This is a genomic window from Cognatundibacterium crateris (assembly GCF_010078235.1).
Lineage (GTDB): Bacteria > Pseudomonadota > Gammaproteobacteria > Burkholderiales > Burkholderiaceae_D > Undibacterium > Undibacterium crateris.
This window is the reverse complement of sequence record NZ_JAABOS010000002.1, coordinates 345170-402127: the sequence shown is the minus strand read 5'-3', so window position 1 is coordinate 402127 and position 56958 is coordinate 345170. Positions and strand designations below refer to the sequence as shown.

57 protein-coding genes (2 of these 57 only partly in view) are annotated in these 56958 nt (G+C 54.8%); 43 read left to right on the top strand and 14 right to left on the bottom strand.

Annotated features, from left to right (window positions below; genetic code table 11):
- The 7 genes from bioF to EYB48_RS05005 all read left to right on the top strand — a co-directional run.
- Positions 1 to 882: the 3' portion of an 8-amino-7-oxononanoate synthase gene (bioF, locus tag EYB48_RS05035; RefSeq protein ID WP_162019210.1), read on the top strand. Its footprint begins 402 nt before the window's first position; the window shows 882 of its 1284 coding nt (coding positions 403-1284); its start codon lies off the left edge, out of view; its stop codon occupies positions 880 to 882.
- The gene (bioD, locus tag EYB48_RS05030) at positions 882 to 1604 is read left to right on the top strand and encodes a dethiobiotin synthase (RefSeq protein WP_162019209.1); all 723 of its coding nucleotides are present in this window, start codon (positions 882 to 884) and stop codon (positions 1602 to 1604) included. Before bioF ends, bioD begins: the two co-directional genes overlap by 1 nt.
- Positions 1591 to 2619 carry a biotin synthase BioB gene (bioB, locus tag EYB48_RS05025; protein WP_162019208.1) on the top strand — a complete coding sequence of 343 codons (1029 nt, stop codon included), beginning with the start codon at positions 1591 to 1593 and terminating at the stop codon, positions 2617 to 2619. Before bioD ends, bioB begins: the two co-directional genes overlap by 14 nt.
- A gap of 127 nt (positions 2620 to 2746) precedes the next feature.
- Positions 2747 to 4756 carry an acetyl-CoA carboxylase biotin carboxylase subunit gene (locus EYB48_RS05020; protein WP_162019207.1) on the top strand — a complete coding sequence of 670 codons (2010 nt, stop codon included), beginning with the start codon at positions 2747 to 2749 and terminating at the stop codon, positions 4754 to 4756.
- Between the two features lie 172 nt (positions 4757 to 4928).
- Entirely contained in the window at positions 4929 to 5312 is a 384-nt protein-coding gene (locus tag EYB48_RS05015) for an endonuclease domain-containing protein (protein WP_162019206.1), read from the top strand.
- A gap of 59 nt (positions 5313 to 5371) precedes the next feature.
- On the top strand, positions 5372 to 6118 hold the full coding sequence (locus tag EYB48_RS05010; protein ID WP_162019205.1) for a pyridoxine 5'-phosphate synthase: 747 nt from the start codon (positions 5372 to 5374) through the stop codon (positions 6116 to 6118).
- A gap of 23 nt (positions 6119 to 6141) precedes the next feature.
- Positions 6142 to 7053 (top strand): hydroxymethylglutaryl-CoA lyase, encoded by a 912-nt coding sequence (locus EYB48_RS05005; RefSeq protein ID WP_162019204.1) that lies wholly within the window; start codon positions 6142 to 6144, stop codon positions 7051 to 7053.
- 25 nt (positions 7054 to 7078) lie between these two features.
- Here the strand turns inward: EYB48_RS05005 and EYB48_RS05000 are convergent, their stop codons facing one another.
- Together EYB48_RS05000 and EYB48_RS04995 are read right to left on the bottom strand one after the other, a co-directional pair.
- Positions 7079 to 7864: an alpha/beta fold hydrolase gene (locus EYB48_RS05000; protein ID WP_162019203.1), complete on the bottom strand. Its 786-nt coding sequence runs from the start codon at positions 7862 to 7864 to the stop codon at positions 7079 to 7081.
- A gap of 16 nt (positions 7865 to 7880) precedes the next feature.
- Positions 7881 to 8891 (bottom strand): M14 family zinc carboxypeptidase, encoded by a 1011-nt coding sequence (locus EYB48_RS04995; protein ID WP_162019202.1) that lies wholly within the window; start codon positions 8889 to 8891, stop codon positions 7881 to 7883.
- A gap of 302 nt (positions 8892 to 9193) precedes the next feature.
- Here EYB48_RS04995 and EYB48_RS04990 point away from each other — a divergent pair, with 302 nt between their 5' ends.
- The 8 genes from EYB48_RS04990 (at position 9194) to EYB48_RS04955 (ending at position 18210) form a co-directional block, all read left to right on the top strand.
- Positions 9194 to 9889, top strand: a complete 696-nt coding sequence (locus EYB48_RS04990; protein WP_162019201.1) for an ABC transporter ATP-binding protein — start codon at positions 9194 to 9196, stop codon at positions 9887 to 9889.
- Positions 9886 to 11316, top strand: coding sequence for an ABC transporter permease (locus EYB48_RS04985; protein WP_162019200.1), 1431 nt, complete (start codon positions 9886 to 9888; stop codon positions 11314 to 11316). The genes EYB48_RS04990 and EYB48_RS04985 overlap by 4 nt, the downstream gene beginning before the upstream one ends.
- A gap of 55 nt (positions 11317 to 11371) precedes the next feature.
- Positions 11372 to 12133 (top strand): outer membrane lipoprotein-sorting protein, encoded by a 762-nt coding sequence (locus EYB48_RS04980; RefSeq protein WP_162019440.1) that lies wholly within the window; start codon positions 11372 to 11374, stop codon positions 12131 to 12133.
- A gap of 1 nt (position 12134) precedes the next feature.
- Complete coding sequence (locus EYB48_RS04975; protein ID WP_162019199.1) at positions 12135 to 13496, top strand: hypothetical protein; 1362 nt, start codon at positions 12135 to 12137, stop codon at positions 13494 to 13496.
- Between the two features lie 254 nt (positions 13497 to 13750).
- Entirely contained in the window at positions 13751 to 15136 is a 1386-nt protein-coding gene (locus EYB48_RS04970) for a M16 family metallopeptidase (RefSeq protein WP_162019198.1), read from the top strand.
- A gap of 70 nt (positions 15137 to 15206) precedes the next feature.
- The gene (locus tag EYB48_RS04965) at positions 15207 to 15761 is read left to right on the top strand and encodes a GNAT family N-acetyltransferase (RefSeq protein WP_162019197.1); all 555 of its coding nucleotides are present in this window, start codon (positions 15207 to 15209) and stop codon (positions 15759 to 15761) included.
- A gap of 204 nt (positions 15762 to 15965) precedes the next feature.
- Positions 15966 to 16763 carry a TIGR00266 family protein gene (locus tag EYB48_RS04960; RefSeq protein ID WP_162019196.1) on the top strand — a complete coding sequence of 266 codons (798 nt, stop codon included), beginning with the start codon at positions 15966 to 15968 and terminating at the stop codon, positions 16761 to 16763.
- A gap of 259 nt (positions 16764 to 17022) precedes the next feature.
- Positions 17023 to 18210 (top strand): serine hydrolase domain-containing protein, encoded by a 1188-nt coding sequence (locus tag EYB48_RS04955; RefSeq protein ID WP_162019195.1) that lies wholly within the window; start codon positions 17023 to 17025, stop codon positions 18208 to 18210.
- 87 nt (positions 18211 to 18297) lie between these two features.
- Here the strand turns inward: EYB48_RS04955 and gshA are convergent, their stop codons facing one another.
- Positions 18298 to 19890: a glutamate--cysteine ligase gene (gene gshA, locus EYB48_RS04950; protein WP_162019194.1), complete on the bottom strand. Its 1593-nt coding sequence runs from the start codon at positions 19888 to 19890 to the stop codon at positions 18298 to 18300.
- A 391-nt stretch (positions 19891 to 20281) separates the two neighbouring features.
- Between gshA and EYB48_RS04945 the strand changes: the two genes are divergently transcribed.
- From EYB48_RS04945 to EYB48_RS04870, 16 genes are all read left to right on the top strand, one after another.
- Entirely contained in the window at positions 20282 to 20674 is a 393-nt protein-coding gene (locus EYB48_RS04945) for a VOC family protein (RefSeq protein WP_162019193.1), read from the top strand.
- A gap of 49 nt (positions 20675 to 20723) precedes the next feature.
- On the top strand, positions 20724 to 21476 hold the full coding sequence (locus EYB48_RS04940; protein ID WP_162019192.1) for an ABC transporter ATP-binding protein: 753 nt from the start codon (positions 20724 to 20726) through the stop codon (positions 21474 to 21476).
- Entirely contained in the window at positions 21473 to 23017 is a 1545-nt protein-coding gene (locus EYB48_RS04935) for a hypothetical protein (RefSeq protein ID WP_162019191.1), read from the top strand. Before EYB48_RS04940 ends, EYB48_RS04935 begins: the two co-directional genes overlap by 4 nt.
- An 80-nt stretch (positions 23018 to 23097) precedes the next feature.
- Positions 23098 to 24324 carry an efflux RND transporter periplasmic adaptor subunit gene (locus EYB48_RS04930; RefSeq protein WP_162019190.1) on the top strand — a complete coding sequence of 409 codons (1227 nt, stop codon included), beginning with the start codon at positions 23098 to 23100 and terminating at the stop codon, positions 24322 to 24324.
- Positions 24324 to 25067 carry an ABC transporter ATP-binding protein gene (locus EYB48_RS04925; RefSeq protein ID WP_162019189.1) on the top strand — a complete coding sequence of 248 codons (744 nt, stop codon included), beginning with the start codon at positions 24324 to 24326 and terminating at the stop codon, positions 25065 to 25067. The genes EYB48_RS04930 and EYB48_RS04925 overlap by 1 nt, the downstream gene beginning before the upstream one ends.
- On the top strand, positions 25064 to 26287 hold the full coding sequence (locus EYB48_RS04920) for an ABC transporter permease (RefSeq protein ID WP_230404071.1): 1224 nt from the start codon (positions 25064 to 25066) through the stop codon (positions 26285 to 26287). Before EYB48_RS04925 ends, EYB48_RS04920 begins: the two co-directional genes overlap by 4 nt.
- 86 nt (positions 26288 to 26373) lie before the next feature.
- The gene (locus EYB48_RS04915; RefSeq protein ID WP_162019188.1) at positions 26374 to 27123 is read left to right on the top strand and encodes a hypothetical protein; all 750 of its coding nucleotides are present in this window, start codon (positions 26374 to 26376) and stop codon (positions 27121 to 27123) included.
- A gap of 24 nt (positions 27124 to 27147) precedes the next feature.
- Positions 27148 to 27570 carry a GNAT family N-acetyltransferase gene (locus tag EYB48_RS04910; RefSeq protein ID WP_162019187.1) on the top strand — a complete coding sequence of 141 codons (423 nt, stop codon included), beginning with the start codon at positions 27148 to 27150 and terminating at the stop codon, positions 27568 to 27570.
- A 1-nt stretch (position 27571) separates the two neighbouring features.
- A complete protein-coding gene (locus EYB48_RS04905; protein ID WP_162019186.1) occupies positions 27572 to 27904 on the top strand; it encodes a nuclear transport factor 2 family protein in 333 nt (110 codons plus the stop codon).
- A gap of 7 nt (positions 27905 to 27911) precedes the next feature.
- Positions 27912 to 28319 carry an SMU1112c/YaeR family gloxylase I-like metalloprotein gene (gene gloA2, locus EYB48_RS04900; RefSeq protein ID WP_162019185.1) on the top strand — a complete coding sequence of 136 codons (408 nt, stop codon included), beginning with the start codon at positions 27912 to 27914 and terminating at the stop codon, positions 28317 to 28319.
- A gap of 85 nt (positions 28320 to 28404) precedes the next feature.
- On the top strand, positions 28405 to 28908 hold the full coding sequence (locus EYB48_RS04895; protein WP_162019184.1) for a hypothetical protein: 504 nt from the start codon (positions 28405 to 28407) through the stop codon (positions 28906 to 28908).
- Between the two features lie 42 nt (positions 28909 to 28950).
- Positions 28951 to 30075, top strand: a complete 1125-nt coding sequence (locus EYB48_RS04890; RefSeq protein WP_162019183.1) for an SMP-30/gluconolactonase/LRE family protein — start codon at positions 28951 to 28953, stop codon at positions 30073 to 30075.
- Between the two features lie 117 nt (positions 30076 to 30192).
- Positions 30193 to 31014 (top strand): DUF1700 domain-containing protein, encoded by an 822-nt coding sequence (locus EYB48_RS04885; RefSeq protein ID WP_162019182.1) that lies wholly within the window; start codon positions 30193 to 30195, stop codon positions 31012 to 31014.
- 23 nt (positions 31015 to 31037) lie between these two features.
- Positions 31038 to 31838: a head GIN domain-containing protein gene (locus EYB48_RS04880; RefSeq protein WP_162019181.1), complete on the top strand. Its 801-nt coding sequence runs from the start codon at positions 31038 to 31040 to the stop codon at positions 31836 to 31838.
- A complete protein-coding gene (locus EYB48_RS04875; protein ID WP_162019180.1) occupies positions 31835 to 31978 on the top strand; it encodes a hypothetical protein in 144 nt (47 codons plus the stop codon). The genes EYB48_RS04880 and EYB48_RS04875 overlap by 4 nt, the downstream gene beginning before the upstream one ends.
- 441 nt (positions 31979 to 32419) lie before the next feature.
- Positions 32420 to 33526: a substrate-binding domain-containing protein gene (locus EYB48_RS04870; RefSeq protein ID WP_235934909.1), complete on the top strand. Its 1107-nt coding sequence runs from the start codon at positions 32420 to 32422 to the stop codon at positions 33524 to 33526.
- A 95-nt stretch (positions 33527 to 33621) separates the two neighbouring features.
- Here EYB48_RS04870 and EYB48_RS04865 read toward each other — a convergent pair whose 3' ends face one another.
- From EYB48_RS04865 to EYB48_RS04850, 4 genes are read right to left on the bottom strand one after another with little or no spacing between them, the layout of a single operon-like run.
- Complete coding sequence (locus tag EYB48_RS04865; protein ID WP_162019178.1) at positions 33622 to 34878, bottom strand: TolC family protein; 1257 nt, start codon at positions 34876 to 34878, stop codon at positions 33622 to 33624.
- Positions 34875 to 35195: a DUF3240 family protein gene (locus tag EYB48_RS04860; protein ID WP_162019177.1), complete on the bottom strand. Its 321-nt coding sequence runs from the start codon at positions 35193 to 35195 to the stop codon at positions 34875 to 34877. The genes EYB48_RS04865 and EYB48_RS04860 overlap by 4 nt, the downstream gene beginning before the upstream one ends.
- Positions 35196 to 35197: 2 nt before the next feature.
- On the bottom strand, positions 35198 to 38284 hold the full coding sequence (locus EYB48_RS04855) for an efflux RND transporter permease subunit (protein WP_162019176.1): 3087 nt from the start codon (positions 38282 to 38284) through the stop codon (positions 35198 to 35200).
- The gene (locus tag EYB48_RS04850) at positions 38284 to 39432 is read right to left on the bottom strand and encodes an efflux RND transporter periplasmic adaptor subunit (protein WP_162019175.1); all 1149 of its coding nucleotides are present in this window, start codon (positions 39430 to 39432) and stop codon (positions 38284 to 38286) included. The genes EYB48_RS04855 and EYB48_RS04850 overlap by 1 nt, the downstream gene beginning before the upstream one ends.
- Before the next feature lie 195 nt (positions 39433 to 39627).
- Here EYB48_RS04850 and EYB48_RS04845 point away from each other — a divergent pair, with 195 nt between their 5' ends.
- The 9 genes from EYB48_RS04845 to EYB48_RS04805 all read left to right on the top strand — a co-directional run bounded on the left by EYB48_RS04845 (position 39628) and on the right by EYB48_RS04805 (position 46790).
- Positions 39628 to 40302, top strand: a complete 675-nt coding sequence (locus EYB48_RS04845) for a response regulator transcription factor (RefSeq protein WP_162019174.1) — start codon at positions 39628 to 39630, stop codon at positions 40300 to 40302.
- Positions 40299 to 41675, top strand: coding sequence for an ATP-binding protein (locus EYB48_RS04840; protein ID WP_162019173.1), 1377 nt, complete (start codon positions 40299 to 40301; stop codon positions 41673 to 41675). Before EYB48_RS04845 ends, EYB48_RS04840 begins: the two co-directional genes overlap by 4 nt.
- A 116-nt stretch (positions 41676 to 41791) precedes the next feature.
- Positions 41792 to 43069 (top strand): TIGR03862 family flavoprotein, encoded by a 1278-nt coding sequence (locus tag EYB48_RS04835; RefSeq protein WP_162019172.1) that lies wholly within the window; start codon positions 41792 to 41794, stop codon positions 43067 to 43069.
- Between the two features lie 152 nt (positions 43070 to 43221).
- The gene (locus tag EYB48_RS04830) at positions 43222 to 43548 is read left to right on the top strand and encodes a PilZ domain-containing protein (protein WP_162019171.1); all 327 of its coding nucleotides are present in this window, start codon (positions 43222 to 43224) and stop codon (positions 43546 to 43548) included.
- A gap of 67 nt (positions 43549 to 43615) precedes the next feature.
- Positions 43616 to 44110: a YbaK/EbsC family protein gene (locus EYB48_RS04825; protein WP_162019170.1), complete on the top strand. Its 495-nt coding sequence runs from the start codon at positions 43616 to 43618 to the stop codon at positions 44108 to 44110.
- A 5-nt stretch (positions 44111 to 44115) separates the two neighbouring features.
- A complete protein-coding gene (locus EYB48_RS04820; protein WP_162019169.1) occupies positions 44116 to 44322 on the top strand; it encodes a DUF1289 domain-containing protein in 207 nt (68 codons plus the stop codon).
- An 11-nt stretch (positions 44323 to 44333) separates the two neighbouring features.
- Positions 44334 to 45272: an MBL fold metallo-hydrolase gene (locus EYB48_RS04815; RefSeq protein ID WP_162019168.1), complete on the top strand. Its 939-nt coding sequence runs from the start codon at positions 44334 to 44336 to the stop codon at positions 45270 to 45272.
- Between the two features lie 224 nt (positions 45273 to 45496).
- Positions 45497 to 46438 (top strand): hypothetical protein, encoded by a 942-nt coding sequence (locus EYB48_RS04810; protein ID WP_162019167.1) that lies wholly within the window; start codon positions 45497 to 45499, stop codon positions 46436 to 46438.
- Between the two features lie 61 nt (positions 46439 to 46499).
- Positions 46500 to 46790 carry a hypothetical protein gene (locus EYB48_RS04805; RefSeq protein WP_162019166.1) on the top strand — a complete coding sequence of 97 codons (291 nt, stop codon included), beginning with the start codon at positions 46500 to 46502 and terminating at the stop codon, positions 46788 to 46790.
- A 59-nt stretch (positions 46791 to 46849) separates the two neighbouring features.
- On the opposite strand, the gene EYB48_RS04800 is transcribed toward EYB48_RS04805, so the two are convergent.
- Positions 46850 to 47704, bottom strand: a complete 855-nt coding sequence (locus EYB48_RS04800) for an enoyl-CoA hydratase-related protein (protein WP_162019165.1) — start codon at positions 47702 to 47704, stop codon at positions 46850 to 46852.
- 274 nt (positions 47705 to 47978) lie between these two features.
- Here EYB48_RS04800 and EYB48_RS04795 point away from each other — a divergent pair, with 274 nt between their 5' ends.
- The 3 genes from EYB48_RS04795 to EYB48_RS04785 all read left to right on the top strand — a co-directional run bounded on the left by EYB48_RS04795 (position 47979) and on the right by EYB48_RS04785 (position 50372).
- Positions 47979 to 49046 carry a carbonic anhydrase gene (locus EYB48_RS04795; protein WP_162019164.1) on the top strand — a complete coding sequence of 356 codons (1068 nt, stop codon included), beginning with the start codon at positions 47979 to 47981 and terminating at the stop codon, positions 49044 to 49046.
- 200 nt (positions 49047 to 49246) lie between these two features.
- The gene (locus EYB48_RS04790) at positions 49247 to 49465 is read left to right on the top strand and encodes a hypothetical protein (RefSeq protein ID WP_162019163.1); all 219 of its coding nucleotides are present in this window, start codon (positions 49247 to 49249) and stop codon (positions 49463 to 49465) included.
- Positions 49466 to 49898: 433 nt separating this feature from the next.
- The gene (locus EYB48_RS04785; RefSeq protein WP_162019162.1) at positions 49899 to 50372 is read left to right on the top strand and encodes a hypothetical protein; all 474 of its coding nucleotides are present in this window, start codon (positions 49899 to 49901) and stop codon (positions 50370 to 50372) included.
- A gap of 186 nt (positions 50373 to 50558) precedes the next feature.
- Here the strand turns inward: EYB48_RS04785 and EYB48_RS04780 are convergent, their stop codons facing one another.
- The 6 genes from EYB48_RS04780 to EYB48_RS04755 form a co-directional block, all read right to left on the bottom strand.
- Positions 50559 to 50900, bottom strand: coding sequence for a hypothetical protein (locus tag EYB48_RS04780; protein ID WP_162019161.1), 342 nt, complete (start codon positions 50898 to 50900; stop codon positions 50559 to 50561).
- Between the two features lie 117 nt (positions 50901 to 51017).
- Positions 51018 to 53258 (bottom strand): xanthine dehydrogenase family protein molybdopterin-binding subunit, encoded by a 2241-nt coding sequence (locus EYB48_RS04775; RefSeq protein WP_162019160.1) that lies wholly within the window; start codon positions 53256 to 53258, stop codon positions 51018 to 51020.
- Positions 53259 to 53268: 10 nt separating this feature from the next.
- Positions 53269 to 53727, bottom strand: coding sequence for a (2Fe-2S)-binding protein (locus tag EYB48_RS04770; protein WP_162019438.1), 459 nt, complete (start codon positions 53725 to 53727; stop codon positions 53269 to 53271).
- Positions 53728 to 53956: 229 nt separating this feature from the next.
- The gene (locus EYB48_RS04765; protein ID WP_162019159.1) at positions 53957 to 55204 is read right to left on the bottom strand and encodes a phenylacetate--CoA ligase family protein; all 1248 of its coding nucleotides are present in this window, start codon (positions 55202 to 55204) and stop codon (positions 53957 to 53959) included.
- A 96-nt stretch (positions 55205 to 55300) separates the two neighbouring features.
- Positions 55301 to 56143 (bottom strand): ABC transporter ATP-binding protein, encoded by an 843-nt coding sequence (locus EYB48_RS04760; RefSeq protein ID WP_162019158.1) that lies wholly within the window; start codon positions 56141 to 56143, stop codon positions 55301 to 55303.
- A gap of 118 nt (positions 56144 to 56261) precedes the next feature.
- Positions 56262 to 56958, bottom strand: the 3' portion of a protein-coding gene (locus EYB48_RS04755; protein ID WP_162019157.1) for an ABC transporter substrate-binding protein. It continues 605 nt past the right edge of the window; only the last 697 of its 1302 coding nucleotides appear in the window; the start codon falls outside the window, past its right edge; its stop codon occupies positions 56262 to 56264.

The following is a 56958-nucleotide window of genomic DNA, read 5'->3' as shown; positions in this document are numbered from 1 at the left end:
ACTGGCTATATGGCGAATCAGGCCGTAGTCACTGCCTTGTCGGGCAAAGATGCGGCTGTGTTTTCTGAAGAACTGAACCATGCCTCGCTGATCGACGGTGTGCGGCTGTCACGCGCGCATACTCAGGTGTTTCCGCACAAAGACTATGCCGCATTAGAAAGCATGCTGCAAAACTGCCGCCATCAAAAACGGGTGGTGGTGACGGACAGCGTATTCAGCATGGATGGCAATATCGCCGAACTGCCGCGTCTGTTGGCCTTATGCGAACAATACGATGCCTGGCTGATCGTCGATGATGCGCATGGTTTTGGCGTGCTGGGTGAGCACGGACGCGGTGTGCTGGAACACTTTGCGCTGCAGTCACCGAATCTGGTGTACATGGGCACACTGGGCAAAGCGGCCGGTGTTGGCGGTGCATTCGTGGCCGCCCATGAAACCGTGATTGAATGGCTGATCCAGAAAGCGCGTGCCTATATCTACACCACCGCTGCCGCACCGGCGCTGGCGCATGCCTTGCTGACCAGCATAGACATCATCAGCGGTGAAGAAGGCCAGCAAAGACGCGCCCATCTGAATAAGCTGATTCATCAGTTCAGTGAAGGCCTGAATCTGCAGATGTGGCAACTGATGCCATCCATTACCGCCATTCAGCCGGTTGTGATTGGTGCCAATGCAGCGATGCTCAGCATTGCCGGTAATTTGCTGGATCAGGGTTACTGGGTCGGTGCGATACGCCCGCCTACTGTGCCGCAAGGCAGCGCGCGTCTGCGCGTCACCCTGTCTGCTGCGCACAGCGAAGTGCAGGTACAGCAATTGATCCAGGCCATTAATCGTCTGGATCAGATGAGTTATGTGGCACAGTGCTTTGCCGAGGTGGCCTGATGATGACACTGCGCGAGCGCGACTTTTTTATCACCGGGACCGATACTGAAATCGGCAAGACCTTTTGCAGCAGCGCCTTATTGCAGGCCTTCAGCCAGCAGGGTGCCAGCACGCTGGGTCTGAAGCCGATTGCATCGGGTGCGGAATGGCGCGATGAACAATGGCATAACGAAGATGTCGACGCCCTGATGGCGGCATCCAGCGTGCAGGCGCCGCAAACGCTGGTTTGTCCTTACCTGATGCAGACGCCCGCGGCACCGCATATCGTGGCCAAGCTGGAACACGTGTCGATAGAACTGCCGCGCATACAGGCCGCCTGTGAACAGGCGCGCAGTTTAGCCGATGTGGTGATCGTGGAAGGCGTGGGCGGTTTTTGCGTGCCGCTCAATGAGCACACCGATACTGCGCAACTGGCGCAAGTACTGAATTTGCCGGTGATCTTAGTGGTTGGCCTGCGCCTGGGTTGCATCAACCATGCCTTGCTGACGGCACAGGCGATCCGTGCGCAAGGCCTGACGCTGGCTGGCTGGATTGCCAATACCGTCGATCCCGACATGCTCTACCTGCAAGACAATATCGCCGCGATTGCCCAGCGCATCGCCGCTCCCTTACTAGGCCACATCCCGCGTCTGCGCGGAACGGCCACGGAACAGCGCAGCGCTGCTGCTGCCTGTCTCGACCTCAACACACTTCAGTCAAGGAAGACTTATGCAAGCCAATGAACCCCTGCAACAGCCGCTGAGCTTTCAGCCCCCTGTGAAAAAAATTGAAGCTGAAACCTGGCCGGTAGACGATGTGCTGGCCTTGTTCGATCTGCCTTTTAATGAACTGATGTTCAAAGCGCAGTCCGCGCATCGCGCTAATTTCCCGGATGGCGATGTGGAACTCGCGACACTGTTATCGATTAAGACCGGCGGTTGCGAAGAGGATTGCGGTTACTGCCCGCAGGCTGCACGTTACGATACCGGCGTGGAAGCGAAAAAAATGCTGGATGTGCGCGAAGTGCTGGATGCCGCCAAGGCCGCACGTGAAAACGGCGCGACCCGCTTCTGCATGGGCGCAGCATGGCGCTCACCGAAAGACCGCGACATGGAAAAAGTCGAAACCATGGTGCGCGAAGTCAAAGCCATGGGTTTGGAAACCTGCGCCACGCTCGGTATGCTGAAAGAAGAGCAGGCGCAGCGTCTGGCTGACGCGGGTCTGGATTACTACAACCATAATCTCGATACCGCACCTGAGTTTTACAACAATGTGATTTCTACCCGTGACTATCAGGACCGTCTGGATACCCTGGGTCATGTGCGCAATGCCGGTCTCAAAGTCTGCTGCGGCGGCATCGTCGGCATGGGTGAATCTCGCCGTCAGCGCGCCGGTCTGATCGCCCAATTGGCGAATCTGAATCCTTATCCGGAATCGGTGCCGGTCAATCATCTGGTACAGGTAGAAGGCACACCTTTACACGGCCTCGATCCGCTCGATCCGCTGGAATTTGTACGTACCATCGCAGTTGCCCGCATCACCATGCCGAAAGCCCGCGTGCGCTTATCCGCCGGTCGTCGTCAAATGGGTGAAGCGGTACAGGCGATGTGCTTCCTGGCTGGCGCCAACTCGATTTTCTATGGCGATAAATTACTCACGACCGAAAATCCGGAAGCTGAAGACGACCGCGTATTGCTGGCCAAACTGGGCCTGAAAACCCGTGGCAAAGTGGAAGCGAAAGCAGGTAGCTGCAGCTGATCAAGCCTGGCATCGTTCAGCGCGATCCGGAGACACTGCAGCAGTCGGGCGCAAAGCGTTTCAGCCTGACTGTTGCTGAGATCGGTGTTGAACGATTTTAAATGACTTAATAAGAAAGATAGAGACCATGTTCACCAAAATCCTGATCGCCAACCGTGGCGAAATTGCCTGCCGTGTCGCTGCGACTGCACGCCGCATGGGTATTAAAACCGTCGCTGTGTATTCGGAAGCGGACGCCAATGCCAGGCATGTGGCGGTTTGTGATGAAGCGGTGCTGATTGGTCCGGCGGCAGCCAAGGAAAGCTATCTGCGCGCTGACAAAATCATCGCGGTGGCATTGGCGACAGGTGCCCAGGCGATTCATCCTGGATATGGTTTTCTGTCTGAGAACAGTGAGTTCGCCGAAGCCTGCGCCCGTAACGGCATCGCATTCATTGGCCCGCCAGCCTCTGCGATTGAAGCTATGGGCAGTAAATCTGCAGCTAAATCGCTGATGGAAAAAGCCCATGTACCGCTGGTACCCGGCTATCACGGTGACAATCAGGACCCAGACTTTTTGCAGACTGAAGCCGACCGCATCGGTTATCCGGTCTTGCTGAAAGCCAGCGCCGGTGGCGGCGGCAAGGGCATGCGCGTGATTGAAAGCAGCAAGGATTTCAAAGACGGTCTGGCATCCTGCAAACGCGAGGCGATCAATTCCTTTGGCGATGACAAGGTACTCGCAGAAAAATATCTGCAGCGTCCGCGTCATATCGAAATTCAGGTCTTCGCTGATACCCATGGCAATTGCGTGTATCTGTTTGAGCGCGATTGCTCGGTACAGCGCCGTCATCAGAAAGTGCTGGAAGAAGCACCGGCACCCGGCATGACCGCGGAGCGCCGTGCAGCCATGGGCGAGGCCGCAGTAGCCGCCGCCAAAGCAGTCGGCTATGTCGGTGCGGGTACGGTTGAGTTCATTGCAGAAGAAGCTCGTAACGGCGAGGATGGCTCTTTCTACTTCATGGAAATGAATACCCGTCTGCAGGTCGAACATCCGGTCACAGAAATGATTACCGGTACCGATCTGGTGGAATGGCAGCTGCGTGTCGCCGCCGGTGAAAAACTGCCGCTGCAACAATCCGAATTGCGGATACATGGCCATGCCATCGAAGCGCGTGTATATGCAGAAAATCCGGAGAAAGGCTTCCTGCCTTCTATCGGTACTTTGCGTCATTTGCGCACGCCAGAGGCAGTCAGTTTCACGCTGGGCGGCGCTGCTGAACCCGCGGCTTTCCGTATCGACAGCGGTGTGCGCGAAGGCGATACCATTTCGCCTTTCTATGATCCTATGATCGCGAAAATGATCGTCTGGGGTAAAGACCGTCAGGAAGCACTGGCGCGGATGGCGCAGGCGTTGGCGCAATATCAGATCGTGGGCCTGCATTCGAATATCGGCTTTTTATCGCGCCTGGTGACGGGGCAGGCTTTCTCGGGCGCGGATCTGGATACCGGTCTGATCGAACGCAATCAGGCCAGCTTATTCCCGGCTTTACAGCCCGCTACACTGAGCACGCTGGCCTGCGCCGCTGTGGCTTTGCTGCGTTCCGAACAAAGCACTGGCAGCGATCCGTGGCAGAGCAGCCACGGCTGGCGCATGAACAGTCAGTTACAGCGCAATCTGGAATGGACGGAAGAACAGCAGGCGCACAGTGTCAGTGTCACCTATCTGGCGCAGGGCTGGCGCATACGCAGCGCGCAGCAGGAAGCGGAAGTGCGTCTGGTGCAAGCCAGTGGCAATGACATCGTGCTGGCGCTGGGCGAGCAAACTGTGCGTGCCACCGTGGTGCGTGATGGTGAATTCTTCCATGTATTCAGCCAGGGTCAGCACAGCGTACTGCAGTATCAGGATGCGCTGGCCCATGCGGGTGAGACAGAAGCCGAAGGCGGCCGCCTGACCGCACCGATGCCGGGCAAGATCGTGGCAGTGCTGGTCAAGTCGCAACAGGAAGTGAAAAAAGGCGATGCTTTGCTGATCATGGAAGCCATGAAAATGGAACACACGATTTCAGCACCGCATGACGGCGTGATCGATGAAGTTTTGTATGCAGTTGGTGATCAGGTCAGCGAAGGCGCGCAATTGCTGGCGTTTGCGCAGTAAGGTTTGGAACCCTTCTCCCGTGAACGGGAGAAGGGCAGGGATGAGGGCGCTTGATAATTGGCAATGAATGAAATGTCTGTTCAGCCTTTGCCACCACCCTCACCCCCGGCCCCTCCCCCGCTCGCGGGAGAGGGGAGCAGCGGACAGCATTGATATACTGGATAAGCTCAACATGTCTGATCTGACTCCACATCCTCCAAGGGCGTTGCCGGAAGAGTTGAAACGCTATGCGAGAGCAATGCGTAAAAATATGCCGGATGCAGAAGCACTATGTTGGAGTCTGCTGCGAAACAGAAGGATCGCGAACGTTAAGTTCCGGCGTCAGCATGTGATTGGCAGTTACATCATTGATTTTTATTGCGCAGAGTATCAGCTGGCGATAGAGCTGGATGGCGGTCAGCACAGTGAACAACAGGATTATGACCGCCAGCGTGATGCTTTTCTGCGGTCGCTAAAAATTACTACTCTTCGTTTTTGGAACCATCAAATGTTGAATGAGACTGAGGCCGTGTTGGAAGCGATTTATCACGCGTTACAAAACAAAGGCCTACAATGATGACCTATGCTGATTGCTTGCCACAGTTCGCCATATGCATGGCGCCATGAGGAATTGAAATGACACTACTCTCTATCAATATCAATAAAATCGCTTTGCTGCGCAATTCGCGCGGCCGGAATTATCCGGATGTGGATGCGTTTTCTGCACGCTTTCTCGAACTCGGTGTGGCCGGGATTACCCTGCATCCGCGTCAGGATCAGCGGCATGCGCGTTACTCGGATGTGGACAGTTTAGGTCGCCTGTGTCAGCAACGCGGTGCAGAACTGAATGTGGAAGGTTATCCTGCACAAGAATTCATGGACGTAGTGTTACGCCATCGTCCGGCGCAATGCACATTGGTACCGGATGCGCCGGATCAGCTGACCTCCGATCACGGCTGGGATATGCAGCGCGATGCGGCGCTGCTGGCACCGGTACTGGCGCAATTGCAGGCGGCGGGCATACGCAGCAGTCTGTTTGTTGATGCAGGTATTTCTGACGCTGATCTGGCACTGGCGCGTCAGCTCGGTGCTGACCGTGTTGAGTTATATACCGAGCCCTATGCAGAAACTTATGGCAGTGCTGAGAACGATGCAATCTGGGCGCAGTTCGCCGATACCGCGAAACGCGCGCAGCAGGCGGGTCTGGGTGTGAATGCGGGTCACGATCTGAACCTGCAGAATCTGGGCCGTTTTTTACAGATTCCCGGCATACTCGAAGTCTCTATCGGTCATGCCGTGATTGTGGAAAGCCTGGAGCAAGGCATGGACAGCGTCACACGTCAGTATCTGGCTATCGTGCAGGCAGCCCAGGCTGCCGCTTAAAGAGGAACACAGGGGGAACACAAATGTCGCAGTTACCGCAACAAGTCAAAATCGTTGAAGTCGGACCACGCGATGGTTTGCAAAACGAAAAAGAAAGCATCCCGGCTGAAGTCAAAATCGAACTGGTGAACCGCCTGACTGCCGCCGGTTTTGCCAATATCGAAGCCGCGTCTTTTGTGTCACCCAAATGGGTACCACAAATGGCGACTTCGACTGAAGTGATGGCAGCGATCACGCGCAAACCCGGTGTGATTTATTCGGTACTCACGCCGAATATGAAGGGCTTTGAAGCGGCACTCGCGGCTGGTGCGGATGAAGTGGTGATTTTCAGCTCAGCTTCGGAAGCGTTCGCACAAAAAAATATCAACTGCTCCATCGCTGAATCGATAGAACGTTTCCGCGAAGTGGCGGCTGCCGCCAAGCAGCATCAGATCCGTCTGCGTGGCAGTATCAGTTGTTCGTTTGGATGTCCGTATCAGGGCGAGGTGCCGGTCAGCAGCGTGGCGGATGTGGTGCGTGGTTTGCGCGATCTGGGTTGCGACGAAATCGACATCGCCGACACCATAGGCGTGGGCACCGCCAGACAGGTACAGCACGTGATGCAAAGCGTGGCACAGGAATTCCCGCTGGCTGGCTTGTCCGGTCACTTCCACGACACTTATGGTCAGGCACTGGCCAATATCTATGCGAGCCTGGAAGTCGGCGTTTCGATTTTCCATTCCAGTGTCGCTGGCCTCGGTGGCTGCCCTTACGCCAAAGGCGCAACCGGTAATGTCGCTACTGAAGATGTGTTATTCATGCTGCAGGGCCTGGGCATACACACCGGCATCGATCTGGATGCGGTGGTCGATGCAGGTCAGTTCATCTCTGCCCACCTGGGCCGCAAAGCAGTCAGCCGCGCAGGCAATGCGCTGGCGGCTAAGCGTCTGGGCTAAGTGTTTGGACTAAGTCGCTGGACTATCACGTTGGACTTAGCGGCTTAGCTATCGCGTCCAGCGTTTGCCGTATCACCCAGTCGGCATCATCCAGCGGCAGATCATGTCCGGCCTCTGGATGCAGCCGTAATTCGGCATTCCAGCGTTGGGCCAGCGTGATGGAGCATTGCGGATTCACCAGCGCATCTTTGGCACCGGCCAGGATGCGTAAAGCGACAGCTGGCGCCTGATCCGGCGCGCGGTAATGCATGGCCGCATACAGCTGGCGCAGCACATTGCGACGGCGTACCGGATGGGCCTGCGCCAGGCTGACCCAGTGCGCGACGATTTCCGCAGCTTCCTCTTTTGCGGCGGTGCCGTTAAAGCGCTGACTGGTCAGACGCAGTATCAGTTGCTCACGTTGCTGTAAGCTGCCACACAACATTGTGTATACCAGCACCGCATAATTGCGTGGACGCAGACGTTGATAAAACGGACTATGCGGCGCCAGGCTGGTATTGATCAGCGTCAGATCCTGAATTTCATGTGGATAGCGCTCAGCCCAGGCAACTGCCACCATTGCCCCCAAAGAAATCGCCATCAGCCGGATTTTGCCTGACTGCTGTTGTCCAAATTGTGTACCTAACTGCGCACGCAATTGCTCCACCATCTGAGCCACACTGGTGGCGCTGTTTTGCGCTGATAAAACGCCGTTGCCAGCAAAGTCCAGCGTCAGGATGCGCTGATCCGGATAGGCTTGCTGCAGGGCGGTGACAAAGCTGCCCCAGTGGCGCTGTTCGCGCATCAGACCGCGTAATAAAACCCAGCTCATACCGCCCGCCATCCTGTCATGGCCGGTACCAGCGTTGTACCGCCCGTTCCTGCAGACGCAGACGGGTAGGGCCGCTGGCCAGCCATTGCTGATAGCCGCAGGTGGCGCGCATCAGGAAATCCAGCCAGGAGTTATGTCGCCGCAGTACCCGGTGCAGCCGGTGTTCCGCCACAGGATTAAACATGCCATGGCGCGAAAACAGCTGGCGCGGATTTTTTTTGACCCACAACCAGGAGCCCATTTCCAGCGTCAGTGGCAAAAAGCTGCGCTCCGGCTGTTGTTGCGCCTCCAGATACAGATAATCCCAGATATCGCCATGGGTCTGATATTGCAGGCTTTGTGGTTCAAACAGATAGCGGTGATTCGGATGGGTTTGCTGGAATAACTCTTCCAGCGCCAGGATGTCGGCCAGATGCGGTATCGGATGCACGCTGTGCGCATGGGGGAACCAGACCCGGTCGCGCAGACCGAAGCCGGAATGGCAGTCTATCGCCACACTGAAGGGGCGGCCCAGTAATTCTTCCCGTACCGCGCGCACCAGCGCCTGATTCTCGATTTCCATCGGTGCGTCGAGTGGCCCGCGATACCAGGGCAGGTGGCGGCTGTAACGATGACCACCGAGCAGAAACGGGACTTTATCGAGTGCCTCGACCGGCGCATTGCGCATCAGATCGACACCGTTAGGATTGGCACGGGTAGCCAGCCACATACCACCCGGATTCATCAGTGGCATAAACACCAGCCGCACGTCGTCCAGCATGTGCTGCAGACTTTTATCCCATTGCAGACGCGTCAGTAAGCCACGCAGAAAAGACAGCAAGACCTGAGTGCCTATGCGTTCCAGTCCATGAATGCCGCCGAAAAAACCGATCGCGGGTTTGGCCGGATCAGGATTGCCCAAGGCCAGCCGGTACACTGGAAAACGCTTATGCTGTACGTCCACATCACATAGCACCGCCACGTCCAGCTGAGACTGGCCCAGCTGGATAATACGTTCCAATTCTTTTAACTCAGGCAATGCAGGCATGGCGGTGGCTGGAAAAAAAGACCCTGCCATCCTAGAGGACGAGGCCTTATAAAGCAAGAAAGACTCTGTGCAGGATGGAAATATTTTTCAGCACCTGAACACCTGTGGTTTTTTGTCGTTGCTGCCGTCTCACATCCAGTGCGTTGTGTGTTCGGGTGCAGACCAGGGGAGAGCAAGGCAGACCGTGCCAAAATGAAGCAAGATGTCGCAAATGTACAAGTTTCGTTTGTTTAAACCGTATACGATGCGCTGGCGACTGGGGGCTGGGTCTGGCACCGGTTTGCTTTTTTGGAGAAAAATCTATGTTTCCTGTACGTTTGAAAGAGGTCGCTAAGATTTATCACATGGATGCGGTGGATGTGCCTGCGCTGAGTGATATTACGCTCGATATAGCACCTGATCGCTTTACCGTGTTGTCCGGTCCCTCGGGCAGCGGAAAAACCACCTTGCTGAATCTGATTGGTTGTCTGGACCGTCCGGACAGCGGGCAGATTCTGGTTGCGGGTCTGGAAGTGCAGAAAATGAAGGACGATGATTTGTCGGATTTTCGTGCGCGTCATATCGGCTTCATTTTTCAGAATTTCAACTTGCTGCCTGTGCTCAGCGCCTATGAAAATATTGAATACCCACTGATACTCGCGAATGTGCCTGCAGCAGAGCGTAAGAAGCGCGTGCTGGCTTTGCTGGATGACGTCGGTCTCAGTAACCGGCGCGATAATTTACCGGGCCAGTTATCGGGCGGACAGCGGCAGCGTGTGGCGATAGCGCGCGCACTGGCGATACAGCCTGAGCTGGTGCTGGCCGATGAGCCGACCGCCAATCTGGACAGCCAGACCGGTGCGGAAGTGATTGCGCTGATGCGCCGTATGCAGCGCGAACGTCAGGTGTCATTTGTGTTCTCATCCCATGATCCGCAGATTCAGGCCGAGGCCGATGATGTGGTGTTTATCCGCGATGGCAAAATCGTCGGTAGCGCACAGAAGGAGGTGCAGGCATGAATACCCTGATGCTGGCTATCCGCAATTTATTACGTAACCGCCGCCGCTCGCTGACCACAGTGCTGACTATGGTGGTGGGCCTGACCGCGATCTTGCTGTTTGGCGGTTATCGCTCGAATATTATGTATGGTTCGCTGACCGGCTTTGTGCAATACACCGGCCATTTGCAGATTCAGCGCAGCGGCTATTTTTTAGATGGCAGCGATAATCCTAGCGCTTATGGCATACGCGATTATCGACAGGTGATCCAGGCTTTGCGCGATGATGCTGAGTTGCGTCCTATGCTCAGGGTGGTCACGCCTACGCTGCAACTGGGCGGTATTGCCGGGAATTTCGCAGCCGGTATTTCACGCTCGGTGATGGCAGTCGGTATCGTGCCGGAAGAGCGCAATGCCATGCTGCGCTGGAATCAGTATGGCGTGAAAAGTTACGCCTTGCCGATGCCGCTGGAAGGACAGAGCATTGATGCGGTAGTGGTCGGGCAGGGCGTGGCGCGCAAGCTCAAGCTCTGCAGTCTGCTGCAGGACAGCCATTGCCGTGACCAGCGTAAAGAGGAAGCAAAAGCTGTACCGAAACAAAGCGCGGATGCGAGCACTAATGAAAGTGCAGGCAGCAGCTTACCCGACGATATTTCAGCCCTCTCGGCGCTGGAGAAAGACAGTCAGCCGGTCGTCACAGAAAACCGTATTGAAATGCTGGCCGCCACCTCAGGCGGTGCGCCGAATGTCGCGAGTCTGCAGGCGATCAAGGCCAATAATATGGGCATCAAGGCGCTCGATGATATTTACATGGCGATGCATTTGCAGCAGGCGCAGCGCCTGATCTATGGCAAGCGCGAACCCGAAGTCACCGCGCTGATGGTGCAGCTGGAACTGACTCAGCAAATTCCGCAGGCCAGAGCGCGTATTGCCGCGCTGCTCAAAGAAAAATTTCCTGATCAGACGCTGGATGTACTCGATTTTGAAGCTCTGAATCCTACCTATGGACAGACCAATCAGTTCATGGATTCCATGTTCAGTTTTATCGCGATGCTGATCGGTGTGATCGTCTTATTCACGATAGGGAATACCATGAGTACCGCAGTGGTGGAACGCACGGCTGAAATCGGCACCCTGCGCGCTATCGGCCTGCGTCGCTCCGGTATCCGGCGCCTGTTCTTATGCGAGGCATTGGTGCTCGGTGTGATCGGTGCCATCCTGGGCGCAATGTGCGCGCTGGCGGTGGCTTACCTGATCAACCACAGCGGCTGGACCTGGACGCCGCCCGGCTATTCTTATGCCTATCTGATCCTGGTGCGGGTAGGGCAGGATTTGCCACTGCTGATCGGCAGTATGCTGAGCATGATAATCGTGACCACGCTGTCTGCCTGGTGGCCGGCTAACCGTGCAGCAAAATTTGAAATTGTCGACGCTTTGCGTCATGTATGAGGAAAATTCTATGGCTACATTCTCTGTTTTGTCAGCAGCCCAAGCCCGCCGTTTCATGGCGTTGGCCTTGCTGGCTGGTCTGAGTGTCTGCAGTCAGCTGGCAATGGCGGCGACGCCGCAGGAAATTCTGGCGGCCAGCGATGCGATACGCAATCCTGATTTTCCTTTCGGTCTGACCAATACCCTGGTCGAATACCGCAAAGGCAAAGAGACCGATGCGAGCACACTGGCGATCTATTCCAAAGCCGATCCTAAGGGTGGCCAGTTCCGCAGCCTGGTGCGCTATCTGGCACCGGCACGCGATGCGAATAAGCTGATCCTGTTTAATGGTAAGGACATGTGGTTCTTTGACCCGTCCAGCAAAGCCAGTATCCGGCTGTCACCGCAACAGCGCTTGCTGGGGCAGGCATCGAATGGGGATGTGGTGACGGTGAACTTTGCCAAAGATTATCAGGCGGTCAGTGCCAGTGAAGAAGACACGCAGGATGGCGAGCGCCAGAACCGCCGCAGCATCAAACTGGAACTGAATGCAGCCAATGACAGTGCGAGCTACCACCGCATTGTGATGTGGGTAGACCAGTCCAGTATGCGTCCGATTAAGTCGCGCTTTTATTCCGAAAGCGGCAAGCTGCTGAAGACCGCGTATTACCGCCGTTATCAGCCGGTGTTCGGTGCCGAGCGGCCGACTGAAACCGTGATCATCGATGGTCTGGAACCGGACTGGGTCACCATCATGCGTTACAGCGACTGGGTAAAACGCGAAGTGCCTGAGACCTGGCTGCAACGCGATTATCTGCCACGCTTTAAGCCGGAATAAAATGCCAGCCTTACAGTTGCGTTCAGCCCGCCACACCAGGCTGACACATCCAAACAGCGTGCTGCGTCTGGCTCTGCTGGCTGCTTTGCTGTGTAGCTCAGGTCTGACGCTGGCACAAACTGCGCCAGTGGAAGATCCTGATCTGGATGCGCTCAAGCTGGCCGATACCATGGTCAAAGCGCCGGAAGCACCCCGTGCCTGGCGTTTCTATGCTGAGGCGGGAGCAGGTGCGCAGCAACTGCGCCAAAGCAGTGGTCAAACCCGTGAGCAGCAGGAGCAGCGGCTTTCGTTTGACCTGCAATGGGATCTGAGCCTGCATCAACAATGGCGCTTGTTGCTGGCTGACCGGCTTGATCTGAGCTGGCCAGCCAACAGCAAAGGCGAACATGCGGTCAATACGCTCAAAGAAGCCTATCTGAGCTGGAAGCCGCAAGACAGCCAGCTGTTTGATGTGGGACGCATCAATGTGCGCAATGGCGTGGCCTATGGCTATAACCCGGTTGATTTTTTCAAGGATGGCGCAGTGCGCTCACTGGTCTCGATTGATCCGGCCAGTCTGAAAGAAAACCGCCAGGGCAGCATCATGCTGCGCGCCCAGCAATTGTGGGATGGCGGCTCCGCCACGCTGATTGCAGCACCGCGTCTGGCCGATGCCGGCGTGCAGGCGGGCTGGAATCCGGATGTGGGGGCGACCAATCACAGCGACCGTTATTTGCTGGTGCTGAGTCAGAAAGTCGCCGACTTCTCGCCGCAATTCCTGATCATGCAGCAGCGTCATCAGCCTGCGCAGTTTGGCGCCACGATTTCCGGTCTGGTCAATGATGCGACCGTGACCTATCTGGAATGGGCCGGTGGTCACAGCAGTTCGCTGCTGGATCAGGTCGTGCAAAACACAGCGTTGCGGCCGTTCGCTGCACAGCAAAGCGGGCAAACAGCCTGGCACAATCAATGGGCAGCCGGTGTCAGCTATACCACGCAGAATAAACTGACCCTGACTGCCGAGTTGCATATCAATGGACGTGCCGCCGATCAGGATGGCTGGGACAGGCTGCAGCGCGGACCTTTGCCGCTGTACGCCGCGTACCGCAATGCCGCGCAACTGGCACAGCAAAGCCCGACCCGGCAGCAATTGTTTTTGTATGCGAGCTGGCAGGATGCACTTATTTCACACCTCGACCTCAGCGCCATGCTGAACCGCGACCAGCAAGACGCCAGCAAACGCCTGTGGCTGGAAGCCCGTTATCACCAGGGCAAACTGGACGTCGCCCTGCAATGGCAAAAAAACAGCGGCAGCGCCTTGAGTCAATATGGCGCGATCAATACCGAATCCGGCTGGCGCGTGCTGCTGAGGCAGTATTTTTGAGTTTATGCGTGTCAGACTAAGGCGGGAGGACGCTCAGCTTGGGCGCTCTCCTTCTTTATTACCTAAGTTGCCGGGAATTTGGCGATATACAGCTGATGGCTTCCCATAGAAAACAGTACCCGGTGGTGCATTAAAAAATCTCTATCCGACAAGGCTGATCTGGGGCCGTTTTCGTCATAAGAAAATACTCCACATTATTGATAATTATTCAATTAAAATCATTTTTTTGTATACAGCATGGAGCCGGAATGGAGATGCGTTGCTTAGTTTGGTTGATGTGGTTCGTTACCGTGATTGCAGCTACTCCGGCATGGGGTGCAACTGCGAATCAGGATGATGTCAGGTATGTCGGCGAGTATCACGGCGTGCATGAATATCGCCTCAACAATCAATTGCAGATTTTGCTCAAACCGGATACAGCTGGCACGGAACTGGCTGTAAATATGATTTATCACCATGGGAGGAAAAATGAGCGCTTGGGATTAAGAGAAACTACCCATGTGTTAGAGCATTACCTGGTGTATCGAAGCATGGATAAGCATAAGACTGACTATCCGGATTTGAAATTCAAAGGAATAGGCATAACTGCCAGTGACTTTACCTACTATCGCTCGCGCCTGGAAAATGCGGTAGAACTGATTTCCATCATCGAGATGGAAAAGCAGCGTATGAGCCAATTTAAAGATCATTTGCCATACTTGCAGCAAGCGATAGACGAAGTCGACAAAGAACTCACTGCTACGCATCAGGACAAAATCGCTCAGGAATACGAGCTGATGTTGAAAGATATCTTCAGAAATGAAGCCTATGCGGTTAATCCGGCTGGTGAAAGAGCAGATTTACAGCGCATCACCCTGCAAGATATCAAACAATACTGGGCAGAACACTATCGTCCGGACCGCGCCACACTCGTGATCGCGGGGAATTTCGATTTACCGGGCACCTTAGCGCTGATTACGGAACAATTCTCCAGTCTGGCTGTGTCGCAACCAGATTCAAAGAAGTTTGAATATCAGAAATTGCCGCAGTATGGAGAGCGGGAGTTTATCAGCCGTGCGCACAATGCCAAGCCAGTGGTTTGGGTCGCCTATAAAGTGCCGCCACTGAATTCACCGGAGTTTGCCGTCGCACGAATGACAAGTGCACTGATTTTCCCTGATACGGATACCGGTATTTGGCAAAAGACCTTGCTGGACGCGAAAAAAGCAGAGTCTGTCGGCTCCTACATCTTCCCATTTGTACACGGCAGCGCTTTCATGTTGCGGATACGCTTGAGTACAGAGAAGCAGCTCACGGAACTGAAAAAATTTCTGGCACAGGAAGAAAAGAATTTTGCTTTGCGGGTGACGGATAAGATGATCAATGCACAAAAAGCAGAGTTATTGGATGATTTGAATAAAAATGAAAAATCGCCAAAACTCTTTGTGGAGCGTATCGCATCTCATGTGGCGAGTGGCGACTGGCAAAGTTATTACCGCCTACGCGAACAAGTTGAGCAATTGGATGCGGCGACTTACCGGCAAAGTGTGCAGCATTGGTTCAGACCAGAAAACAGGACACTAGGGATATTTATTGATCCACGTGATAGTCAGGCAGATCAGGCCACACCAGAAAAAAAAACACCAGCACGTGCAAAGTAGCCAGCCTGATTGGTTTAGGCATGATGTTGCTATTGTCAGTGGCAGATGAGCGATACGAAGGAGGACAGCGATGAACTACAGAATTTGCAGTTGGGATGCGCAGCAGGCGCAGGCGTATAGCGCGGAATTGAGTGAGGTCTTATGTGATTGCGTAGCGGGTGGGGCTTCGGTCAGCTTTATGGCGGGCCTGAGTTTGCCGCGTGCGCAGGCATTCTGGCAAGGTGTGGTGCAAGGGCTGGCGGCGGGTGAGCGGCATTTGCTGGTCGCATTGGAAAGACCCGAACCTCGTGATGGTCTGCGCACGCGTGAGCGTGTGTTGGGCACGGTGCAGCTGGTCACCGCGATGCCTGACAATCAGCCGCATCGGGCCGATTTGTCCAAGATGCTGGTACACCGCCGCGCGCGTCGTCAGGGCATCGCGGCAGCCTTGCTTGGCGCAGCGGAGCAGCGGGCGCGTGAACTGGGCAAGACTTGTATCGTGCTCGATACCGAAACCGGTGGTGATGCAGAACGCTTGTATGCGCGCGCTGGCTGGACGCAGGCCGGACAGATTCCGGATTTCGCGCTGAAGCCGGATGGACGGCTGTGCAGCACGACTTTGTTTTATAAATTGCTCGCGGTCTGAAACGATGCAGCGACCGTACCGTGTTTGCTTCCGGTAAATTTCAGCGTCGATTACCGTGTCTGATGTGCGTGGCTTTTGCCTACAATGCGCAGCGATGTAGCCGCCTTGCTGATCTGCGCATACAGCGTAGACAACAGGGTGTGGCCAGGTGGCAGAGGAGATAGGCTTGCTCTGCACCATAACTGCTCAGAAAGGACGATTAGCATGACGATGGATGTAGTGGATTACCAGATTTATGGCGACGATATGCAGTTCGTGGAAATCGAACTCGATCCGCACGAGGCCGCAGTCGGTGAAGCCGGTGCCATGTTTTACATGGAAGATGGCATACAGATGGAAACCATTTTCGGTGATGGCTCAGCATCGCAAAGTGGCTTATTCGGCAAGCTGATGGGCGCCGGTAAGCGTCTGGTCACGGGTGAATCCATGTTCACCACCGTGTTCACAAATCAGGATGGTATGTCCAAGCGCCGCGTTGCCTTTGGCGCCTCCTTCCCGGGCAAAATCCTGCCTATGCATTTGGGTCAGTTAGGTGGCACGCTCTTGTGTCAGAAAGATGCTTTCCTGTGCGCGGCTAAGGGTGTCTCGCTGGGCATAGGTTTCCAGAAGCGTCTGGGTGCAGGCTTCTTTGGTGGCGAAGGATTTGTGCTGCAAAAACTGGAAGGCGATGGTCTGGCTTTTGTACATGCCGGTGGTGCAATCATAGAAAAGACTTTGCAGCCGGGTCAGACCCTGCGTGTCGATACCGGTTGTGTAGTGGCATTTACTCCAGATGTGGATTTCGATATCCAGTTTGTCGGTGGTGTCAAAACCGCGCTGTTTGGTGGTGAGGGTCTGTTCTTTGCCACGCTGCGCGGCCCCGGTAAAGTCTGGCTGCAATCGCTGCCTTTATCGCGCCTGGCGAACCGTATTGTAGCTGCCTCGCAGATGGGCGGTGGCAAAGGCGGTGAACAGGGTTCGGTATTAGGTGGCTTCGGTAACCTGTTTGAAAACGATCGCTGATTTTTGCGTATCGCTTACTGCAATTCTCCCTTCTGTCCCGGCACTCCCTGTGCCGGGATTTTTTTTTGGCATACCGGGTACTAATGCACGACAGACTTGTGTACGGACGTGTCAGGCTGTATTGCTCTTGCCAGATTATTGTTTCTTTTAACATCCCCGTATCCTATGATGTGCCAGTTTAGGCGCAGAATTTCTCACTCAGAAACGGTACTCAAAAACGGTACTCAAAAACGGTACTCACCTATGGAGCAGGGCAACGATGTTCAAACACATTTCTTGTTTGTTTTTTTCAGGACTGGCCAGCTTCTCTGTTGGCATGGCACAGGCGGCGGACACGGTCACATCCAGTGCAGCCGATCAGCAATTGAGGCAAGAGGCCGGCGCTTTACTGCAAAAGAAATGTGAGCGCGATGAATTTTCCGGCGCAGTGCTGATTGCAAAACATGGCCAGGTTTTATTTGAATCGGTGTGCGGTGAAGCCAGCCAGCGCTACCATGTGCCGAATAAGCTGGATACAAAATTCAATATCGCCTCAGTCGGTAAGATGTTCACAGCGGTGGCGATCGCGCAGTTGGTGGAAGCAGGACGCCTTTCCTACGATAATAAGCTGGATAAATTCCTCGATGTGAGCTGGTTGCCTGTGGCCGTCAGCAAACGTATCACGGTAGGCCAGTTGCTCAACCATACCAGCGGCTTGCCTGAATTTCTGATCCGTGCCAAAGCGCGTCACAGCTCGCGCGCCATGTATAGAGAATTGGTGGACATGAAGCCGCTGCTGGAAGGATTGACGCCGTCCTTTCAGCCCGGAACGCGCTATTCGTATAGCAATACCGGCTATCTGCTGCTCGGTGCCATCATAGAAAAACTGAGTGGCGACAATTATTTTTCCTATGTGCGTCAGCATATTTACCAGCCAGCGGGCATGCAAAATTCCGACAGCTATGCGCTGGATGACCCGGTCGACAATCTTGCGATGGGTTATATGGACATCCAAAAAAACGCAGGACGCAGGCAGGAAAGCAGTTTTGAAGGTCTGCTCAGAGGCAGTGCATTTGGTTGCGGCTATTCCACGTTACATGATTTACTGCGCTTTTCTGAAGCGCTGAACAACGGCAGCCTGATTAAGGCAGAGAGTCTGCAGGTCTTATGGCAAAACCATACACCAGGGAATATGACCATGTCGAAGTATGACTATGGTTATGGTTTCCAATTGCATAGCGGTGATGCCGGACGGGTAGTCGGGCATAGCGGACACTTTACGGGCGCGCGGGCGAATTTTGATATGTATCAGGACGCGGGCTATGTCGTCATCCTGCTATCGAATTATGAGCTGAAATTTCCGCTGGCTGAGGACATTGAGGAGTTGATTGTGCGGGCAAAAGCACAGACAAAAGCGCAGGCAAATACCGTCAGTCAGGCGCAGCCTTTGCAGGCATCAGAAAAGTAAAAAAGTCAGCAACACATCAGCGCCCCAAAAGTGAAAGTCTGACTTTTGGGGCTTGTCTTCGGCTTAGTCTACGCTGTCGTTTTACACTCAATTCCCGCAGCAGAGCTGCGACGAAGTACGTGAGCGGTAATCCTCGATGAATTCATCAAAGCTGCCGGTTTGTTGTTGCTCCATCTGCGCCTGCTCAGCAATCGAAGCCTGTGCCAGTTCGCTGAAGTAAGCACGTTCTGCTGCGCTCGGTGGGCGCGCACGGAAATCCGCTGCGAGTTGCTGGCTTTGTTTCAATGCAAAGCGCGGGAAAGAATTGCCTTCCGCTGCGATCGCGCGCAATACCTGAGCCGATGGCGTCAGATCCGGATTGTCTAAGCGTGCCTGTTGTTGCTGCAGGCTGGCCTGATGGGCGTTACCACCGCTTTGCTGATCCAGCAAGGCCGCAACCGGCGTGATTTGCGCCAGTAATTCCTTGCCCCAGTTTTGCAAGCTGATGGACTGACCCTGACGCTGCAATTGCAGACCCGGACGACGGCCTTCTTTCACGGTGGCGGCAAAGTTAGCGGTGTTTTCTTCGCCTTCCGCTTCATTGGTGAGCGGGCTGTCATTCAATGCGCAGAACAACAGGAAGGCATCCAGGAAGCGTGCTGTTTCCAGGTTGATGCCTAAGGGGTCAAACGGATTGACGTCCATGCAGCGTACTTCCACATACTGCACACCGCGCGCGCACAGTGCTTCGATTGGGCGTTCACCGGTACGTATCACGCGTTTAGGCCGTATGGTGGCGTAAAACTCGTTTTCTATCTGTAGCACATTGGTGTTGATCTGTACCCATTCCCCATCCTGACGCGTTCCCAGTGCCGCATACGGCGGATACGGTTTGCGCACGGCCATAGACAGGCTGCGCATGTAATCGAGCAGATTGTTATATGGCGGTACCAGACCGTCCTGGGCATTATTCTGATAGCCCAGATCGCTCATGCGCAGGCTGGTCGCATACGGCAGATACAGCGTGTCTTCTGACAAGCTTTCCAACTGATGAGCGCGGCCACGCAGGAAGCCGGTTGCCAGTGCCGGTGAGGCACCGAACAGATACATCAGCAGCCAGCTGTAGCGGTGGAAGTTACGTATCAGCGCAACATAGTGTTCCGACTGAATATGCATCGCATCGCCACGGGTTTGCTCCGCCTGAGCCAGTATCTGCCAGAGTTGTTCTGACAAAGAATAGTTGTAATGGATACCGGCGATGCATTGCATGGATTTGCCATAACGCAGTGCCAGACCGCGTCGGTACACATGTTTGATCATACCTATGTGAGACTGGCCATACCAGGCGATATCGATGTCTTTTTCATCTGGCAGCACGCCAGGCATGGATTGGCTCCACAAGATTTCATCACCCAGTTCGGCATGCACAAAGCGGTGTATCTGATCCAGTTTTTCCAGTGCCGTTGCGATATCGGTTTCAGCCGGAGTGATGAATTCCATCAGTGCTTCGGCATAATCGGTGGTGATTTGCGGATGGGTCAGAGTGGAGCCCAGTTGCTGCGGATGCCTGCGGCGTGATAATTGTCCGTCCTGACCCACGCGCAGTGTTTCGCGCTCTATGCCGCGCAGGCCCTGGCTCAGCAAGGGACGATGCGCGGATTGTCCGAGTAATTCCAGGCGATGTTGTAACAGTTGGCTCACAGGCTCCCCTTTTTTTGATTGGCTGCTGAGCTGCCTGAGTGGTGGCAGCGCGCAAGCTTGTCATTCTGCACCTCAGCAGACTGAGCGCTACTACGGCATCAGGCCATCATGCTGCGGTATCGTGTCTGCCAGGTATTTATCTCATGTGGCGATGTCAGGACGATGACGCCAGGTCTTGCCCTTGTCCATCTGCCATTTTTGAGCAAGCATAGCCGAAATTTGCATTTCGCATCGGCAGCCTGCGCAAAGCCTGTTGTCAGCGTCTACATTTTTGCAGCAAACCAGTGCTGCTGCACAGGTTGGAACTTACTTTTTTGGTAATATGCTCCATCCTGCCAGCTGCCAGGTAGTGCGGCTGTCGTTTGTTGCGTTCAGAATCTAAAGGTATGCCATGCAATTTGCTTACACCATCATTTATGTGCCGGATGTAGCGGCTTCACTGCGCTTCTTTGAACAGGCCTTTGGCTTGCAGACCCGCTTTTTGCATGAGTCCGGCATGTATGGTGAACTGGAGACGGGAGCGACGGCACTCGCTTTTGCGGCGCACGCGATGGGGGACATGAATATCAAAGGCGGTCATGTCGCAGCCCACAGCTCACCACAACCGCTGGGATTTGAAATCGCCTTAGTCACGCAGGATGTGGCCGCAGCCCATGCGCATGCCTTGCTGGCGGGTGCCGCTGAACTCGCGCCACCGCAAGACAAACCCTGGGGCCAGACCGTGTCTTATCTGCGTTGTCCGGACGGTGTGATGGTGGAACTCTGTACCGCAATTCAGCCTTGAGCAGGTTTTGCCTAAGTCCGGCTAAGAAAAATATAAAAAGGAGTGAAGCATGTCAGACATCGCGCTGGAATTAAAAGATCTGGTGAAGAACTTTGGCCGCCCGGCGGTGGATCATATTAATTTGCAGGTCAGACGCGGTGAGTTATACGCCTTGCTGGGGCCGAATGGTGCAGGTAAGAGCACTACCCTGCGCATGGTGGCTGGCTTGCTGGCACCCGACAGCGGCAGCATTCATATCCTGGGTCAGGAGCTGGCAGCTGATCCTGCTGCGGCCAAGCAGAAGCTGGCTTATCTGCCGGATGAAGCGATGTTGTACAACAAGCTCAAACCCTTTGAATACCTGGAGTTTGTAGCGGGTTTGTGGGGCATGTCGGCGGCGCAGGCGCAAAGCCGCGCGCAGCAGTTGCTGAGCTGGCTGGATCTGACTCAGCACGCCGATGAGCTGATCGAAGGTTTTTCTAAAGGCATGAAGCAAAAGCTGGCACTGGCCGGTGCGCTGATTCATGAACCCGAACTGATCATCCTGGATGAACCTTTAACCGGGCTGGATGCGGCGGCAGCACGTCAGGTCAAGGATGTATTGCTGCGCCATGTGGCACAGGGTGGTACGGTGATCCTGACCACCCATATTCTGGATGTGGCAGAAAGGCTGGCGGAACGTATCGGTATTATTCAGCATGGCAGACTGATTGCTGAAGGCACACTGGATGAGCTGCGTGCGCGTACCGACAATGGCAGCGGTACGCTGGAGGATGTATTCCTGCAATTGACAGCTCCCGTCAGTCCGGAGCTGCAGGCATGAGTGCGCGCTGGCAAAGTAAGCCGGGCAGCAGCCTGTGGCTGTTCCGGCATGAATGGCGCATGTTTTTCTTTGATATGGGCGACGATAAGTCCGGGACTAAGCCTAAGCGTGGCATGCCACTGAGCGGTAAATTACTGAGTCTGCTGGTGCTGGCGGTGGTGCATGCGATGGCCTGGATGGTATTACGTGGTCTGCCTGCACTGCATGATCAGCCTGATCCCATGCTGGTGATGGCAGCCGGTGTGGCGCTGGCTGTGCTGTTCAGCATGATGTTGTCTATGGCGTTGAACCGCAGTGTGAAAGCGCTGTTTGAACGCGGGGATCTGGATTTGCTGCTGAGCTCTCCTATGCCTGCGCAAAGCATATTTACCGTCAGGCTGGCCAGTATCGTGCTGGGCGTGGCTTTTCTGTTTCTGCTGTTTTTATCGCCGTTTGCGCATGTCGGACTGCTCATTGGTCAGTGGCGCTGGTTAGGGATTTATCCGGCCATACTGGCACTGGCGGTACTGGCGTCTTGTCTGGCTATGGTGTTGACACTGTCGCTGGTGAAATGGCTGGGCGCGCGCCGCACCAAGACGGTGGCGCATATGCTGGGCGCCTTGTCAGGTGCAGTGATTTTTCTCGGTTTTCAGCTATTTAATCAGTTTCCGGAAGAGAGCAAACAACGCGTGATCGCGTATTGCAAACCCTGGATACAGGAAGGTGGTCTGTTCGATCAGCATAGCCTGGTCTGGTTACCGGCACGCGCCTTGTTTGGCGCCTGGCAGCCAGCGCTGATTATCAGTGCAGTGGCGCTGGCGCTATTCTGGCTGACCAGCCGTTATACCTGTCGTTTTTTCATCCACGGTGTACAGCAATCGGTGAGCGCGCCAACCCGCGCGCGTCCGGTGTCTGAGCTCAGCGCCAGGCTGCATTTCCGTCAGGGTTTATACCGCAATGTGATGTATAAAGAATGGCGGCTGCTATTGCGTGATCCGCAGTTGCTGTCCCAGATCGCGCTGCAATTATTGTATCTGTTGCCAGCGGTATTTTTGCTCCTGAAAAATGGCATCCTGTTACCCGGTATGGCGGCAACCATGACTTTTCTGACCTGCTCGCTGACAGGCTCACTGATCTGGGTCATTGTCGCAGCTGAAGATGCACCGGATTTGCTGCGTTCAGCACCGGTCACCGCGCGTCATGTGCAAACTGCCAAGCTGCTTGCAGCCTGCCTGCCGGTCGCCTCGCTGGTGTTGCCGCTGATCGTGTGGCTCAGCATACGCCAGTGGCAGGCCGGTTTGATTACTTTGCTTGGCTGCAGCGCCGGTATGTTGTCGGTAGCCTGTATCCATCTGTGGTTATCCAAACCCGGTAACCGCAATCAGTTGAACCGCCGTGGTCAGACCCAGTTAAGTGTCGGCATCATAGAAACGCTCAGTTGTTTTTCCTGGGGTGGTATGGTGTTAGGATTTCTGGCCGCCGGCAGCTGGGGCTGGATCGGTGTGCTGACAGGAATAGTGACACTGGGTGTGGCCTGGTTGTTAAAGATTGAACGAAGCTGAATTGCTGTTGTCACAGGCTGGTATTGCGTGCCAGTCTGGTTCCTGTAGTGCTGTCCTTATTGAGAAATGTAGGTCAAAGTATGCGAATGTTTACCAAGAAGCGGGTGTTGATCGTAGCCGTGCTGGCTGCTGTTGCCGGAACTGCGGCGTTTGTACTGCATAAGCAGGATAGCAAACCCAAGGAGGATGCGCCCAGGTTTAAAACTGCGGCCGTCGAAAAAGGCAATCTGAGCCAGACGGTGACCGCCAGCGGCACGCTCAATCCGGTCGCACTGATTAATGTGGGTTCCCAGGTGTCGGGCACCGTGATTGAGCTCAAAGCTGATTTCAATGACAGGGTGAAGCAGGGCCAGATTTTGCTGAAGCTGGACCCGACTATTTTCAATGCCCAGATCAAACAGGCCGAGGCCAGCCTGGCTTCGGCGGAGGCGTCGCGGCGGCTGGCGCAGGCCACGCTGGAGCGCAATCAGAAACTGGTGGCGCAAAATTATATTTCCGGGATCGCGATGGATCAGTCGCGTCGTGAACTGGAAGTGGCAGAAGCCAACATCAAAGTGGCACGTGCCCAGCTCGATAATGCGCAAGCCAATCTCAACAATAGCGTGATCCGCTCACCTATCGATGGTGTGATCATCAAACGTACTATCGAAATAGGGCAAACGGTGGCAGCTTCTTTCCAGACTCCGAATCTGTTCCAGATTGCGCGTGATCTGACTAAGATGCAAATCGATACCAGTGTGTCCGAAGCCGATGTCGGCGCGCTGCGCGATGGTCTGCCAGCGCGCTTTGTGGTGGACGCCTATCCTGACCGGGAATTCGAAGCTAAGCTGCGCCAGTTCCGGCTGGCAGCCAATGTACAGCAAAACGTCGTGACCTATAACGTGGTGCTGGATGTGGACAATAAAGACGAATTACTCAAACCCGGCATGACCGCTCAGGTCAGGCTGGTGGTGGGTGCCAAGCAAAATGTGCTGCGCATACCGACGGCTGCTCTGCGCTATAAACCGAGTGAGGAAGAGCAGGCCCGCGAAGCGAAAAACCTGGCGGCGCAAGCTTCAGCCAGCGCCAATGCCAGCGCCGGCGCGGCATTGCCGCCACCTGAACCGGAAGACGATATTGCTTTCCGCTCCAAAAAAGAACAGACGCGCAGCTTTAAGGTGTATAAGCTCAACGACAAAAAACAGCCGCAGGCAGTGGATATCAAAATCGGATTGTCGAATTTCCGTTACACCGAAGTGCTGTCCGGTGAGCTCAAAGCGGGTGATCAGGTGATTACGCGCGCGCTGGATAAGGCCGGAGCCAACTGATGAGTGCCGCTCTGATTGCGCTGCAGGGCGTCACCAAAAGTTACTTTTCCGGCGGTGTCGAAACCCGGGTTTTACATGGCATCGATGTACAGGTACCGCGCGGCGATTTTGTGGCGGTGATGGGGCAATCCGGTTCCGGCAAATCGACGCTGATGAATATACTCGGGTGTCTGGATCAGGCCAGTGCCGGTTCCTATTTGCTCAATGGGGTCGATACTCTGAGCCTGTCGCGCGCCGAACTGGCGACGATACGCAACCGCACCATAGGCTTTGTATTCCAGAGTTTTAATCTGATTAAGCGTATGAGCGTGGCAGAAAACGTGGCTCTGCCTTTGATTTACGCCGGTGTCAGCCGCGCTAAAGCCCATCAGAAAGCACTCAGTGAACTCGAACGCGTCGGGCTGAAAGATTTTGCACGGCGCTTGCCGAATCAGTTATCGGGTGGGCAGCAGCAAAGGGTGGCAATCGCGCGTGCGCTGGTGGCTGATCCGCCGCTGATATTGGCCGATGAGCCGACCGGCAATCTGGATACCCAGACCAGCGTCGATATCATGCGCTCCTTGCAGCAATTGAATAGCGAGCGTGGTATCACGATCTTACTGGTAACCCATGAACCGGATATCGCTGCCTATGCCAAACGTCTGGTGCGTCTGAAAGATGGTCGTGTGTTATACGATGGACCGGCCGCAGAAGGTTTGCGCCAGCTGGCTGCATCGCATACAGAAACGGTGGGTCAGCCATGAATGTGTTACAGGTATTTATCGAGGCATTCCGTTCCATGAATGCCAACCGTCTGCGCACTGCGCTGACCATGCTGGGGATTATCATCGGTATCACCTCGGTGGTGATGATGCTGGCGGTCGGTGAAAGTGCGAAGAAATTCATTTCCAAGGAACTGGAAATCCTGGGCAGTAATTTGCTGATTATTTCGCCGGGTGCCAACCGCACCCAGGGTGTGCGTGCGCGTACCGGAACGGCACCTTCGCTGAGCTTTGAAGATGCGGCAGCACTCAATGAGCTGCCCAGCCTGAATGGCGCGGCAGCGGCGCTGCAAGGCTTTTTCCAGATTACTTCCGGCAGCGATAACTCCAACAATTCTGTGCTGGGCGTGACGCCGGAAATGTTCAAGGTGCGTAACTGGAAGATAGAAACCGGCAGTTATTTCAGCGATTCCGATATACGTGCCGCTGCCAAGACGGTGATCATCGGTAAAAAAGTCGCCGATCAGTTTTTTTATAAAGCCGATCCGCTCGGCCAGTTTCTGCGTATCGATAATGTGCCTTTCCAGGTCACTGGCGTGTTGCAGGGCGAAGGCCGTTCATTTGACGGTGGCGATATCGGTGATCTGGTGCTGGTGCCTATCACGGCGGCACGCGCTAACCTGATACGCAGCCCTTTCCCACGCAATGTGCATTATGTGATTGCCCAGGGTAAGTCGGATAAAGCCATGAAGGATGCGGAAACCGATATCAAGGAAATGCTGCGTGACCGCCACCGCATCAAGGCGGAACAGGAAGACGATTTCCGCATAGAGAATCTGGCTTCGATTGCAGAAGCCGGCGCGAAAATTTCAACCGGGCTGGCGGCTTTATTGGGCGCGATTGGTGCGATATCGCTGGTGGTGGGCGGCATAGGCATCATGAATATCATGCTGGTTTCTGTGACTGAACGCACGCGGGAAATCGGTATTCGTATGGCGATTGGTGCCAAACCGCGCGATGTCTTGCTGCAGTTTCTGACTGAGGCCGTAGTGATTTGTCTGGTCGGTGGTCTGATCGGTGTTTTACTTGCGAGTGCAGGTGCGGCAGCGATCACGTCTACCGGTAAAATAGAGGTGGAAATCGGCATGCAGGCTATTATCATCGCCTGTGCCTTTTCCAGCTTTGTTGGTATCTTCTTTGGTTTTTATCCGGCCCGGCGCGCTTCCCGCTTATTGCCGGTGGATTGCCTGCGTTACGAATAAAGCGGCTTGCTTGCAGCCTGTGCAGAACGTGCAGGCTGAGCAGGTCGCTGACAACTAAGAATTAATATTTATTCAGGAATTTGAATATGCCTTATTTTGGTGTTGGTCTGCACCTGCTGATCGTTATTTTTTTTGCTGTGCATGTGATACGCACCGGTCGTGAATTGTACTGGCTGGTCATCATGTTTATGTTTCCCTTACTTGGCAGCGCGGTCTATTTCTTTGCCGTGTATCTCCCGGAAAGCCGTATCCAGCATCATGTGCATAAAACCGTCAAGGCGGTAGCACGCAGTCTCGATCCTGAACGTGAATTACGCGAAGCACGCAGTGCATTTGAGCTGACACCGACCGCACAAAATCAGATGCGGCTGGCCAATGCACTGCTCGACAGTGGTGCGGTAGCGGATGCAGCAGTGCAGTTTGACGCCTGTCTGCAAGGCCCGTTTGCGCGTGATCCTGAAATTCGGCTGGCAGCAGCCAAAGCCCATTTACTGAGCCGTCATGCGGAACGCGCACTGGAACTGGCCAGTGCCGTGCGCGCCGACAACCCGTCTTACTCGGCGGAGCGTCAGGCGATATTACTGGCACAGATTTATGATGCGCTGGACAGGCAGGCTGATGCAGAGCGCGAATTCCAGCTTGCGGCACAACAATTCGGCAGCCTGGATGCCAAAGTGGAACTGGCTGAATGGACATTGCGTCAGTCGCGTCCAGATCAGGCCAGACAAATCTGCGCCGATATTGATCTGAGCGCACGTCATATGCCAGCGCATGCACGCCAGATGAACCGTGATTTGCTGAGCCGTGTTGAGCGTGTGAAGCAAGCTATATCTTGATTTAGAGCGTGTGACGGAGCCCGTATGCTTAAAGATTTTCCCTATCGAATTAGCCATGAAGTACCGGATGTCGCCGTATATCAGCATTTGCGCCAGAGCGCAGGACTGAGCCCTAAATCCACAGCCGCCGCCAGTCTGGGTTTGCCTGGCAGCCTGTTTGCGGTGCAGATCAAGGATGCTGAGCAAACCATCGCGATGGGGCGCGTGGTCGGTGATGGCGGCTGCTTTTTTCAGGTGGTGGATATAGCGGTATTACCCGCATTTCAGGGGCAGGGCTTAGGCAAGCGCGTCATGCAGGAAATCACAGCCTGGCTGGAACAACACGTACCGGACAGTGGCTATGTGAGCCTGATTGCAGATGGCAAGGCACACCAGCTGTATGCACAGTTTGGTTTCGCAGCAACCGCGCCCGCATCGATAGGCATGGCCAGAAAAATCACGAGGTAATATGAACACCGCAGAACACATCGTCCAGGCACAACTGGATGCCTATAATGCCCGCGACTTACAGGCGTTTGTCGCCTGTTATGACGAACAGGTCGAGGTATTCCGTCCACCCGCCGCCGAGCCTGTGATCACAGGCATCACGGCACTGGCGCAACACTATGCGGAAAAGCGTTTTAACTTACCGGATTTGCATGCTGAGCTGGTCAATCGCATGGTGATAGGACAAAAAGTGATCGATCATGAGCGTGTGCATGGTGTGGCGGAACACATCATTGAAGCAGCGGCTGTGTATGAAGTGACCGGACAAAAAATAGTCCGGGTCTGGTTTTACTAGGAGGATTATGCAGCTGTTATCCGGCATCCATCACGTCGCTGTGATCTGTTCTGACTATGCGCGCTCCAGACATTTTTACCATCAGATACTGGGATTGCGCATACTGTCTGAGCACTACCGGGCAGAGCGCGACTCTTACAAGCTGGATCTGGCTTTGCCGGATGGCGCGCAGTTAGAGTTATTTTCTTTTCCGGATGCGCCGCCACGTCCGTCCTGGCCGGAGGCACAGGGCTTGCGTCATCTGGCGTTCCGGGTGCAGAATCTGGAGCTGGTGCTGGCCCATTTGCAGCAGCATCAGGTAGATTGCCAGGCAATACGTGTCGATGAATATACCGGGCGGCGTTTTTGTTTTTTTGCCGACCCCGATGGCTTGCCGCTGGAACTCTATGAAGACAGCCTTGCACCTGTTGAATAGGCGGCGCTGTTGAGACGCTGTGTTAGGCAATTCAGGCTGAGCAGGTGGTTGTTTCCGTTGTTCAAAAAAATTTCCGGAGGCCAGCATGTCGACAGTTCCCATCGTAATGGATATCGAAGCATCTGGCTTTGGCAAAGGCAGCTATCCGATTGAAGTCGGTTTTTCTCTGCGCCACGGTGAGGGCTGGTGTACCCTGATCCGGCCCGAGCAGGACTGGGTGCACTGGGATAGTCAGGCAGCGCAGGTACACAAAATTCCCAGAGAATTATTGCTGGAACGCGGAAGGAGCGCGGCACTGGTGGCCGCTCAGCTGAATCAGCAATTGGATAGCTGCACGGTCTATACCGATTGCTGGGGGCAGGATTATGTGTGGCTGGCGCGTTTATTCGATGCGGCTGGCTGTTCACCGCGCTTCCGCCTGGCCGATCTGCGCGAAATCATTTCACCGCAACAGGCCGAACTCTGGCATACCACCCGGCTGCAGGTCGAGCATGAATTGGCGATCACCCGTCACCGCGCCAGTAATGATGCGCGTGTCTTACAGCTGACCTGGCTGCGCACCTTGGATGCGAGCCGGGTTTTACATTAAAACTAAGCGCTGCAGCCTGGACTGCCGCTTTCCGGAGACTCAATGAAACTTTCCCGCATCGTCTGGACTTTATTGCTGTTGTTGGCATTGGCTGCTGCTTATCTGACGCTGGCACCGGTGCCGGTCAATCCAGTCGCCTGGCAGGCCACACCCTTTGTCGGTTATGCGCCACCGCATGCCAGAAATGAGCAGCTCGCGCATTTACAGCAGCTCGATATCGGGTCTGAAAGTGGCCCGGAACATTTGCTGCTGGGGCCAGATGGCAGGCTGTATGCGGCAGTGGCGTCCGGTGCCATCCTGCGTATGCAGGAAGATGGCGGTCAGCGTGAAGTCTGGGTCAATACCGGCGGACGGGTGCTGGGTTTTGCGTTTGATGCGCAGGGCAATATGATCGCGGCTGATGCTTACCGTGGCTTGCTCAGGATTACACCGGACAAGCAGATCACTGTGCTGTGTGATCAGGTGGATGGCACGCCGGTTTTGTATGCCAATTCTGTGGTGGTGGCAAAAAACGGCAAAATCTATTTTTCTGATGCGAGTCAGCGTTTTGGTGCCAGGCAGTCGGGCGGAACTTTCCATGCCAGCGTACTCGACATCCTGGAGCACTCAGCCACCGGCCGTGTGATTGAATATGATGCGCAGTTAAACCAGGCGCGTGTCGTGGCCGATCAGCTTAGTTTTGCCAATGGAGTGGCGCTGAGTCAGGATGAACGTTCTTTGTTTGTGGTTGAAACCGGTGAATATGCAGTCTGGCAAATCGCGCTGAGCGCGCAACAGCTGCATCTGAAGTCGAATAAGGACAAGTGCCTGGCCCATCGTATCCTGCGCGATTTGCCTGGTTATCCCGACAATCTGATGCGCGGTGAGCATGGCCGTATCTGGCTGGGTCTGGCCAAGCCGCGTGGCGCTGCGATTGACCAGATGGCGGACAGGCCCTGGTTACGCAGTCTGACTTTACGCCTGCCACGCTTTTTGTGGCCGGTACCACCTGCTTATGGACATGTGCTGGCCTTCGATGAGCAGGGCAAGATTGTGGCAGACTTACAAGACCCGCGTGGAAGCTACCCCGAAACGACGGGCGTACTCGAAACCCGCGACCGCCTGTATGTGCAAAGCCTGCATGCGACCTCGATAGGCTGGATGAGCAAACCGCAAAACCTGCGCTGATTCCAATGCCTGCATTTTTGCAGTTCATGACTGCAAATTGACGCACTGTCGCATGCTGCTGGCGGGTCTGCCAGCCTGTCCTTATCATGACTCCTATACCACTTACCACACGGAGTCATGATGAATAAAGCGAGCTACATGCATGCACTGCAACAGGCATTGACTGGCCTGCCCGGCCCTGTGATTGAAGAATGCCTGTGGACTTATGAGCGGAAATTCCTTGATGCGATGCTGGCCGGTGAGAGTGAAGAAAGCATAGCAGCGCGTCTGCCCAAACCGGAACTGGTGGCGGCACAAAAGAAAACCAGTGTGCGTTACCAGGCTTTGCAAGTGCGCTTCAACCTGAGCAATCTGGCGCGCCTGTTTGTCGCGCTGACTGGCCTGGCCTTCCTGAACCTGCTGCTGATTGCGCCTGTGATGGCCACTGTCAGTGTGCTGTTCGCCGGATTTGTGGCCTCAGTCTGCCTGTACTTCGGCGGCATATTGCTCGCCGCTGCCGGTGTGGCTGGCATCTCCGAGTTTCATGTAGGGATACCGCAGACAAAGAATGTGACTGTGCATCAGAGTTTTGATGCACGCATCGCTCATGAGCCGGTACAAATAGAAATCAATGGCAGCGGTGTGCATACCCAGACCTCAACCGGTGCGGAAAAACCTGTTGCTTTACCAGCGACGGCGGCTTCGGATGCTTCTGTAGCCACTCAGACAGAGGCAATCAGTAGCGCACAGACCGTCAAGGGCGAACCGCTCGATATCCAATTCAGCTTTAGTCAGCCTATGGGAATGCGGCAGACTGTCAAGGGCATGGGCATGATTATTGGTTCCATCCTGTTGATGATGCTGACTTTATGGCTTACCCGTTTCAGCTGGCGTGGTGCCTTGCGCTATCTGCGCTGGTCCGCACAGCAATTGCGTCAACCCCAAATGCACGCTGCCTGAAGCAATTTGAGAAAGGACATATCATGAAAAAACTTATCCGTACCGGTGCCAGCATGCTGGCTGTATCACTGGTGTTAACCTCTGCCACTGCCTGGTTTATGCAGGCCCATGCGACAGGTAATCAGACTGCAGCGGTCGCCAGCGAAGTCCGCCCTATGGAACAACAGGTTTTAAATGTTGTGATGAACGGCCCGGTCGACCTGGTGTTAAGGCAGGCGACGCAAGCTGAATTGCTGGTGCGTGGTGACGCCAAGCTGGTACCGCGTGTGACTACTAAAGTTGAAGGGAATACTTTGTACGTGAGTACCCGTGGCTTGTTCATTGCAATTGGTCAGTCCGATCAGACCCGGGTGGAACTGGCTTTACCGGCGATAGAAAAAGTCCAGCTTAGTGGCAGCGGCAATGGCAATATCCGCGGCTTCAAAGCGAAGCAGATTGAGTTGATTCTTAAAGGCTCTGGTGATTTGAATATCGATGGTGATTTTCAGCGGGTACAGGCTTTACTGGGTGGTAGCGGCAATCTGAATCTGGGGCTGCCCAACGGTGACACCATCGATCTGACTATGCAGGGCTCAGGCGATGCGATACTGAAAGGGCAAAGCCGTGTGCTGATCCTGAAATCCATGGGTTCCGGTGATCTGAATGCGACGGGACTCAAGGCGGTTCAGGCGCAACTGCAACAGCAGGGTTCCGGCGATGTGAAAGCCTGGGTGAGCGAAGACATCAAAATTAAATCGGCAGGCAGCGGTGACGCCGTTATCAGCGGCAATCCGGGCAAACGCAGCGTAGAACGCACGGGTAGCGGCGACATCATCTGGAAATGACACTGCTTACGCGCGATGCAATTCGTGCCAAAACCTACCCTGCACCGGATGTGAACCTGAGTCACATCCGGTTTTTTTCTGAGCTGCTCCTGTTCCCGGCACCATCTGCATGGTGTACCTCTGCCTCCCCCTGCGGCTGAACGCCGTCCAAATCAGTGCACGCAGCTGGCGCATAATTTGCTTCATCGAAACATGATGCATCCAAGCTTGTTGTTAAACGCAGGAAACTACAAATAAACACAGTTTCTTCACTTCACGGGAATTAATCTAAATTGTTGTTATTTATCCGCAGTTAGCGGCATTTTTTTCTGGCTATCGAAATTAATAAGTAAAAAATAGCTTCAATTTGGTTTTTTAGATGGAAAATATTTATTCTTTCTGAATTAAATTTAGTTTCGTGCGGAGTGGTAAGCAAACTCTATTTACAGCGAGAAGATTTCTGCAATAATCCGAACGGACGTAAGCGGATGTAAGTGGATGTAAGCAAATCACAGTAGTTTTGTTTAGTGCAATCGATGAAGTGCAGACCCTGCGGCGTGAAACCGGCGCAGGCGTGTTTTCAACCTGACCAACCCAGAATCATGACTGCTATGCAAAGTAAGTGCCTGACCGTGTTGTTTGTTGCGTTTAGTTTCATCGCCAGCGCGACTGCCCAAGAAAATCCCATGCAATTCTTAAGCCGTGCCAATGCCAAAGTGGCGCGCGCAGCATCCTTAAAAAATAAATGGGATGGTCCGGTCGAAGGTCCGAAATTACAGAAAAAAAAGAAGATTATTTTTATTGCAGCCGACATGAGTGATGCCGGTACTTCAGGTTTGTTTAACGGAGTGCGGGAAGCGGGAATGGCCGCCAGTTGGGAAACTCTGCCTATCGATTGCCGTGGCAGATGCAATCAGGGCGCTGCGATTATCAAGCAAGCCATCGATATGAAAGCCGACGGCATCATTTTGGCGGGCGTCGATGTCGGCACCCAGGCCAAGGGCATGGCAGCCGCCGCCAGCGCAAAAATTCCTGTGGTTGGCTGGCACGCATCGGTCAAACAAGGACCGGTTGATGGCCTGTTCACCAATCTCGCGACCAATCCCAAAGAAGTCGCGCAGCTGGCCGCCTTGCTGACTGTGGTTGAGTCGAATAATAAAGCGGGCATCGTGGTATTCACCGATTCCACTAATCCGTTTTTACAAGCCAAATCTGCGGCGATTATTGAAACCATCAAGCAATGTGAAGGCTGCAAATTACTCAGTGTGGAAGACGTGCCACTGGCAGAAACCCATCTGAAAATGAAGCCAGCAGTGGATAGCGCAGTCAAACGCCACGGTGCCAAATGGACGCATGTGATCGCCGTCAACGACTACTATTTTGATATGCTGGAATCAGCACCGATTGCGGCCTTACTCAGCAATAATAAACTGTCAGGCGTGGCGGCTGGTGACGGTTCAGCCACTGCGTATAAACGCATACGCAGTAATGGCATACAGACCGGTACCGTGCCTGAACCGCTGACTCAGCATGCGTGGCAACTGGTGGACGAGCTGAACCGTGCTTTTAATGCTCAGCCAGCCAGCAACTATGTCACCGCATTGCATCTGGTCACGGCGCAAAATATCGCGTATGACGGCGGTGCTAAAAACAGTTTTGAACCGGCTAATGATTTCCGCCATCATTATCAGGAAATCTGGAATAAGTGATTTCAGTGAGTCTGAGGGCTCAAACAAAAAAAGGCAGCCAGGCTGCCTTTTTTTTCGTACGCGTATCAGCGCTTTCAGTTTTGAGTCTTGAGTCTTCAGTCTATCGACCACAAATGATGCGCATCGAGTTCGAAACGCGCCTGTGCCATTAAGGCATCAAGCTGTGCGGTTTCGGCATTCAGTCTGGCTTCCATCGCATTGCGCCGTATCTGCAGACTGTCTGTCAGGGAGACTTCCCCAAGCTGATAGGCTTTCAGCATGGTTTGTGCCTGTGCCTGACTTTGCTGGCTCACGTTTTGCAGGGTTTGCCAGATGCGATAGGATTGCTCGCGTTCTGCCACCACCCGCTGTGCATCACGAAATACCTTGCTGCGCACCTGATCCAGTTTGGCCTGGGCGATACCCGCTTTGCTGACTGCGGCCTGCGCATCGGCCTGACGTGCGGTGCCTGACAGCGGTATCGAGATGCTGAAGCCGATCAGGCTATCCTGACCATTGCGTTCACGTGCAGCACGTATGCCAAGCACCGGGTCTGGCATGGTGTCGGCGCGCACGCGGCTGGCCTGCATTTTGGCCATTTCTGCTTCCAGTTCCAGCAATTCCACCTCATGATTATCTTCGGTGATTTCCTCTATCGCCTTGCTGTTGGCGACGGCCGGTAAAGGTTGTGGCAGCACGGTCAGCGTCGGTGCTGGCAATTCGGGATAACGGGTTTGCAAATTACGCAGGAACTGCTCTTCGCGCAGCTGCGCCTGCTGCAATAAAGCAGACTGGCGTTGCAATTCGGTTTCAGCCAGTTGCTGCTCCAGCCGCGCTGCTTCGCCTGCTTTGACGCGTTTGGTGGCGATGCTCACCACTTCCTGCAGCACGACTAATTGCTCTTCCACCTGCTGGCGGTAGCGCATCGCACGCAAGGTATCAAACCAGTCAGTCAGCAAGCCACGCGCAGCTTCGTGCCAGATATCGGCATGCGCGATACGTGCGATTTCCTTGCCTTTTTCACCGAGCGCCTGATCCTGACCGGCTTTGCCAAACCAGCGTACCGCACGCTCTACGCTGATCTCCTGATCGCGTGTGACTTCGGCAGCGGCATCTTTACGCTTAGTCTGCGCCAGCCGTAATTGCCATTCATGCGAGCCACTGTTGAGTTTCTGTTGTTGCGCGGCCGCCAGTTCCTGTTGCAGCTTGCCGGTACGCAGCTCCGGCAGCTGATGTAAGGCTAGTCTGACCTGTGCCTCGGCGGGCAGGATGGCGGCGAACGGCGGTGCCAGCGGATGACCGGAATTCGCGAAACTCAGCGGACTCAACAACGCCAGACCGATAAGGCTGAGGCGGGCATACTTGGTGTTCATTGCAGACTCCCTGATTCGATGACAGGCGTGATCCAGTAATGGATATCAGCACCCGGAAAATGTTGATTGAGTAATTGCAGCAAGGCGCGCAGCTGGGCCAGTGCACCACAAATCACAAATAGCTGACGCTGGCTGCGGCCTTGCACCTGCTCCATAGCGCTTAACAGGCGCGTATGTTGTCCCATGCCTTGCGCTGGCAACAGCGTGAATCCGGATGCGAGTTCGGGATGCGCCAGCAGCAGGTCGGCGATGTCTTCATCCAGCGCACGCGGAATGGCCAGTTGCAGCACGGCATTTTGTTCAAAGTTTTGGATCATGATCAGACTTTCTCAGCAGTGCCGCCCGGCTGGCTGGCCAGCCCGAAGCGTGCAAATAAAACCGGTAACAAAATCAGGGTCAGGGCGGTCGCACTGACCAGGCCACCGATCACCACGATGGCCAGCGGGCGCTGGATTTCTGAGCCGGGGCCTGTCGCCAGTAACAGCGGTACCAGGCCGAAGGCAGTGATACTGGCGGTCATCATGACGGGACGGAAGCGTCGCAGCGCGCCGCTGCTGACCACTTCTGCCATCGCCACACCACGTGCCAGCAATTGATTGAAGTAGCTGATCATGACCAGGCCATTCAACACCGCAATGCCCATCAGCGCGATAAATCCGACTGAGGCGGGTACCGACAGATATTCACCGCTGATTGCCAGTGCCACCACGCCGCCGCATAAGGCAAACGGGATATTTGCCAGTACCAGCAAGGCTTGACGCAGGCTTTGCAAACTGGAAAACAGCAGCAGGAAGATCAGAGCCAATGCCACCGGTACCACCAGCATCAGACGTTGCGCAGCACGCTGCTGATTTTCAAACTGACCGCCCCAGCCTATCTGATAGCCGGCCGGTAATTTCACTTTGGCCGCCACCTGTTGCCGCGCTTCTTCCACAAAGGACACCAGATCGCGGCCATGCACATTGGCACGCACCACGGTCAGGCGCGATGCATTTTCACGCTCGACTTTGACCGGGCCTTCCACTGTGCGTAATTGCGCGACTTGCGACAAGGGCACCGACACACCTTCACGTGGTGTCAGACGCAACTGGCTGAATAACTCCGGCGACAAGCGGGTCTGCTCACTGCCACGCACCAGTAAAGGCAGACGCTGGCCTTCCTGTACCACGACCCCAGCCACATTGCCTTCCACCATCGTGCGTACATCGTTTTGTATCTGTTCCACGCTCATGCCCAGACGACCGGCTGCTTCGCGCTGGATATCGAGCTGCAGATACTGCACACCCTCGTTTTGCACCTTCAGTACGTCCTGGCTACCCTGGATGCCATTCAGTACCTGTACGATTTGTTCTGCCAGCTGATTCAGCACGTCGGCATTCGGGCCATACACCTTGACCGCCAGATCACCACGTACACCGGACAGCATTTCCGAAGTCCGCATTTCTATTGGCTGGGTAAAACTGAAATTGACACCGGCAAATTCTGCGGTCACTGCGCGCAGTTGTGCCAGCAATTCATCTTTGTTTGCGGCTTTCCATTGCTCACGTGGTTTCAGCACCAGGAAGCTGTCGGTTTCATTCAGTCCCATAGGATCGAGCCCCAGTTCGTCGGAGCCAGCGCGTGCTACCACGCTGGCCACATCCGGCACTTTTTCCAGGATGCGTTGTTGTACCGCCTGATCAATACGGGCCGATTCCTGCAAATTCACAGATGGCAGTTTTTCTATCTGCAAAATGATGTCGCCTTCATCCAATACCGGCATAAAGGATTTACCGATGAAAGGGAACAGTGCTGCACAGGCTACTAAGATCACGCCAGCGATGCCGGCCAACAGTTTGCCGTTTTGCAGCGCACGGCTCAGCAGCGCCTGATAACGCTGCTCCATCCACTGCACCAGACGCGGGTTATCGCTATGGCTGGCTGGCAGCAGCCAGGAACACAATACCGGGATCACAGTGAACGACAGAATCAGCGAGCTGGCCAGCGCAAAAATAATAGTCAGTGCGACTGGTGCGAACAGCTTGCCTTCCAGTCCCTGCAGCGACAGCAGCGGCAGGAATACGATCATGATGACCGAGATACCGGCGCTGACCGGTAAGGCGACTTCTTTCACCGCACGGTAGATCACATGCAGGCGCGGCAGCAAGGCGCTTTGTTTGTGGCCGCTGTGGGCTTCTATGTTTTCCACCACCACCACTGCGGCATCGACCAGCATACCGATGGCGATTGCCAGCCCACCCAGCGACATCAGATTCGCACTCAGACCAAAGTATTGCATCAGGATGAAAGTACCGAGTGCCGACAGCGGCAGGATACAGGCCACCACCAGCGCCGAGCGCAGATTGCCGAGGAACAGATACAGCAGGATCACGACCAGGATGCTGGCTTCTGCCAAGGCCTTGCTGACGGTTTGCACGGCGCGTTCGACCAGATTGCCACGGTCATAAAAGGTATTGATGGTGGTACCGGCTGGCAGACTGGCCTGCAGGCTGTTCAGACGTTCACGCACCTGCTGTACCAGCTGACGTGCATTGGCGCCACGCATGGCCAGTACCAGCGCTTCCACTGCTTCACCTTGGCCATCCTTGGTCACACTGCCATACCGGCTGAGTGCGCCTATCTTGACCTGGGCCACATCGCGGATACGGGTGGCAACGCCATTCTGCTCCGCAATCGCAATCGCACCGACATCATCCAGCGTACGGATATTGCCATCGCTTCTGACCAGCAACGATTCTTCGCCTGATGATAAGCGGCCGGCTCCGTCGTTGCGGTTATTGCTTTCCAGCGCAGCGCGCAATTGCGCCAGCGTCAGGCCGCGTGCGCTGAGCGCATCCGGATTGGGCACCACTTCAAAACTTTTGACCAGACCACCGAGTGAATTCACATCGGCCACGCCGGGGATATTACGCAACTGCGGACGTATGGTCCATTCCAGCAGGCTGCGTTTTTCCATCAGCGAAAGCGGGCCTTCTATGGTGAACATGAACACTTCACCGAGTGGCGTCGTGATCGGTGCCAGACCGCCGCTGATGGTAGGCGGCAGATCTTTCATCACATTGCTCAGGCGTTCGCTGACTTGCTGGCGCGCCCAGAACACATCCGTGCCTTCCTGAAAATCCAGCGTGATATCGGCAATCGCATATTTGGATTGCGAGCGCAAGATGGCCTGACGCGGTATGCCCAGTAATTCCTGCTCAACCGGCGCCACAATACGTGCCTCGACCTCTTCCGGCGTCATCCCCGGCGCTTTCAGAATAATTTTGACCTGGGTGCTGGACACATCGGGGAAGGCATCGATAGGCAGACTTTGAAATGCGCGGTAGCCGGCAGCGGCCAGCAAGACGGTCAGTACCAGCATCAGCAAACGCTGCGCCAGTGAAAATGCAATCAGTTTGGCCAGCATTATTTTTCTCCGCCTTCTTCTGCGCCCAATCCCAGCCACGCACCTTTGAGTATGCCTATGCCACGGTTCGCCACCTGATTACCGGCGCGCAGCGCAGGGTGACTGGCCTGCAGCCAGGCCAGCTCGCCTTGCTTACTCAGCACTTGCACCGGTATCACCTGAAAGCCTTTGTCATTGCGGATAAACACATGGCTGCGCTGCTGGTTTTGTACGATTGCACTTAAAGGCACAGCGACTGAGGCAGCAGGTATCTGGCTGTTTTGTATGCGCGCCTCCACATACTGATTCAGTTGCAGACAATCTTCGCGGCTGCTTTGTGCAGCGCGGATCAGGCTGGTCTGATTCTGGCTCTGGACCTGATTCGCAATCGCGATCACTTTCAATGGTGCACACTGGTTGATGCTTACGCTGTCACCGATGCGTACCTGGGCCGCCTGCTGGGCCGAGGCCTGTAACTCTACCCAGTAAGGGCCGGATTTACTGATGGCCGCAATCGGGGTTCCGGCTTCAATACGCTGACCCGGTTTGACGCTGAGTTCGCTTAAGGTACCGCTGGCATTGGCGCTGATGCTGAGTACCGGGGATAACTGCTGTTTGTTCAGTAACTGGCTGATGCGCGCATCGCTGAGACCGGCGCTGCGCAAGCTCTGGTAACGCTCACGCGCCGCCACTTCAGCCTGAATCGCAGCACCGCTGCTTTCCTGCCAGCGGCTGCGCGCGATGATGCCTTCCTGTAGCAGCTTTTCATCGCGTTCGCGTTTTTCAGCAGCCAGACGGGCGGCGGTCGCCAGTTGCAGATACTCACGCTGCATTTCCATTAACTGCGGACTGTGCAAGACCACGATAGCCTGTCCCTGCCGCACCGCTTGCAGCGCATTGTGCTGAACTTCCTGCACCATGCCACTGACCATGCTGCTGACAATCACCTGACCATTGGGCGGGCTGATCACAGTGCCGGATAAATGCAGGCCCTGTGGTGTGCTTGCCGTGGTTTTAGCTGTATTTTCGCTACTGATCAGGGCAGTGGTCGCAATATTGGCACGTTGTATCTGTGCGCTGTTCAGCGTGATCTGGGCCGGTTCGCTGGCAAGGCTGGCCAGCGGTATGCTGAGCAAAGGCAGCAGGCAGGTCAGGGTGAGCTTGGTCATGATAGATGCTCGCTTTAATTGATAGGTGGATTGATTGAATACGGGTTTTATTGAACTGGCCGGTGACAGAACACAGCAGAAATCCATGCCGCACTCTGACCCATGAGCGACATGATGCAGGGTAGAACTTAAGGAGTTCTTAACAAAGCGGCGTTACAATCCAAAATCAGACCAGGAAAACTCAGGGAAAACAGTATGCGTATCTTGTTAGTCGAGGATGATCCGCAGTTAGGACGTGCGACCCAGCTCGGGCTGGATCAGCTCGGCTATACGGTGGACTGGCTGCAGCATGGCGACAGCGTGGTCACAACGGTGCTGCAGCATGATTACGAAGCGATACTGCTCGATCTGAGTTTGCCGGGCATGGATGGCATGCAGATCCTGCGCCAGTTACGTCAGCGCGATTACCATCATCCGGTATTGGTGATCACGGCACGCGACCAGATTCCGGACCGTATTGCAGGCCTGGATGCGGGTGCCGATGACTTTGTGATCAAGCCCTTCGATCTGGATGAGTTATCGGCGCGCTTACGGGCTGCCAGCCGCCGCGTACATGGCCGTACTCAGGAGCTGATACGCTATGCCGGCGTGCTGATCGACGTGTCGGCGCGCAGCGTACAATTGGATGGTCAGCCGGTGGCGCTGACCGCGAAGGAATTCAGCGTACTGCTAATGCTGATCGAGCATCAGGGTCAGATCGTGAGCCGTGAACAGCTGGAAAGCACGGTCTACGGCTGGGGCGAAGAGGTGGAGAGCAATGCGATTCAGGTTCACATCCATCACTTGCGCAAAAAACTCGGCAAATCCCTGATACGTACCGTTCATGCGGTTGGCTATATGATGGATAAACTGCCCGGAGCCCAGCCATGAGTGCCACCGCTGAAGCGCCGCGACAATGGTCTTTGCGCCGTACCCTGCTTGGCATCTTGCTGAGCCTGACCATAGGCATCTGGAGCGTCAGCGCGGTATTGGTGTATCTGGATGCCGACCGTGAGAGTCGCGAATTATTCGATCAGTCGCTGGCAGAAACCGCGCACATCCTGTTGTCACTGGCAGAGCATGAATTTGGCGAAGGTAGCTGGCATCCGGCGCACCGGCTCGGTGAATCCACTGCGGTGCATCATCAGGAATACCTGCTATTCCAGATCTGGAGTGCCGATGGCCGTTTACTGTATAAGAATTCCGGTGCGCCGGAAACCCCGTTCCGGCAACAGGCAGCCGATGGTTTCAGCTGGCTGAACCTGCAATCCAGTCAATGGCGCTATTACTCGGTCTGGAATCAGCGCCACACGGTACAGATCCAGGTGGTGGAACCGATCAGCCACCGTAAGGAAATCAGCAGCCGCTTTGCCTACCGGCTGGCGGCGCTGGCGCTGCTGATCATCCCCTTGCTGGTGCTGGCAATCTGGTGGGCGGTGAACCGGGTATTCCGCAGCCTGCAACATTATGCGAGTCAGGTATCACAACGCCATCCCGGTGATTTGCAGCCGCTCAGTGCAGCCGATGCGCCGATGGAGATCAATCCTTTATTGCATGCACTGAACCGCTTATTTGAACGGGTCGCCCAAACCCTGCAGCGTGAACAACGCTTCACCGCCGATGCCGCGCACGAGTTGCGCACGCCGCTGGCCGGTCTGAAAACCAATCTGCAAGTCTTGCAGCGTGCGCGTAATCCTGAAGAAAGTGCGGAAGCCATTGCCGGACTGCGCGCCGGTGTGGAAAGGGCGAGTCGTCTGGTTGCGCAATTGATGAGCCTGGCCCGCAGTGAGCCGGAAAGCCATCTGAACGCCCAACATCCGGCCTGTGATCTGGCGGCCAGCCTGCAGTCTGTCTCTGTCCACTGGCAGGCCGAAGCCGAAGCTGCCGGACTGGTCTGGCAACAGGACTTACAACAAGCCTGGGCCCGGGTCGATGCGGCAGAATTGCATATCCTGGTCAGGAATTTGCTGGAGAATGCTTTACGCTATACGCCAGTACCCGGACAATTACGGCTGTCCTGCGGCAGTCACGCAGGCCGGGCCTGGCTGGAAGTCGAGGACAGTGGTCCCGGCATTCCCGAGCAATACCATGAGCAGGTTTTACAGCGCTTCTTCCGGCTGGCGGGTGCCGATCAGCCCGGTAGCGGACTGGGGCTGTCCATCGTTAAAAATATCGCCGATGCGCATGCGGCCAGCCTGCACTTATCAGCAGGCAGCCACGGACAGGGTTTGCGGGTCAGACTGGAATTTCCGGCCTGGGGCTGAATTCCTGGCAGACTACATGGGCTGAACGGACTGAAGCAGCGTATCATTACGCCCCTGATTGCCATAGCCTGACTGTGGCAGTAACCTGTCTTCAGCTATATTTTTCCGAAAACACCATGACTCAGCCATCCTCATTTTCTGTTCCTGCATCCCGCCGTGCCGTGGTGGTCGGTGGTGGCCCGGCTGGACTGATGGCGGCTGAAACCCTGTCGCAGCAAGGCATACAAGTCGATCTGTATGACGCCATGCCTTCGGTAGGCCGCAAGTTTCTGCTGGCTGGTAAAGGTGGTATGAACCTGACCCATTCCGAACCCATGGACCGTTTTATGACGCGCTATGGCAAGGCGGCCGACAACTTGCACGCGGCACTGGCGGCCTTTGATAATCAGGCCTTGCGCGACTGGGCACAGGGATTGGGTGTCGCTACTTTTATCGGCAGTTCTGGCCGTGTGTTTCCGACCGATATGAAGGCGGCACCTTTGCTGCGTGCCTGGCTGCACCGCTTGCGTGAACAGGGTGTGCGCTTTCATATGCGTCATCGCTGGCTGGGCTGGGACGCGCAGGGACACTGTCGCTTTGTGCATGGCGATGCTGAAATTCAGGTCGCGGCCGATGTGCTGATTCTGGCCTTGGGCGGCGGCAGCTGGGCGCGCTTAGGTTCGGATGGCAGCTGGATGCCGCTGCTCGCACAGCAGGGCGTGGCGCTGAGCCCTTTACTACCGTCTAACTGTGGCTTTGAGCGACCGTGGACGCCATTTTTCCAAGAAAAATTTGCCGGTCAGCCGCTGCTGACGGTCGCTGCGCGCGTGCAGCGCAGTGAGCCTGAGGGTGAGCAAAACAGTGAGCAGCCCATGCGTCAGGGTCAGTTTGTAATCACCGCCAGCGGCGTGGAAGGCAGCCTGATCTATGCCTTATCGGCCGCTTTGCGTGATCAGATTTTGACGCAGGGCAGTGCCGTGCTGGAGCTGGACCTGTTGCCCGACAAGTCGGCTGAACGCGTCTTACATGAGCTGCAGTCGGGACGTGGTGCGCGCTCGCTGAGCAGCTTTTTACAAACCCGGCTGGGTCTGGATAAATTAAAAATCGCCTTGTTGTATGAATTGCTGAGTAAAGCGCAGCTGGCTGATACCAATGCGCTGGCACAGGCGATCAAGCAATTGCCGCTGCCCTTGCTGGCCACCCGGCCGCTGGATGAGGCGATCAGCAGCGCCGGTGGCGTGCGTTTCAGTGCAATCGATGAATGTGGCATGCTGACTGCGCGTGCCGCTGTGTTTTGTGCCGGTGAGATGCTGGACTGGGAGGCACCGACCGGCGGTTATTTGCTGACGGCTTGTTTTGCGACTGGAAAACAGGCCGCTTTGGCTGCACTGGACTGCTTAAACAGCGCAAAATGAGTGCAAACTGAGCGTAAATGCGCAGAATTCACAGAATTTGTGTGAATATCCGTATCATTTCTTACGCCAGCGCAAGATCTTGTTACAATTCTGGGTTTGCATCGTTTGTAATTCGTTTCTTGTCGTTTCCTGTTGTTTTCTGAGCTTGTTTTATGAGTGAATCCCGTAATTCTGCGCGTCTTCCTGTTGCATGGCGGGCTGCCATCCAGGTAGCTCCGGGGCGCATTGTGCCGGCTAAAGTGGTTAATTTTTCTGCGACTGGCATACAGTTGCAGTCCGGTGTCATGCTCAAGGAAAAGCAGGAATATCAGATGATGATGGAAGTGCCCAGCCATAAAGATGCCTCCGCCCGTACTCAAGTGGTTTGTAAGGCTGTCTGTGTCTACACCATCCTGAGCGGCAGCGAATACCGTGCCGGCCTGAGAATCGCCAATTATCCGCCTGAGCATAAAGAATTACTGCAAAGCTGGGGTGGCTAAACCCTGCGCCAGGATGGAGCCAAGGCCTGCTGACAGTTTTTTTGTCTGCGTTTTCTGAAAGTGAACTATGCATCAGGAACAGGTATTACCCGAATCCGCCGCTGCCGTGGCGCGCTTACTGCAGGCGGCCGGACATGATCGTCAGATTGTGCTCTTGCCTGAGACTGGCAAAACCTCGGCTGAAGCCGCTGCCGGTTTAGGCTGCAGCGTGGCAGAAATTGCCAAATCCATCGTATTTCGCCGTCAGTCTGACGATGCCGCCGTGATGGTGATTGCCAGTGGCAGTAATCGCGTCGATGAGCGCAAAGTCGCTGCCATCACCGGCCCGCTGGGTAAAGCTGATGCGCGTTTTGTGCGCGAGAAAACCGGCTATGCGATAGGTGGAGTGTGTCCTATCGGGCACGTGGAAAAAGTGATACTGTTGATCGACCGCGACTTAATGCAATACCAGACGGTCTGGGCCGCCGCCGGCCATCCACACGCGGTGTTTGCGATGACGCCGCAACAGTTGCAGGCGATGACCGGTGCGCCGCTGGCTGATATTGCGCTTAACCCTGACTAAGTTTTATGAGCATACTTTACGATTTTGATCCGGCTACGGCTGATCCTGCACATGCCGTGCCTTCACCATGCGTCGGTATCTGTCGCATGGATGAAAAAAACGCCTGGTGTGCCGGCTGCTTCCGCACCATCCCCGAGCTGACCGGCTGGAGCAATGCCAGCAATGAACGCAAAATCCAGATCTGGCATCAGGTCAAAGAACGCATGTTCTGAGCGCATTCACTATGGCCGCCACGCTGCGCTTACCCCCGGGCATACAAGTGTTGGAACGTGGCTGGCTGTCGTCCAATAATATCGTGTTACAGGACGCTGATTCTTGCGCCCTGGTCGATTCCGGCTATCTGACGCATGCGCCGCAAACGCTGGCGCTGCTCAGTCATGCCTTGCAGGGCCGCCAACTCGATGTGCTGCTCAATACCCATCTGCATTCCGATCATTGCGGTGGTAACGCCTTGCTACAGCAAGCGTATGCCTGTCAGACCTGGGTGCCAGTGCAGGAAATGGATGCCGTACAGCAGTGGGATGAGCAGCGTCTGAGTTTTCAGGCAACCGGCCAGCAATGCTCGCGCTTTCAGTGTGATGGCGGCTTGCAGCATGGGCAGCGCTGGCAACTGGCAGGGCTGACATGGGAAGTGATACAGGCACCCGGCCATGATCCTCACTCCATCATGCTGTACTGCGTCGGTGAGGGCATATTGATTTCTGCCGACGCTTTATGGGAAAACGGTTTCGGCGTGATATTTCCTGAGCTCGAAGGCGGTTCCGGTTTTGCCGAACAGGCCCAGGTGTTAGCACTGATCGCCGATCTTAATCCGCGTATCGTGATACCGGGTCACGGTCAGCCTTTTACCGATGTCAGCGCCGCCTTGAAACGCGCCCGCGGCCGGCTTGATTATCTGTCGGCCCAGCCGCAGCGCAATGCGCGTAATGCACTCAAGGTGCTGATCGCTTTCATGTTGCTCGATCAACGACAGATCACGCTGGCGCAGCTGAATCTGCAGCTGTTCAGTAGTCGCCTGATGCAGGCTGCCGCCCGCCAGTTACTGCCTGCTGACCAGTCGCTCGATTCCGCCTGGGTAGAAGATTTGCTGGCTCAGCTTGCTGCTGAATTAGTCAGCGCCGGTGTCGCGAAACTGGAGGCAGACAGCCTCATCAGTTGCTGAAATTTTCTTGGGCCCGGTAAGTCGCACAATCAATTTGTTTCCGTTGAAAAATTAAAATTGGGGAAACAAAATTTCCTAAAAAAAATTCTTTGTCGCTTAGATGCATCAGAGCTCAATAATTTTTAACACTTTCATTTCCAGAAAACCAAATAGTGCTAATGTACGTCAAGTGCAAAAATGCACATAAAGCGATGCAACATAGCATGCAATTTGGGGAGACAAATATGCGCAAATTTCTTCTTAGCATCACGATAGTGGCATTCGTGCTGCAGCTCTCAGCCTGTCAAAGTATTCGCAGTGGCGGTGCGCCTGAACCATCTTTTAATATCGATCAGGATCTGGAGCAACTTTCTAAGGAATTCGCCAGTGCCACCAGCATCAGCGAGTACTACAAGCTCGATGCTGACAAAAGGCAGGACGCGCGTAATCGCTTTGTGTCCGGGCGCCTGGTGCAGATGGATCTGCAATACCTGAAATTTATCCGTACCCTGACTGCCGACAAACAGCAACTGGATGCGGCCACGGATGTGGTCAACATGAGCCTGAATCTGGCCGGTACGCTGGTTGGCGGTTTGCAGGCGAAATCTAATCTGGCGGCCGCTGCAGCCGGTATCAGCGGCGCCAAAACCACCATAGACAAAGATTTTTACTACGAGAAAAGCATACAGGCGCTGGTGGCGACCATGAATGCCAAGCGTAAGGAAGTGCTCTACAAAGTTCTGCTGGGCCTGTCGGCCTCGACAGAGCGCTATCCTTTCGAACGCGCAGTTACTGATCTGAATGAATACTATCTGGCCGGCACTCTGAATGGCGCACTGCAATTCATCAACACCCAGGCTGCGGAGAGCAGTGCGCAAAGCGATAAAGCACTGGCCGTGCTATATAAAGTGCCGGTTCCTAGTCAGCCGCAAATCATCAGCATAGGCAGTCTGACCGATGCACTGGGTGCGCCAGCGATGGCGCTGGAGAAAGCCAAAGCCATCCTGACTGCTTTGGGCGTCAAGCCCGATGCTTTGCCCGCCACGCTGGATGGCAGCGATGGTAAACCCGGTGCCTTGCAGTTGCTGAAAACGCAGATTCGCGCAGCGAAGAATCTGGCTGATGATACCGATCGTGAAGTCGCCATACGTGCGCTGAACGCAGCCTTTAAAGCCCAGGGTTTTTAAACTCAGCCTGTTTGATTGATTTTTTGCTTGTTACGCATAGCGAACTGAGAAGGAAAAAATAATGTCCACTTACATCGTCGAAGTCGATCCGCAATTGACGCTGGACGACATCAGCCTCGCCATCGCCGGCGAAGAGGCGACCTGTGCAGAATTTCAGCGTGTCGCACTGTCGTTTCACGAAAACCGTATCACCAATCTGGCGACCTTTAATGATCTGCCGCCCGGTAAGCGCCCGACGCCGCAGATTGTTTTCCTGGCCGACAAGGCCGCTGTACCTGCCGGTAAAAAACTGCTGTGGGCAGGTGTCATGCTGGTCAGCGGGACGAATACCGCAGTCAAGGCTTACCGCTGAACTATATCGCGCCTGTGGCCGGGAGTAAGCGCTGTGCCACAGGCGCTGGCCTCTGATGTTTATTTCAGCGTATAAGCCGCATCCGTAAAGGGTTTCAGCGGCGCCAGATCGGCAAACTGGGTGGCGCGGCCCTGTTGCTTTGCCATGAAGGCTTCGAGCAGATTACTGCTTTGCCAGATGCCGGATTGCAGCCAGCTCATTTGCTGTAAAGCGTCATGCGTGCTGTGGTCGCGTGCATAGTGGATAGCCTGCTTGCTGCCCCAGATTGCCACTGGCGGTTTGGCTGCGATTTCTGTCGCCATTTGCAGGGCTGCTGCCAGCATCGCTTCCTGCGTATCAAACACTTCATTCACCAGTCCGACTGCCATGGCGCGCGCAGCCGGTAAGCGGCGGCCGGTATAGGCCATCTCATGCACGATACCTTCGGGAATCAGCTTAGGCAGACGCTGTAAAGTGCCAAGGTCAGCCGTCATACCAATATTGATTTCCTGAATACAGAAAAACGCATCCTGGCTGGCCAGCCGGATATCAGTGGCGCAGACCAGGTCCACACCGCCCCCGATGCAACCACCGTGGATCGCTGCAATGACGGGCATGCGCAAGGCTTCCAGCTGGTTAAAGCACTGATGCATCTCTTGCAGCACCAGACCGATATTGGCACGTCCGGTCGCTTGCTGATCATCCAGGCTGAAGCTGCCGCTGGTGAACACATCCAGCGCCATACCTGCCGTGAAATGCTTACCAGTCGAAGACAGGATCAGCACCCTTGCTGCGGCTTCCTGCTGTAACTGGCGCAGTATTGCGCTCAGTTCACGGAAAAACACCGGCTGCATGGTGTTCATGCTATCGGGGCGATTAAAGCGCAGATGCGCAATTTTGTCGCTGATATGGAAGTCAAAGCATAGATAAGTCATCGCATCTCCTGGTTATTGTAGGGAAAATCAGCACTGTGGCCCGCATTGTTGAGGCCGTCAATTCAGCCTCAAGCTTACTCCAGCTCAGGTCCGTTGTTTTGCACAATATCATCTAATTACCTGCTTACCCATACGCTCTTTGGAGGCAGAAAAGCGGATAGGACACGTCAGTATCTGCGGAGTTAAGCGGAATTCGCTGAACTTCGTGTGCAACCTCAAGTTTGGCGTAGTAGTTGCCGTAACCGGATTATTCCCTACCAGAAATGCTCCGATTATGCGCCGCTATCCCGCCCTCCTGTTGACCCTGCTGCTGGCGAGCTTTGCTCACGCAAATGACGGCCCAGCCTCGTCGCCCTCGAAACCGATCAAACAGGCATCGGCCAAGGAAGACAGCGCGTCTGAGAAGAAAGAGTCTAAAAAATCCTCTAAAGACAAAGAAAAAGACAGCAAAGAGATGGCTGCCAAAGAAGCGCTGCAGGCGGATGAACTGGCTGCCAAGATCGCTGAGCGCTTAGCCGTCTTACGTAAAGAAAAAGAACGCGAGGAGGCGCCCAAAGCCCGTCCTGTGGTGCGCAGCTATGCGCCACCGGTGGTAAAGAAAGCGGAACCTAAAAAAGAAGCCGAGCACGGTACGGCGGCAATTGTCGCTGCCATGGGCGGACATGGCGCGCTGCATTGGGGATATCAGGGCGAGGGCAGTCCGCTCAACTGGGGCAAAATGAATCCGGCCAATGCCAAATGTGATAACGGCGACCGCCAGTCGCCGATAGATATTCGCGACGGCATTAAAGTCGATCTCGATCCCATCAATTTTGATTACAAATTATCCGGCTTTAATGTGATCGATAACGGTCATACGATACAGGTCAATGTCGCCGCCGGTAACTTCATCACCGTGATGGGCCGCAGTTATGAACTGATGCAATTCCACTTCCACAAACCGTCGGAAGAGCGCATCAATGGCAAGAGTTTTGAGATGGTGGTGCATCTGGTGCACAAAGACGCCGATGGCAAGCTGGCCGTCGTGGCGGTGCTGATAGAACGCGGCAAAGCGCATGCATTGGTACAGCTGGTCTGGAATAATCTGCCACTCGAAAAAAATGAAGCGGTGTCCGCTCTGAGTGCGATGGACCTCAGCAATATCCTGCCACTCAAACGCGGCTACTACACCTTTATGGGTTCACTCACCACACCACCTTGCAGCGAAGGCGTGTTATGGATGGTGATGAAAGAGCCGATAGAATTGTCGGCCGAACAGATAGGCATTTTCCATCGCCTGTATCCGATGAATGCCAGACCGGTACAGAAAGGTTTTGGCCGCATGATCAAAGAATCGAGTTAAGCGGAAAACGCATCTCCTGAGCAGTCTGTCTATCCAATTCACCCGGCGTATCAGCCGGGTATTTTTTTGCTGTGTGTGACAGTGCGATACAAAACAGCTGCTGCACAAGGTCAACCAGACTGATGCATGTAACGCTAAAAGCAGATTGTTGCGCCATCTTTATCTGCGCGCAATGTCACCGCTCAGCCAAGGAGAGCACCATGTCTGCCAGCAGCCGTAACATCCATACCATCCGCATCATCAAGCTGATTCAGCGCGCATCCGCACTGGGATGCATCGCGCTCTCCATCAGCACACTAAGCGCCTGCGCCGTGGTAGTCCCCGCCCCACGCGCCTATGTCAGCGTCCCGGTTCCTGTGGTCAGACCCGTCGTGTGGTGGGAACCTTATGAGCACCATCATCATTACTGGCGCAGATAGAGGCGTCTCAGAAAGGACGCTAAAGCCTATTAATGCTATTTAAGCTAAGACCGCTACGTGAAGTTCTTTCCAGTCGGTCGAACAGGTTTTAATCTGATCCTTATTGATTTTCAGTTGTAGGTAGATGAGAGCACATTACCTCTTAACGGGTATTCCATAGAGCGATAGTACTTTCGGTATCAAGGAAAGAGATGTCTCATATCGACAATGAAAATTATGCAAGTGCTTTATATTATTCCACGTAATAAAAATGCAGTTAACTCAGGTGTGGAATATTGGCTGATATTTATGCGAGACGGTGCCTGGCTTTCAAGTCAGACGATGTAGAAGAATTGGATTTAATTTTCCCAATGCCTGAATAGTAGATGTTGGTCAGCCTTGGCCGCTGACGAAAAACGTTCGCAATTTGAGATAGGTATATTTGAGTAATCACATGAAAATTCTTTGCCAACTATTGATCGTCACATTCATGCAATGCTTCCCTGGACATCTTCTTGCCGATAATGGTGGCTGGGATCTGAGCTTTTTAAAAGAGCATCCTTATCGCAAGGGCAAGCAAAGAGTCGATCTCAGTGAGTTAAACAATAAAGATGAAGTTGCCATCGTTCGCGATGCAATCAACCCCATCATGCAATTTCTTTATAGCCTCACTCAAAAAGAACTTCGCAAAGAAACTTTAGAATTGCGCACCACAGAAAATGGAAGGCGAGTACTGCGCTACCCACCTATGCAAAATGATGTAAACAGATATGGTTTTAGCAAAATTTGGAAATGGTCTGTGATAGATGAAAATACGATTCAACTCAGCGCTGAATTGAATACTCTGTTGCGAGATAAGCGCTCAATTGATGAGAACTTTATTTTTATTAGGGTGGATGGACAGTGGAAGTTTGATCGTCATGAGTAACAAACCAATTCAGCCGCGAGGTACAAGTTCGCGATTGAAAAAATAAGCCTACACATCACTTTTCTGCACATACGCGTGCGTTTGAATCACCGAGAATTCCAGCGATCACGGCCTCTCAGTATGGGTTAGTCTGAACTGTCTAGCCACCACCCGCTGTCCGAGCCCGGTGGAGTTGGTGCGCTGGCTTTATCGGCGAAAATCTTGCGGGAATTTGCGACGCAATTTTATGACAGCGCTGCCATTCACCATCAGGCAGACTAAAACGACAAAGCCGACTAGCCAGGGTTCGAAAGCATGTCTAAACGCTGTGACAATTGCCAAAGGCAATAGGCTGGCAATGACCGTCAACGTTTCTGGTGTGTTTTTATGTCGTCCAAACTGCCAGTTGTACAAGGTGACAGGCATTAAGAAAAAGATTGCGACAAGAAACAGCAAGCCGAGGTTTGATTCATTTGTACTGGTCGTCCATAAACCTATAAGGAAAAAAAACAGGGACAAGATCCAGCTTGTTATTCCAATGATTTTCATCAATATCTTCAGCTTGATATGGCCTGGTGTGAGTGGCCTGAACCGGAACTTCCACCCGCTGTCTGAGCCGGGTGGGGATGATATGCTGGCGTCAGTATCTGTCTGCAAGTACTGCGTTCAGGCCAGTTTGAATGGCAGGGCGCGCAGGCGTTTGGGTTGCAGGCGTGCTAAGGCATTGGCGAAGGCGGGTGCCAGTGGTGGCAGACCGGGTTCGCCCATGCCTTTCGGCGCATCGGCGCTGGGCACGATGTGTACCGCGACTTTGGGCATATCGGTGATGCGCGGAACCACATAGTCAGAGAAATTACTTTGCTCGACCACGCCCTGACGCAGGCTGATGGCGGCGCCTGGCAGGCACATGCCCAGACCCATCAATGCTGCGCCTTCGACTTGCGCGCGTACGCTTTCCGGATTGACGGCCAGATTGCAATGCACGCCCGCGGTCACTTCCAGCAGTTTGGGCTGCGTTTTTTGCAGCGATGCCACCACTACATAGGCCACTACCGATTCAAAGGATTCATGCACTGCCACACCCCAGGCCTGGCCTTTTGCCAGCTTGCGTTTGCCATAGCCGGATTGCTCGACCGCCAGCATCAGCGCAGCGCGGTGACGTGGATGCTGATCGCCGATTAAGCTCAGGCGGTAGGCAACCGGGTCCTGTTTAGTTTTCTGCGCGATTTCATCGATCAGGGTTTCCATCACAAATGCGGTATGGGTAGAACCTACGCTGCGCCACCACAGTACCGGCACATTCACTTTGGGATGATGCACGGTGAGCCGCATCGGCAGCGCATACGGTTCTTTCATGCCTTCTACCGCAGTCGCATCAATCCCATCCTTAATCATCATGCCTTCAAACAGGGTACCGGCCACGATAGACTGACCGACAATCACATGATCCCAGCCCAGGATTTTGCCCTGCGCATCAAAGCCGATATGGGCAGTGTGCAGGTGCATAGGGCGGTAATAGCCGCCACGGATGTCGTCTTCACGGCTCCAGACGGTGCGTACCGGAGCCTGCAAGCCCGCATCCAGCGCGGCTTTGGCGACCTGGCAGGCTTCCACTACGTAATCATTGCTAGGCACTGCACGGCGGCCGAAACCACCGCCTGCAGCCTGGGTATGCACCAGAATATTTTCTGGCTTCAAACCCAGCGTGCGTGCGGCTGCCAGCCCATCCATACCCGCCATCTGGGTGCCGCACCAGAGTTCAGCACTGTCACCTTTAAGCGCAACGGTGCAATTCAGCGGTTCCATCGGCGCATGCGCCAGATATGGAAAGACGAATTCGGCCTTGATCTGATGCGTGGCTTTGGCGATGCCAGCGACATCGTCTTTGTAAAATTGTTGACCTGGCTGGCGTGCCAGCTGGCGATAAGCGGCTAACTGCGCCTGGCTGTCGGTTTTTTCTACTGACGCCACATCCCATTCGACTTTCAGCGCATCGCGCGCCTGCTTGGCTTGCCAGTAGCCGGTGGCGATAATCGCCACACCTTCGGCACCGCGATCAAGCGCGATGCGGCGTACTGCTTTGACGCCAGGCATGGCTTTCGCTGCCGCATCATCCAGGCTGCGCAGGCGGGCACCAAATACCGGTGGTCTTGCCACCACGGCTGTCAGCATGCCAGGCAAGCGCACGTCGATGCCATATTTTTGCTGACCGCGCGATTTCGCTGCCGCATCCAGCCGTTTGGTGGCATGGCCGATCAGGCGGAAGTTAGCCGGATCTTTCAGCGTCACTTGTTCAGGCACTGGCAATTGCATGGCGGCTTTGGCCAACTGACCATAGCTCAGTTTTTGGCCATCGGCACGGATCACAAAACCGGCCTTGGTGCTCAGGCTGGCCGGATCGGCTTTCCATTGTTGCGCCGCGGCCTGGATCAGCATGGCACGGGTGCGCGCACCGAGTTCGCGGTACTGCATATACGAGTTCTTGATGGAATTCGAGCCGCCAGTCAGATGGATGCCAAATAAAGGATCGGCATAAGCGGGCGAATTGGTGCCATGTACGCTGCGTACCAGACTCCAGTCTGCATCCAGTTCTTCCGCCAGTATCAGCGGCAAACCAGTCTGCACACCCTGACCGAAATCCAGACGATTAATGGTCACCGTCACGATGCCATCTTCTGCAATCTGCACAAAGGCCGAAGGTTGCTGAGTCGGTTTCAGACCGGCCTTCTGATTCGCCTCAGCACCCTGCGCCTGTGCGTTGTCTGGCAACAGCGGATAACAAGCCAGCGCAAAGCCGGAACTGGCGGTGACTTTCAAAAAACGGCGGCGGCTCAGGCCCGTTGGGGCGGCTTGCAGCCGGTTTTGCAGCGCGGGTGGCAAATTCAGCACTTGATGATTGAATAGCATACTGTTCCCCTCAGGCTAACTGACGTGCGGCATCATGTATCGCAGCACGGATACGCTGATAAGTACCGCAGCGGCAGATATTGCCTGCCATGGCGGCGTCGATGTCAGCATCGCTGGGTTTTTTATTGGTTTTCAGCAGAGCGGTTGCGCTCATGATCTGACCGCTCTGGCAATAGCCGCATTGCGCCACATCATGCTGTATCCAGGCCGCCTGTACCACGCGTCCGACCGCATCGTTTTCCATGCCTTCTATGGTCGTGATCTGCTGTCCGGCGACTGCCGAAACCGGCGTCACGCAAGAACGGGTGGCCTGGCCATTGATGTGCACGGTGCAGGCACCGCACAAAGCCGCACCGCAGCCAAACTTGGTACCGGTCAGCCCCAGCGCATCGCGCAAGGCCCACAGTACCGGGGTGGATGGGTCCACATCAAGCTGATGGGTTTGTTGATTGATGCTTAACTGGCTGATTTGTGTCATCGCTGATGTCTCCTGCCGGATCGGTTGGATGGGAATGAAGCTAGAACTATAGGCCAAAATTGCGATTACTGCTGTGCGCAGCAGGCGGCTGTCGGAAATCGGCGACACAGCGGACGGTGTAGCGTATGGTGCACAAAAAAATGGACGCCGGGCAGCGTCCACAAACACGAGGAGAAACAAGGCAGGCCGCGCTCCATGCTGAGCGCTGACCCAGGCAAAATTACTGGTAGCTGCGCATATCGGCGATCACTTTGCCATCATTCGGTAAGCTGGCCGGGCTCACAAATTCAACTTCGCCACGTAATTTGGTGATGTCGCGCAGGCTGGCGATAATCGCCTGCTGCAGGTGTTCGGATGGGGCCAGGGTTTCGCAGTGCAGGCTCATGGCGTCATTCCCCATCTCACCGCTGACCACCAGCCTGGCCTTGATGATTTCGGGATGGCGTTTTTGTACCTCAGCGATTTGCGAAGGATGCACGAACATGCCTTTCACCTTGGTGGTCTGATCGGCGCGGCCCAGCCAGCCACGGATACGCTGGTTAGTACGGCCACAGGGCGAGATGCCGGGCAGGATGGCGGATAAGTCGCCAGTCGCAAAGCGTATCAGCGGATAGTCGGGATTGAAGGAAGTCAGCACCACTTCCCCGACTTCACCCTCAGGCAGGACATCGCCGGTTCCGGGGCGTACGATTTCCAGTATCAGCTCTTCATCCAACACCATGCCGGGATGGACTTCACCCTCGCTCATGGTTTCGTAGGCGATATTGCCGACATCGGCACTCGCATACAATTGCAGCACATGCGGCACCCCGTGTTGTTGCAGCCATGCCCGCAAAGAAGGTGGTAATGCCTCGGCACCAACCACCGCTTTTTGCAGGCTGGAGATATCGGCACCGCTGTCCTGTGCTTTTTCTATGATGATTTTGAGGAAGCTCGGTGTGCCTATGTAGGCATCCGGCCTGAGTTCAGCCATCGCCTGCACCTGCATTTCTGTCTGCCCGGTACCGGCCGGTATCACGGTGCAGCCTAGTCTGGCGGCGGCGCTTTCGACCATGAAGGCCGCGGGTGTGAAATGATAGGAAAAGCAGTTTTGTATCAGCTGGCCTTTACGCAGTCCGACTGCATGCAGCGGACGTGCAAAGCGCCACCAGTCGGCGCCACGGCCTTCCGGATCGAAGATAGGGCCGGGCGACATGAAGATGCGCGCCAGTTCATGCGGTGCAGCGGTAGTCAGTCCACCGAAAGGGCGCAGCACGCTTTGCAGCGTTTTCAGATCGGATTTGCGCGTGACTGGCAGGCTGGCCAGTGCGGCCCTGCTGCATATTTCAGGCGCGTGCACGCCTTGCAGTATGCGGCTCCAGCCGGGGGCCTGCTGCGCATGGGCGATCAGTTGTGGCAGCCGGTTCATCAGCGTCTGTTCGCGGTTCAGCGGATTACGGGTTTCCAGCGCATCCAGATAATCTTGCATGGTGCAGACTTCCTTTAGAAAAATCACTACTGGTCAGACGTGGGGGGCTTAAGGGGGCAAAGGTCAGCGCTGATTTGAAAAAAATGAAGCTGCGCCTCAGGCCAGCCAGCGTTTGCGACGCCGGTAAAATTTCAATTCACGGAAGCTCTTGCGGCCAGCGCCGGAAACGCCCAGATAAAACTCTTTCACGTCTTCATTACTGGCCAGGTCCTGAGCTTCACCTTCCATCACGACGCGGCCGTTTTCCAGGATGTAGCCGAAGTCGGCATAGCGCAAAGCGATATTGGTATTCTGTTCAGCGAGTAAAAATGAGACCTGCTCCTGCTGATTCAGATTTTTGACGATTTCAAAAATCTCTTCCACCAGTTGAGGCGCGATACCCATCGATGGCTCGTCCAGCAAAATCATGCTGGGTCTGGCCATCAGCGCACGGCCGATGGCGCACATCTGTTGCTCACCGCCCGAGGTATAGCCTGCCAGCGACTGCCGCCGTTCGCGCAGCCTTGGAAAATAGTGATACACCTTGTCCAGCTCGGCTTTCAGCTCACTGCGGCTCAGGTGACGGGTATAGGCGCCGGTCAGCAGATTTTCTTCCACACTCAGATGGGCGAAACAATGGCGGCCTTCCATCACTTGCGACAGGCCGCGTTTGACCAGCTCATTCGGCGTGAGCTGATCGACGCGCTCGCCGCGAAAATGAATATCGCCCTTGGTGATATCGCCGCGTTCATTTTTCAGCAGGGTGGAAATCGCTTTCAGCGTGGTGGATTTCCCGGCACCGTTGGCACCCAGCAGCGCCACGATTTTTCCTTGCGGGACTTGCAGCGATATCCCTTTTAAGACCAGGATCACATGGTCGTAAATCACTTCGATATTGTTCACACTCAGATAAGCTGGGTTATCTGTAGTGGCTTCTGGTCGCAATGCGGAGATACTCATAATCTGCTCATCGGTAATGCCACGCTGCTCACACTTATTGATGCAGCGGGCAAATTGGCTCAGGTTGTGGCTACTGCTACGCAGCTTGTCAGACTGCGTAGCCGGCGTACTGCCAGTCTTACTTCAGACAGGCTGGTGTGATTTTCTTCTCAGCCGCGTATTTATTCGATGATTCTTCCAACATCGCGCGGGTGAGTGCTTTGTCACCGGTGATCCAGTTCGGGGTAATCGCCTTCCACTGATCGCCAGTCCATTGCTGCACCTTGACTGCGCCTGAGCCTTCATGGTCTTCACACGAGGTTTTCACCGGTGGGAACATGTTCAGGGCACCCAGCGCTTTTTGACGTGCTTCATCGACATTCAGGTTTTCAAAGCCCCAGCGTATCTGTTCCGAGCTCATGGTTTTGCCTTTGCCGAATTTTTCCTGGGCTTTCAGGATGGCTTCAGTCCACAGGATGGCGGCAGTCACACCACGCATGTGATACACCGAGCCTATGCGTGCTTTATCGCTCAGATTGCCCTTGCCTGCGGCATAGACTTTGCTGCGGATTTCATCGAGCACGGGATAATTGCCCGGTGTATTAAAGGTCATTGCGGTGTAGCCTTTGGCGGCGTCACCGGCTGGTACTGCATCTTCTTCCGAACCGGCCCACCATACGCCCAGCATTTTTTCACGTGAATAGCCATTGCGTTGCGCGGTTTTGATTGCCACTGCATTCATCACACCCCAGCCCCACAGGATCACGAAATCCGGATTGGCCTGACGAATTTGCAGCCATTGCGATTGTTGTTCATTGCCCGGATGCGCGACCGGG

Coding starts and splice junctions, on each gene's coding strand:
- bioD (WP_162019209.1), top strand. CDS start 882: ATGATGACACTGCGCGAGCGCGACTTTTTTATCACCGGGACCGATACT.
- bioB (WP_162019208.1), top strand. CDS start 1,591: ATGCAAGCCAATGAACCCCTGCAACAGCCGCTGAGCTTTCAGCCCCCT.
- EYB48_RS05020 (WP_162019207.1), top strand. CDS start 2,747: ATGTTCACCAAAATCCTGATCGCCAACCGTGGCGAAATTGCCTGCCGT.
- EYB48_RS05015 (WP_162019206.1), top strand. CDS start 4,929: ATGTCTGATCTGACTCCACATCCTCCAAGGGCGTTGCCGGAAGAGTTG.
- EYB48_RS05010 (WP_162019205.1), top strand. CDS start 5,372: ATGACACTACTCTCTATCAATATCAATAAAATCGCTTTGCTGCGCAAT.
- EYB48_RS05005 (WP_162019204.1), top strand. CDS start 6,142: ATGTCGCAGTTACCGCAACAAGTCAAAATCGTTGAAGTCGGACCACGC.
- EYB48_RS05000 (WP_162019203.1), bottom strand. CDS start 7,864: ATGAGCTGGGTTTTATTACGCGGTCTGATGCGCGAACAGCGCCACTGG.
- EYB48_RS04995 (WP_162019202.1), bottom strand. CDS start 8,891: ATGCCTGCATTGCCTGAGTTAAAAGAATTGGAACGTATTATCCAGCTG.
- EYB48_RS04990 (WP_162019201.1), top strand. CDS start 9,194: ATGTTTCCTGTACGTTTGAAAGAGGTCGCTAAGATTTATCACATGGAT.
- EYB48_RS04985 (WP_162019200.1), top strand. CDS start 9,886: ATGAATACCCTGATGCTGGCTATCCGCAATTTATTACGTAACCGCCGC.
- EYB48_RS04980 (WP_162019440.1), top strand. CDS start 11,372: ATGGCGTTGGCCTTGCTGGCTGGTCTGAGTGTCTGCAGTCAGCTGGCA.
- EYB48_RS04975 (WP_162019199.1), top strand. CDS start 12,135: ATGCCAGCCTTACAGTTGCGTTCAGCCCGCCACACCAGGCTGACACAT.
- EYB48_RS04970 (WP_162019198.1), top strand. CDS start 13,751: ATGCGTTGCTTAGTTTGGTTGATGTGGTTCGTTACCGTGATTGCAGCT.
- EYB48_RS04965 (WP_162019197.1), top strand. CDS start 15,207: ATGAACTACAGAATTTGCAGTTGGGATGCGCAGCAGGCGCAGGCGTAT.
- EYB48_RS04960 (WP_162019196.1), top strand. CDS start 15,966: ATGACGATGGATGTAGTGGATTACCAGATTTATGGCGACGATATGCAG.
- EYB48_RS04955 (WP_162019195.1), top strand. CDS start 17,023: ATGTTCAAACACATTTCTTGTTTGTTTTTTTCAGGACTGGCCAGCTTC.
- EYB48_RS04945 (WP_162019193.1), top strand. CDS start 20,282: ATGCAATTTGCTTACACCATCATTTATGTGCCGGATGTAGCGGCTTCA.
- EYB48_RS04940 (WP_162019192.1), top strand. CDS start 20,724: ATGTCAGACATCGCGCTGGAATTAAAAGATCTGGTGAAGAACTTTGGC.
- EYB48_RS04935 (WP_162019191.1), top strand. CDS start 21,473: ATGAGTGCGCGCTGGCAAAGTAAGCCGGGCAGCAGCCTGTGGCTGTTC.
- EYB48_RS04930 (WP_162019190.1), top strand. CDS start 23,098: ATGCGAATGTTTACCAAGAAGCGGGTGTTGATCGTAGCCGTGCTGGCT.
- EYB48_RS04925 (WP_162019189.1), top strand. CDS start 24,324: ATGAGTGCCGCTCTGATTGCGCTGCAGGGCGTCACCAAAAGTTACTTT.
- EYB48_RS04920 (WP_230404071.1), top strand. CDS start 25,064: ATGAATGTGTTACAGGTATTTATCGAGGCATTCCGTTCCATGAATGCC.
- EYB48_RS04915 (WP_162019188.1), top strand. CDS start 26,374: ATGCCTTATTTTGGTGTTGGTCTGCACCTGCTGATCGTTATTTTTTTT.
- EYB48_RS04910 (WP_162019187.1), top strand. CDS start 27,148: ATGCTTAAAGATTTTCCCTATCGAATTAGCCATGAAGTACCGGATGTC.
- EYB48_RS04905 (WP_162019186.1), top strand. CDS start 27,572: ATGAACACCGCAGAACACATCGTCCAGGCACAACTGGATGCCTATAAT.
- gloA2 (WP_162019185.1), top strand. CDS start 27,912: ATGCAGCTGTTATCCGGCATCCATCACGTCGCTGTGATCTGTTCTGAC.
- EYB48_RS04895 (WP_162019184.1), top strand. CDS start 28,405: ATGTCGACAGTTCCCATCGTAATGGATATCGAAGCATCTGGCTTTGGC.
- EYB48_RS04890 (WP_162019183.1), top strand. CDS start 28,951: ATGAAACTTTCCCGCATCGTCTGGACTTTATTGCTGTTGTTGGCATTG.
- EYB48_RS04885 (WP_162019182.1), top strand. CDS start 30,193: ATGATGAATAAAGCGAGCTACATGCATGCACTGCAACAGGCATTGACT.
- EYB48_RS04880 (WP_162019181.1), top strand. CDS start 31,038: ATGAAAAAACTTATCCGTACCGGTGCCAGCATGCTGGCTGTATCACTG.
- EYB48_RS04875 (WP_162019180.1), top strand. CDS start 31,835: ATGACACTGCTTACGCGCGATGCAATTCGTGCCAAAACCTACCCTGCA.
- EYB48_RS04870 (WP_235934909.1), top strand. CDS start 32,420: ATGACTGCTATGCAAAGTAAGTGCCTGACCGTGTTGTTTGTTGCGTTT.
- EYB48_RS04865 (WP_162019178.1), bottom strand. CDS start 34,878: ATGAACACCAAGTATGCCCGCCTCAGCCTTATCGGTCTGGCGTTGTTG.
- EYB48_RS04860 (WP_162019177.1), bottom strand. CDS start 35,195: ATGATCCAAAACTTTGAACAAAATGCCGTGCTGCAACTGGCCATTCCG.
- EYB48_RS04855 (WP_162019176.1), bottom strand. CDS start 38,284: ATGCTGGCCAAACTGATTGCATTTTCACTGGCGCAGCGTTTGCTGATG.
- EYB48_RS04850 (WP_162019175.1), bottom strand. CDS start 39,432: ATGACCAAGCTCACCCTGACCTGCCTGCTGCCTTTGCTCAGCATACCG.
- EYB48_RS04845 (WP_162019174.1), top strand. CDS start 39,628: ATGCGTATCTTGTTAGTCGAGGATGATCCGCAGTTAGGACGTGCGACC.
- EYB48_RS04840 (WP_162019173.1), top strand. CDS start 40,299: ATGAGTGCCACCGCTGAAGCGCCGCGACAATGGTCTTTGCGCCGTACC.
- EYB48_RS04835 (WP_162019172.1), top strand. CDS start 41,792: ATGACTCAGCCATCCTCATTTTCTGTTCCTGCATCCCGCCGTGCCGTG.
- EYB48_RS04830 (WP_162019171.1), top strand. CDS start 43,222: ATGAGTGAATCCCGTAATTCTGCGCGTCTTCCTGTTGCATGGCGGGCT.
- EYB48_RS04825 (WP_162019170.1), top strand. CDS start 43,616: ATGCATCAGGAACAGGTATTACCCGAATCCGCCGCTGCCGTGGCGCGC.
- EYB48_RS04820 (WP_162019169.1), top strand. CDS start 44,116: ATGAGCATACTTTACGATTTTGATCCGGCTACGGCTGATCCTGCACAT.
- EYB48_RS04815 (WP_162019168.1), top strand. CDS start 44,334: ATGGCCGCCACGCTGCGCTTACCCCCGGGCATACAAGTGTTGGAACGT.
- EYB48_RS04810 (WP_162019167.1), top strand. CDS start 45,497: ATGCGCAAATTTCTTCTTAGCATCACGATAGTGGCATTCGTGCTGCAG.
- EYB48_RS04805 (WP_162019166.1), top strand. CDS start 46,500: ATGTCCACTTACATCGTCGAAGTCGATCCGCAATTGACGCTGGACGAC.
- EYB48_RS04800 (WP_162019165.1), bottom strand. CDS start 47,704: ATGACTTATCTATGCTTTGACTTCCATATCAGCGACAAAATTGCGCAT.
- EYB48_RS04795 (WP_162019164.1), top strand. CDS start 47,979: ATGCGCCGCTATCCCGCCCTCCTGTTGACCCTGCTGCTGGCGAGCTTT.
- EYB48_RS04790 (WP_162019163.1), top strand. CDS start 49,247: ATGTCTGCCAGCAGCCGTAACATCCATACCATCCGCATCATCAAGCTG.
- EYB48_RS04785 (WP_162019162.1), top strand. CDS start 49,899: ATGAAAATTCTTTGCCAACTATTGATCGTCACATTCATGCAATGCTTC.
- EYB48_RS04780 (WP_162019161.1), bottom strand. CDS start 50,900: ATGAAAATCATTGGAATAACAAGCTGGATCTTGTCCCTGTTTTTTTTC.
- EYB48_RS04775 (WP_162019160.1), bottom strand. CDS start 53,258: ATGCTATTCAATCATCAAGTGCTGAATTTGCCACCCGCGCTGCAAAAC.
- EYB48_RS04765 (WP_162019159.1), bottom strand. CDS start 55,204: ATGCAAGATTATCTGGATGCGCTGGAAACCCGTAATCCGCTGAACCGC.
- EYB48_RS04760 (WP_162019158.1), bottom strand. CDS start 56,143: ATGAGTATCTCCGCATTGCGACCAGAAGCCACTACAGATAACCCAGCT.